The organism is Pseudomonas mucidolens (assembly GCF_900106045.1).
Taxonomy (GTDB): domain Bacteria; phylum Pseudomonadota; class Gammaproteobacteria; order Pseudomonadales; family Pseudomonadaceae; genus Aquipseudomonas; species Aquipseudomonas mucidolens.
The window spans coordinates 3,551,566-3,607,273 of record NZ_LT629802.1 but is presented as its reverse complement, the minus strand read 5'-3'; the positions used below and the strand labels follow the sequence as shown (position 1 = coordinate 3,607,273).

The following is a 55,708-nucleotide window of genomic DNA, read 5'->3' as shown; positions in this document are numbered from 1 at the left end:
CAGTACCTTCAGTTCGCGCCAAATCCAAAAACTCCCCCGCGTTAAAACAGCACAAATACATTGATTACACCCGGGCGCTCGACGCGACCCAGCTGTATCTCAATGAAATCGGCTTTTCTCCTTTGCTCACTCCCGAAGAGGAAGTCCACTTTGCGCGCTTGTCGCAAAAGGGCGATCCGGCGGGGCGCAAGCGCATGATTGAAAGCAACTTGCGGCTGGTGGTGAAAATCGCCCGACGCTATGTCAATCGCGGGCTTTCCCTGTTGGACCTGATCGAAGAGGGCAATCTCGGCTTGATCCGGGCGGTGGAGAAATTTGACCCGGAGCGGGGCTTCCGTTTTTCGACTTATGCCACGTGGTGGATTCGTCAGACCATCGAACGGGCAATCATGAATCAGACCCGGACCATCCGGCTGCCGATTCATGTGGTCAAGGAGCTCAACGTCTACCTGCGGGCGGCGCGTGAGCTGACACAAAAACTCGATCATGAACCTTCGCCGGAAGAAATCGCCAACCTGCTGGAAAAACCGGTAGGCGAGGTCAAGCGCATGCTGGGCCTCAATGAGCGCGTTTCTTCAGTCGATGTCTCGCTGGGTCCGGATTCGGATAAAACCCTGCTGGATACCTTGACGGATGATCGTCCCACGGATCCTTGCGAGCTGTTGCAGGACGATGATCTGTCGCAAAGCATCGATCAGTGGTTGTCCGAGCTGACGGACAAGCAGCGCGAAGTGGTGATACGCCGTTTCGGGCTGCGTGGTCATGAGAGCAGCACGCTGGAGGATGTTGGCCTGGAGATTGGCTTGACCCGCGAGCGGGTCCGGCAGATCCAGGTGGAAGGGCTCAAGCGCCTGCGTGAGATCCTGGAAAAGAATGGCTTGTCGAGTGAGTCGTTGTTTCAATAGCGACACAGTACGAAATGTGGGAGCGGGCTTGCTCGCGAATGCGGTGGATCAGCCAGTATATCTGTCGACTGACACTCTGCATTCGCGAGCAAGCCCGCTCCCACATTTTTTTGTGCTGACCATTACCTTGTGCCAGAGTCAAATCCCATGTTTAGTCCTGAAATAGGTTTACACCTATTTCGGTCTCAAAACGTCCGATGCACTGCATCGGGCGTTTTGTATTTCAAGGCCAGATGCGGCCGCTCTTCGTTGTAAATCAGCACCGACTCATCCACCATTTTCACTGCGTCTGCCAGATTTTTAGGGCGATGGAGTAGAAACTCGGTCTTCAAAATCCCGTTTATTCGTTCGGCCATAGCGTTCTGACTGACAGCAGTCATAACCATCGGTCATCGAGCACCTGATTCCGTGTTTCGTATGCAGCCGCTGATACAGGTCGGAGCAGTACTGGGCGACGATCTGAGTGATGAATCAGCATCTGTTCGGTTTCTCGCTCACCAACCGCTTTTTCCAGCGCTTTAATCACTGACTCGATATGCAGGCTTTCATGCACATGATGGCCAACAATCCTGCGTGAGTAGGCATCGGTTACGAGGCTCACGTAGGCCACGCTGCAACCCAAATCTGTTCGGGTCCATTAGCCATGACTTGTTCCGAACCTGTTTTGAGCAGGTTGGGGTGGTGGCGAAAGCGATGATGGCTATGAGTGGTTTTATGATAAGCCCGCTTGCACCGAACCAATTCGCGCGCGTCACGCAGGATGGCAAATAAACGGTCTCTACCCACGCACAGCGGTGCAGGAGCTTCGACGCTCATCAAGTAGTGCAGCTTGCGGGTTCCTAGCCTTGGCTGACGACGCCGCTTTTCCAGAACGAAGTCGGGGTTTGAGGAGCAACGGAACAGAAAGTGCACTTAAGCTCGGATACCCTGGTTTCGCGACCTACTCATAGACTTACCGGGACTGATTTTTCACGGGGCGGCCGTCGGTTCCAGGTGTGAAATATTTCGCAGTGGATTTTCAGAAATGCCCTACAGCACGCCTGAAACTCTTGTAATACGATGTGCGGCTGACTAAAAGGAGTAGCATGTATGGCTAGCCATGGTTACATGACGATCACCGGCAAGGCTCAAGGACTGATTTCGGCAGGTTGTTCAACCCAAGACTCTATTGGCAATAAGTGTCAGGCCGGGCATGTCGACGAAATCATGGTGCTGTCTTACACCCATAATATGGTCAATGTCGGAAACATTAATAAGCCAACACATAGTCCAATCATTATCACCAAAAACGTTGATAAAGCCTCGCCGCTACTCGCTCAAGCACTCACAACTAGAGAAGAAATAAACTGTACAATTGGTTTTTATCGAGTGTCTTCTTTTGGTATGCAGGAAAAATTTTATTCAGTCTCGATCAATGGCGGGATTGTTGCTGATCTGACACTTGAAATGCCCCACGCTATTTTGCAGAGCGACGCCGAACCGCAAGAACATGTAGCCATCCGTTACCGAGAAATTACGTGGACCCACCACGCTGCTGGCACCAGCGGATACAGCACGTGGGGAAATAAAGAATGAAACCAACAAACGAAAGTTGCATGCCTGGTAGCTGTGAGTACTGGATGGTCAGTGCCGCGGCTGGAAAACTTGGAAGCCAAGCCAGCACATTAGGTGTTAGACACATCAAAGACGGCACGCTGCGTTTACAATTCAACCGCGAAGTCGCTTATTATGCCAAAAGCATTGTTAATGATGTCTCACAAGGCAAAAAAAGCCCTGAGCAGGGCCTACAGGACCTCAAAGACGAACAGAGCAGCCTGCTGAGCCAATCATTTGAGATTGCTCAAAAAGGCGTGGGAGCAATCGCCGGGGCATTTCAAATCGCAACAGGGGCCGGAATCTGCTACGGTTCAGCCGGTACGCTGTGCCTAGTCGCAGGTGTCCCCATGATGGCTCATGGTGCTAATAATCTCTATGAGAACGGACGTAACCTCTTAGAAAGTCGTTCGGACACCCAAGGCCCCGTCAGGAAGGTTTATCAGGAGGGCGCTAAACTACTCGGCGGCGGCGCACTTGAAGGGGATATGGCTTATGGTACTGCTGACTTAGGACTTTCTGCATATGGCGTCGGGAGAATGGTATTAAAGCCAGATGCTTGGCGCCTATTTAGATATATAAATACTGACTATATAAGGTCATATAAGGCAATGGGGAGTAGTGCGCTTATATTTGAAGGGGTTAGCGATAGCGTGACAGGTAGATCAATGTACCTGGAGTATAAAGGTAATGACAAATAACATTATAGTTTCAGTTGTATATCTAGTGTTATCTTTGATAGCGCTGTTTTCTTTGTATTTTTTGTCGAGATTTTTTTCTGGTGTGAGATTCAAGTGGAGATGGTTTTTTATATGTTTATCTCTTGCTATTTTTTTTGGATCGTTTCATATGAGTACCGTAAAATACGGATATGATATTATTTTCCCTGCACTAAAACCTATCCTTCAAGGTAATGATGCAGTTGGATGGATCGCATTCGTAAGTCTTTTCCTCCACACATGCTGTGTTCCCACCCAGTATGAGCCGAGGCGCTGGTTTTCACGAAAGTAAACTCACATCTAATCAGTTCAACCCAAGATGCCCCACCCTGACCAATAAAGGGCATGACTGCCCCTTCCTGCGACCTAAATATCGTCGTCCGGATTACGCAGTGGTCGCAGCTCACCTCGGGCAACTTCTTCCGGTGCTGCGAACGAGTACCTTCCCAGCATATTGATGTTCTCGAAGATCAGCGGCGATAGCCGAGCCAGATCCTCTTCCTGCACAGCTCATCAGGACGATCTGTCCCTGTCCAGCAGAGCGCATATCGCCAGCGAGCAAGTTGCAAGTCGACGCTGGAGTCAGCAAGCACCGGATAGCCATAGCGCTCCTGAATCTCGCCCGCATGACGTTGACGCTGGCGGGTTTCAGCATAGGCCAGGATGCAAGACGGATCACTGATTCCGAGCTGACGACTGAGCGCTTGCAGCACCTCATTCGGAACGGCTGAAAAGTCTTCAGGGAAGGTTCCCAGGTAGCGGACGCTGGTCAGTTGCGTGGCGTAGCCGAGGCGGTGGTGTTCGCCGCGTAGCGGGAGGAGGACTTTGTGGTCGTCATCGCTCAGGTGGAAATAGCGTTCCAGCTCTTCGCGGCTAGGAGGATCGACATAGCGACCAAAGCCGTCGCGTTGCTCTTGAGTCAGAAGGTGTAAGCCTTATTCAGGACGGGACTCCAGACATAAAAAAGCCCCGCTTTTGAGGGCGGGGCTTTTTGACTGGATCAGTGCAAGTTAGATAACTTGAACTTCTTCAGCTTGCATGCCTTTCTGACCGCGGGTAGCGATGAAAGAAACCTGTTGGCCTTCTTTCAGGCTTTTGAAGCCGTCGGATTGGATAGCTTTGAAGTGAACGAACAGGTCGTCACCGGATTGTGGGGTGATGAAGCCGAAGCCTTTTTCATCGTTGAACCACTTAACGGTACCAGTTTGGCGATTAGACATGGTGTAACTCCTTGGACAAAGTTAACTGCGACTCAGGAAAAGCCCTGGCCGAGACTGAGTGCAAAGAGCAGGAAAAATTCTTGGAGATGGTTGGATCGAAATTCAACATATCGTGTAGAGATTCTCAGTGACACAAGCAGCACAGTGGCGCCACCTTAACCCTTTTTCAGGAACGTGCCAATGGTATTTCCGAAGGTTTCTCTATTTTCGTGACTGGCGGTGCGCTTTTCTGGCGTTGCGATTACGCAGCAAAGGTTTGGCTCCGTTGCTCCGGGCCACGCAATTCACTGATCCACTCAAGAAAAAGCCCGGGGTCCTTTGAACCACGAGGCCAGCCCCGGTAAGATGCCCAACAGAATTTATCACCTCGCTATTCAGGACACCCGCCATGAGCATCAAATCGGACAAGTGGATTCGCCGCATGGCGCAAGAGCACGGCATGATCGAGCCCTTCGTAGAGCGCCAGATGCGCGGCGAAGGCGCCGACCGCCTGATTTCGTTCGGGGTTTCCAGCTATGGCTACGATGTACGTTGCGCCGATGAATTCAAGGTGTTCACCAACATCAACTCGGCCACTGTCGATCCGAAGAACTTTGACGAAAAAAGCTTCGTCGACGTCAAGAGCGACGTCTGCATCATTCCACCCAACTCCTTTGCGCTGGCGCGCACCGTCGAATTCTTTCGCATCCCACGCAATGTGCTGACTATTTGCCTGGGTAAGAGTACCTACGCGCGTTGCGGCATTATCGTCAACGTCACTCCACTTGAGCCGGAGTGGGAAGGTCACGTGACGCTGGAATTCTCCAACACCACCACCTTGCCGGCGAAAATCTACGCCAACGAAGGTGTTGCACAGATGCTGTTCTTTGAATCCGACGAAGAGTGTGAAGTCTCCTACAAAGACCGTGGCGGCAAGTATCAGGGCCAGCGCGGCGTCACGTTGCCACGCACCTGATCTAAACGTCTTATGCACCAAGGGAATTTGTCAGCGGGTGGGCACTCTATTGGGTGTACCGCCCCGGATCGTGCAAAACGTTCCGGGCCATGCTTGAGGAGTCCCTTATGAAGCTCGATCCGCGAATAAGCGCCGAACTCGCCCGACTTGAACCCAACCAGATTGGCGTGCTTGCCTGGTCCTTGATGGCTGATCCTGCGTTCGCCGGTGGTATCCCCGGCCAGCCAGGTCCAGATGATCCCTGGCCAACGCAGCCCGAAGAGCCCGGCGAACCTGTCCTCCCTGACGAGCCGCCTCCCGTGCCAGTGGCTTGATTCTTCGCCCACGGCACGCAATGGTCAGTTGCCTAGTGCACTGGCCACACTTGCTGGTCGCCGATAACGAAAACCTGGCTGTCCTCGTCGTAATGTCCTGAATGCCCTCCGGTGAATGCGCCGAATGCCGGTAGCAGGCTCACCTGTTTGCCGATGACAAAGCACGGCAGGCGAAGACTTTGTCGGCCCTTGCCGCGTAATCGATAGACCGGGTGCACATGCCCGGCGAGAACGTGGTGGCCCGGATAGGCATCCGGCTCGTGTTGCAAGGCAAATGGCCCCATCAGCAGCGGTTCAGTGACGACTTCGATGTCCAGGTCCTCAGGCGGGTCTCCAGCGCGTTTGTCATGATTGCCGCGAATCAGTGTCAAAGTCAGGCCGTAATGGTGTTGGCGCCACGTTCTCAGCGCGTTCAGGGTTCCTTGGGCGTGCGAACCGGGACCGTGTAGAAAATCGCCCAGAAAGATCACCCGCTTGCAGTCTAGATCCTTCAGCAAGCGATCCAGTTGTTGAAGGTTTTCGCGGGTGGTGCCTTTTGGCACCGGCTGACCCAGGCTGCGATAGGCTGAGGCCTTGCCGAAGTGGGCGTCGGCGATGAGCAGGGTCTTTTCTGCGGGCCAGTACACGGCCTTGGCCGCCAGCAGCCACAGCTCTTCACCGGCCACGTGCACTGAATAATGAACGGGCATCAACGTTTGCCTGCGTCGGCGACTTTTTCCAGATCCTTGACCATTCGCGCGATGCGCTCCGAGAGCTTCTCCGAACTCAGGCTTTCCCGAAAGCGTTCCACGAGCAGAGGGAAGGCCAAGGGTGTGGGGCGTTTGATCGAGTGCAGGTCGAGTTGCAATGCCGTCAAGTGGCGCAAGGTGTCCTCCAGCCGGCGAATATCCAACTCATCACGCAGGACTTTTTCCCCGGCCTGGCTCAGCAGTAGATTCTGCGGATCGTATTGTTTGAACACCTCATAGAATAAACCGCTGGACGCCTGGACCTGGCGCGTACTCTTGGGCGCGCCGGGGTAGCCTGCGAACACCAGTCCAGCGATCCGCGCGATTTCGCGAAAGCGCCGTACAGCCAGTTCGCCGGCGTTGAGACTCGCCGCCACATCGGCTAACAACTGATCGGTACTCAACAGCGCTCTGTCGAGCAATAACGGCCAGTTCACTTCGGTCGCGCTAAGCAGTTCCAGGCCGTAGTCGTTGACGGCGATCGAGAAGGTCACGGCTTGCCGCTGACTGACCCGCCATGCCACGAGGCTGGCCAGCCCCAGATGGACCTGGCGGCCGGCAAACGGGTAGAGAAACAGATGCCAGCCTTCCCGCGACTTGAGGACTTCTGCCAGCAGACGGTCGCGAGCGGGCAGGCCGGACCAGCGTAGCTGGGTTTCCAGCAGCGATATTGGCCTGCCACCAGTCGTTGATCCCGGCAAAGATCTGCGCTTGGGGCTGCCAGCGATAAATCGGCAGGCCGAAGGTCGATTCGGTGATAAATGTGTGGCAACGCACGGGTTCGAAGGGTGCACAGGTACCGTCGGGTTCGACTTTATAGTCACCGGAGGCGACCCAGACTTCGCCCTGATATTCCAGGCGTACCTGGGCCGACCCCAGCACGTGACCGGCCGGATGGAAGCTCAAGGTAACGCCGTGATGGACCAGCGGTTCGCCGTAGGCGAGGGTTTGCAGGTTGATGTCCTGGCCCAGGCGCGAGCGCAAGATGCCTTCACCGGGAGCCGCCGCCAAATAGTGTTGGTTGCCGCCGCGGGCGTGATCGCCGTGGGCATGAGTGATGACGGAACGTTCCACCGGGCGCCAGGGGTCGATGTAGAAATCCCCGGCGGGGCAATACAGGCCTTCCGGCCGGGCAATAACAAGGTCCATGGGCGTGCCAGGGCGGTGGGCTTGTTAGTTATGAGGCGGTGCAGGGTTTGGAAGTTCGATAAAACAATGCAGCTCGCTGTGGGGGCCTATCCGTTGCCGTGGTCACGGATAGGCCCCCCAAACTCAAGCAGCTACCTGACCTTCCGTTACTTGCCAGGCACCAGTGTCAACCGCGTCTTCCCATACACCCTGTCAAAGTTCTGCGGCTGCATCGGGAAACTCAGGTATTGCGCCCTGAGCCAGGGGTCAATCCCATCGGTATAGTGCGGGCTGGCCGGGTTGCCGGAGTGGCCGATGCCGCTCTGACCCATCATCGGCTCTACCTGGCCGAAGTCGACGATCATTCGCAGCGCCTGCACCTGAAGCGTGTCGAAGCCCTGGCCCCGGTTATACGGCGAGCTGTTCAACGTGTCGTGATCCCCGCCTGCCGCCACGGGGCCGCGCAGGGGCTGGTCGGCGGTGTTTTTCCAGGTATAGCTGTGGAGCTTGCCCCATTGCCAGGCTTTGTGATCAATGCCCAATTGGCTGTCACCGGTAGTGATGGCAGCCGCCAGGCTACGGGCGAGGATTGTCGGCTTGAGTTCTTTTTGCGCGGTGCGTACGTCATCCCAGAACGGGCTGTCTTCGCGCCCCAGCAAGTGATCGGCCTGGGCCGAGTACGACAGATTGGCGTTGCTGATAAAGGCTTTCCAGGTGGCGCTGGTCTCAGGACCGAGTTCGTCGAGAAAGATCTGCCGGGTGCTTTCCTGCAGGAACAGCTCGTAAATCGCCGCGTCGCTGGAGCCAGGCGCCAAGCGACCGTCAAACGCCATCAAGCGATTGAACGCTTCCTGAGCCTTCGAGCGTTCGACGGCGGGCAGGTCGTTGATCGCTTGTTTCAGCGGTTGGGCCATACCTGGAGCGTTGAACATGGCCTTGAGCTTGGCGGCAAAAGGGCTGGTCTGGTCGTACTGCATGGCGATCATGCTGCGCGTGTCATGCTTGCCGGCACTCGCCAGTTGCGCCAGGCGCTCACTGCGCTCCGGCGCGTTCCAGGAGTTGGACAACTGCATGCCGTAGCCACGTGGGGCGATGCGCTGGTTGGCGGTACCGAGCCAGCCTTCGGGCGGGTCCTGGTCATACGGGTGCAGCATGGCGTCAGCGTAACCGTCCCAGTCAAAGCGCGCATCCCAGCCTGGCGACGGTAACAGGCCTTGGCCTTCGCGGCGGTTGGGGAAGCGCCCGGTGACTTGCCAGCCGATGTTGCTGGCGTCGGCGAAGATCATGTTCAGGGCAATGGCGCGAATCTCCCGGGTGGCGTCCGACGCCTTGCTGGCGTTTTGTGCTCGCGACAAGTCGAAGAACGCATCCAGGCTCTGGTCATCCTTGAAACTTGCGGTTTGCAGGGCCAGGCCATAACCGCTGTCGAGCGCCTGGGGACTGTTGAGCAGGGCGCCATGACGGGTTTCGTACACCGCTTCACGGATCGGCCGCTGACCTTTGGCGAAGAACGTTTCGTTACGCAGCGTGGCAGGCAGCCATTTTCCGTTGTTCTCGTAATGCAGCGCGCTGCCTTGGCGTCTGATTTTTTCCAGGAATAGATCCTGGGTATCGCCCTTGGCCGCGCTCATGCTCCAGGCGACCTTGCCGTTGAAGCCGGAAAACAGAAGGGGCAGCCCTGCAATCGAGACACCGGCGGCCTGATACTTCGGGGCGCGAATCTGCACATAGTTCCAGGGCGAGGGTGCCTGAAGCCCGGCCGACAGGTCATTGGCCAACAGGCTCTTGCCGCTGCGGCTGCGTTGCGCAGTGATGGCCCAGTTGCTGGAGGTGGTTACATTCAGACCATTGATGGCATTTACGTGTCGGCTGGCGCTATCCAGTTCAGCGAGACCGGCGATCTGGCGCAGGTTCAGCCCCTTGAGTTTATCGCTCTCATCCAGCGGCAGCGGTTCATCCGGGGCGCTCGGGATCAGCCAGGCAAGCGTGTCGGCCCCGACTTTCCCTGCCAATACCAGTGAGGACAATTCTTCCTGCAAGTTGGCCGACTGACTGAAACTCAGCAGGCAGAACAGCAGCGCCGAATCTTCTGGTTTCCAGTATTCCGGCTTGTAACCGGTCTCGGCCAGGTCCGGGGGCAGCTTGTCGCGGTAGCGGAACAGGTACGCGTTGACCCCGCGCGCATAGACATCAAAGAAGCGCTTGAGGCGTGGTGACGAGGCATTGTACAGCTCGCCGGCGCTTTTTTTCAGGTTGACGGCGCGCATGAAGCGGTCGACATCCAGTACGTCCGGCCCCGACATTTCTGCCAGGCGACCCTGGGCCAGCAGGCGCAGGGTGACCATCTGCTTGATACGGTCGCTGGCATGCACATAACCCAGGGTGAACAGCGCGTCATGGAAGGTGCTGCTTTCGATCAGCGGCATGCCCTGGCTGTTGCGGCGCACCGAAACGTTTTGCGCCAGTCCCTTGAGTGACTGCACGCCGGACACCGGGGGCAGGGTGTCCTGGGTGTTCATTGACTGACAACCGGCCAAGCCCAAGGCGCTGGCCACTGCTGCGGCAACGCCGAACCGGGGAAGAACGTGTAAGAGGGCTGGCGAGGCCATGGCAAAGCTCCTGCGGGGGAACGTCAGTAAAGGCGCTACGTTAGTGAGCGCGGGGAAACGACGCAAGCGGGAGGCGCAGCTTATTTTGTGGATTTGAATGAGCAAGCGCCGGCGCTGTCGAACTGGGGCTCGACAGCGCATGCATGAAAGGATGTCAGGGCTTCGGTGGATTTACTTTTGCCACCAGTTCATAGGCCCGCACCGTCGCCGGCCGTTCCTTGATCTGGTTGAACCAGCGCTGTACATGGGGGAAGTCTTCGAGCTTCTGGCTCTGCCACGTGTGGGAGACGATCCATGGGTAAATCGCCATGTCGGCGATGCTGTAACCCTCCCCTGCGACAAACGCGCGGTCTGCCAGGCGCCGATCCAGCACGCCGTACAAACGGGCCGTTTCATCGACGTAGCGCTTGATGGCATAGGGGATTTTTTCCGCGGCGAACTGGCTGAAGTGATGATTCTGCCCGGCCATTGGGCCAAGCCCACCCATTTGCCAGAACAGCCATTGCAGGACTTCCTGGCGGGCGCGCAGGTCCTGGGGCAGGAACTGGCCGGTCTTTTGCGCGAGGTAGAGCAAGATTGCGCCGGACTCGAACAGGGAAATGGGCGCCCCACCGTCAACCGGGTGCTGATCGACAATCGCCGGAATGCGGTTGTTGGGAGCAATCTTCAGGAAGTCTGGCTTGAACTGGTCGCCCTGGCCAATATTGATCGGATGCACCTGGTAGGGCAGGCCGGCTTCTTCGAGGAATAAGGAAATTTTGTGACCGTTGGGAGTGGTCCAGTAGTACAAGTCGATCATGAAGCTCTCCAGAAGGGATAGCATTTGAACGGACAGACAACACCGCCAATGTATGGATCACCCTACATTGGCGGATGTCCAGGGCATCAGGCCCCGTGGCACTTCTTGAATTTCTTGGCGCTGCCGCATGGGCAAGGATCGTTACGGCCAACGTCCTTCAGGGTATTGCGCACGGGCTCCTGGTGGGCGTGACCGCAGTTCGGGCCGTGGACATGACCATGGTCGTGATCGTGATGGTCGTGATCATGGTTGCAGTCTGGTCCATGGACATGGGGTTGCTGAGTCATCGATGTCGCTCCGGAATAAAATCGCCAGGGATTATCTCGCCACTGCGCATCACTTGCACGTCGTTGCCGATGAATAATCCGGTTTTCAGTTCGCCCTCCAGGCGATAGGGAATGGGGCGTTGCGGTTTTTTCAGCAGATCAGCGATTTTCCGCACTTGTGGCCACAGGTTGGTGCGCACCGATACTTTGAAAAATCCCCGGCTGTGGGGCGGCACGGTCAGCCACTCGTTGGATTCACCTTCGGCCAGTTTCACATCGGCGAGACTGATCCTGTAGATCAGGCCGCGCACCGTCAGGTCCGAGTCGCTCCGGTTATCGACACGAAAGTGCAGCTTGAACTTCTGTTCCAGCAACTTGGCTCGTACCAACTCCACGTTGACCAAGTGTATCTGGGGCGGCGGCGTGTCATCCGCGAACCAGGAAGCACAGCCCGAGAGTGTGAGCGTCCACGCCAGCAGAAGGCTGTGAGCACGTAACCGGATAACCATGGCGGAGTCTCTGTCAGGAGCGGTGCCATTACCGATAGCTGGAACAGCACTTCTTGAATTTCTGCCCGCTGCCGCACAAGCAGGCGTCGTTGCGTCCGATCTTCACCTCTACCGTAGGATCAATGAAGTACCAGCGTCCATTGTTTTGTACGAAGGATGACTTTTCCCGGTGGCTGTGTTCGCCTTCGCTGTCATGCCAGCGGGCAATGAAGGTGACGAAGGCGTGTTCCGGCTGGCCGCCGAGCACTTCCGAACTTTCAATCTCCAGGCCCAGCCAAGTGCTTTGGGCACTCCAGGCGTTGATGGCATCGCGGTCAAGGCCGGCTTGTTGCGCCGGGAGCGTGGTGTCCACCAGATAGTCCACCAGGCCCAATACATAGGCGCTGTAGCGTGACCGCATCAATGCCGTGGCACAGGGCGCGGGGTGGCCGGCGTGATAATGGCCGCAGCAGGCATCCAGCAGGTTGCCGCTGCCGCAGGGACAAATAGATGTACTCATCGGGTTACCACCAATACTTTCCGAAGTTTTCCGGGTTGGCCCAGAAACGGGCATTCAGCCAGTCCGGCACTTGTTTGTATTCAAGCAGATCATAGGTAAACAGCGTCAGTACCTGATTGTCGCGTTGAAACCGTTCGCTGGCTTGCAGCGCGAGGGAGAAGAAGTCGGTTTCTTTCCAGTCGCAGGCAACCATGTCTACCAGCACTGCAATACGGCTGGCATTCAGGTTGCGAATGCCACCCAGCAGCGTCAGCCCCGCGGATTTTGACAGATGCTCCAGGCAGTCCACCGCCAGGGCCAGGTCAAAACGTTGGGCTGCCAGTTCTTGCGACAAGGGGCCTGGCCTGGCCACGGACACGCGGGTGTCCGGATGTGCCTCGCGGAATGCATCAAGCGCCGGAAACTGACTGGCGCCCAACAACAACAGGTGTTTGGGGGCGTGCAAGTCGAGCAAGGCCGCAAGGGCCTGTTGGGGCGTACGGGAAGAATTGCCGGCGGTCATTGAAGATCCTCGCATCAGAGCCGTAGAGACTAGCCTGCTTGAGCGCGTGGGCCTAGCGCCGACGACCGCATGACCTGCAGGTAAAGCCGTTTCGACCAATGAATCCGGGGTGCCGCCGGCTGGCGCAGATCAAAAGAGCGGTCTTTACTCCACCCATCGGCTTGCGGCCGATCCCTTCAGGAGAAATCAGATGAGCATTATGCGGACAGCTCTACCCTTGGTTCTGCTAACCGGAGTATTGACAGGTTGCGCAGGCTTGCAAAAAACCGATTGGCCCACTTGTGCCGCCGTTGGCGGTGTGACCGGTGCCGCTCTTGGCGCGACCGAAAGCTCTGCGTGGGCCGGTAGTGGCGCGTTGTTGATTGGCGGCATGGCTGGCGCTTATTGCTGGGTGCATGGCGACGGTGACGAGGACGGTGATGGCGTGCCGGATAGTCGCGACAAGTGTCCGGGCACGCCTAAAGGTGTGCAGGTCAATGCCGATGGCTGTCCTCCAACGCCTGAACCGGTGGTCGTGGACGAGGTTGTGGTGGTCAAGGAAGAGACCATCGTGATTCGCGACGTTCACTTCGAGTTTGATTCAGCCAGGCTGACCGGCGCGGACAAAGCCACGCTTGATACCGTCGCTACCCGCCTGAAACAGGAAGCGCCGAGTGCTCAACTGCGGGTCAGTGGGCATACCGACAGTGTTGGCAGAGATGCCTATAACCAGCGGCTCTCGGAACAACGCGCACAGTCGGTGACGGAGTATCTGGTCAGTTCCGGGGTGCCCCGCAGTAACTTTGTGTCTGTGACGGGGGCCGGCGAAACGCATCCGGTGGCCGACAATAAAACCGCCGACGGCCGAGCCTTGAATCGTCGTGTGGAAATCCAGATCAATCGCTGACTCTCCAATGCCCCTGTGTACGCCACGGGGGCATTTCTATAGGTACCTTCCGACGATCCTCGTCGATCCGGACGTCAAATCGTTTCTTCATCAGGTTTTTTAAAGCTTTACTGGCAAAGCGCCTGCAGAACTCGTTACTGTGCGCCCAAAGAATAATGTGCAAGGGGAGCAGGCGGGATGAAGGTGTTTTGGGGGTTAGGCAAGTTTCTGACGTTGCTGTTTTGGGTTGTTGTGATAGTCAATCTGGTCAGGCCACTGATCAATCCGTTCCACCTGTTAGTCAATCTGTCCGGCAGTCTATTGCTGCTGACCCATCTCCTGGTGTTGCTGTTATTCAACGCCAACCTCAAGCACCGTGCACACCCTTGGCGCGACCGCCTGCAAATCCTGCTGGTGGGAATGTTCCATGTGCAGAGCCTGTCGGCCGCTGCTGCTGTTGATGATGCAAACAAGGATGCCAATCATGCGTAAGGTATTTCTGTTGGCCCTGCTGGTCAGCCCCGTTGCACTGGCCGAGAGCGTCAGCGTCGAGACGAACTCACTGATGCGCCTGCCCAGCAGCAGTAGCGTGTTGCAACTGGAACGGCTGGACGTGGCGGATTACGGCACGTTGTTGATACCGGGCAACATCACCCAAGTCACTATCGATCAACTGCACCTGGGCCGTGACGCGCGCATTGCTATCGTGCCGAGTACTTCCAGTCTTCAATTACAGGTCAGCCACGCCCAATTGGAACACGGCAGCCAGATCACCTCTCGCGGCGCGCCCGGCACTCATGAGAAACCGGCCAAGCCTGGGCGTGATCTGACCTTGCGCATCCAATCCCTGCAGGCCGAGGAACTCTCGGTCGATGCACGTGGAGGCACGGGCGCCCAAGGTTATGCGGGACTGGATGGCGCCAATGGCGAAGATCCGGGCTGCACGTGGGGCTCGGCTGGGCGCGGTGCCAATGGTGACAACGGCGGTGACGGCCTGCCAGGCGCTGCGGGGGCGGCCGTGCGGATTGAATTGCCTCAAGATTATCCGAGTGAGCAGATTAAAGTCTGGGTCGATGGTGGCGCGGGTGGTTTGCCGGGTGTCGCGGGCAAGCCGGGCAGGGGCGGGCAGTCCAAGGGATGCCTGGTGTACCGGGCTGATGGCGGCGAAAAAGGCCGGCCAGGGCTTGAAGGGCAACCGGGACCGGCGGGAGAGGCGGGCTCTGTGACGGTCCAGCGGTTTTGAATTGACGTGGGTTGGGTGCGGCTTTTACAGGCTGCTGCTTGGGTCTTGGCAGCCCCTCACCCTAAGCCTCTCCCACAGGGAGAGGGGACCGACCGACGTGTGCTGAGCAAATGGGCGACCTGAAAAACGTAGTGATTTTGGATTCAAAACCGCTCTTTCAGGTCGCCGTAAACCGCCAATATCCTGCGGTCAGTCCCCTCGCCCCTTTGGGGCGGTCCGACGTTTCGGGAGGGTTAGGGTGAGGGGCGGCCCTCAAGCCACACACCAAAAGCCCCTCCACCACAGATCAAAACAGCGCTTCAAGCTGATCTTCACCAACCTGGCCTGACGACATGCCTCAGAACCCCGGTCGCGCCGAAGCCAAGGCCACCACCGCCAGCCCCACCACCAGATTGACCCCCACCAACCGGCGAATCTGCCCCAGCACCGCCGCACCCGCCGTCCAGTCCTCAGCCGCCACCGTCGTGCGCAGTTCCGGCAGCTTCAACGCCTGAATCCGGATAAACAGCGCCGTCATCACTACATACAACCCCATCATCACCTGCACATACCGCGGCGCGCTCTCAAAACCGCTGAAACCCAGGTGCAGCAGGCCGACACCGCTGATCGGCAAAACCAGCACCGCCACCCAAACCCACACGAAAAAACGCTGAAACACATTTACCCATAACCTGAGCCGGGCAGGGCCCTCGAGGGCCGTCACGGCAGCCGGGCGCAGGATCATCCAGGCGAAAAACATACCGCCGACCCACACCAGGGCGGCCATTACATGCAGGGTGTAAGCGAGGCTAAAGACACTCATTGAGGTACTCCGTTCTGCGCGGGATTAATTAGCGGGGTATGATAGCGGCCGATCCAAACCACTGAAAATTTATCCAGCGTTTTTTTGCGCCCGACTATCCATGATCAGCACTGAACTCAAAACCACGATCCAGGGCGCCTACACGCGTTTTCTCGAAGCCAAGAGCTTGAAACCGCGGTACGGCCAGCGTCTGATGATTGCTGAAGTCGCCAAGGTCCTCGGGGATATCGATACCGACGACGAAGGTCGGCGCAGTGGCGACCCGGCCGTTGTGGCCGTCGAAGCCGGTACCGGTACCGGCAAGACCGTGGCCTACAGCCTGGCGGCGATCCCCACCGCCAAGGCCGCTGGCAAACGCTTGGTGATTGCCACCGCCACCGTCGCCCTGCAAGAACAGATCGTCTACAAAGACCTGCCGGACCTGATGCGCAACAGCGGCTTGAATTTCACATTCGCCCTGGCCAAGGGCCGTGGCCGCTATATGTGCCTGTCCAAGCTCGATGTGTTGTTGCAGGAGGGGCACGCGCAAACCGCCACGGCCTCTCTGTTTGAAGAAGAAGGTTTCAAGATCGAGGTCGATGAGGCCAGCCAGAAGCTGTTTACCAGCATGATCGAGAAACTGGCCGGCAATAAATGGGATGGCGACCGCGACAGTTGGCCCAACGCCCTGGAAGATGCCGACTGGGCGCGCCTGACCACCGACCACAGCCAGTGCACGAACCGGCATTGCCCCAACTTCGGCCAATGCGCCTTCTACAAGGCGCGGGAAGGCATGGGCAAGGTCGACGTTATTGTCACCAACCACGACATGGTCCTGGCCGATCTGGCCCTGGGCGGCGGCGCCGTGCTGCCTGATCCGCGCGACACCCTGTACGTGTTTGACGAAGGTCATCACTTGCCGGACAAGGCCATCGGCCACTTTGCCCATTACACGCGGCTGCGCTCCACCGCCGACTGGCTGGAAACCACCGCCAAGAACCTCACCAAATTGCTTGCACAGCATCCGCTGCCGGGCGATCTGGGCAAGTTGATCGAGCAGGTGCCGGAACTGGCGCGGGAGATCAAGACCCAGCAGCAGTTCATGTTCAGCGCCTGCGAGCAGGTGGCGGATTTCAAGCCCGGCGAAGACGTTGAAGGGCGTGAACGTCCGCGCCATCGTTTTGTGGGCGGGATGATTCCCGAGCACATGCGGGAAATGGGGATTGAGCTGAAGAAAGGCTTTTCGCGCCTGACCGACGTGTTCACCCGGCTCACTGACTTGCTCAAGGAAGGCATGGACGGTGAGGTCAATATCGGTATCGCCAGCAACCAGGCCGAAGAATGGTATCCGCTGTTTGGCAGTCTGCTCTCGCGTTCCCAGGGCAACTGGGAGTTGTGGACCGCTTTTACCGTCGAAGACCCGGAAGACAACCCGCCTATGGCCCGCTGGCTGACCCTGTCGGAAAGCGGAGCGCTGTTTGATATCGAGGTCAACGCCAGCCCGATCCTGGCGGCGGAAATGTTGCGTCGCAACCTGTGGAACGTCGCCTATGGTGCCCTGGTGACCTCGGCGACACTGACGGCCCTGGGGACCTTCGAGCGCTTTCGCATGCGCGCCGGTTTGCCGAAGAAAGCGGTCACCGCCGTGGTGCCGAGTCCGTTCCATCACGCTGACGTCGGCGTACTGCGGGTGCCTGACCTCAAGGCCGATCCTCGGGATGCGGCAGCTCACACCGCCGCGATCATTCGTGATCTGCCGGAGCTGGTCGAGGGATCCAAAGGTACGCTGGTGCTGTTCTCCTCGCGTAAACAGATGCAGGACGTGTTCGACGGCCTGGATCGCGACTGGCGCAAGCAGGTGTTTATCCAGGGCAACCTGTCAAAACAGGAAACCCTCAACAAGCACAAGGCGCGAGTCGATGGCGGGGATTCCAGCGTGCTGTTCGGCCTCGCCAGTTTTGCCGAGGGCGTGGATTTGCCAGGTGCCTATTGCGAACACGTGGTGATCGCCAAGATCCCGTTCTCGGTGCCGGACGATCCGGTGGAAGCCGCGCTGGCCGAATGGATCGAAGCCCGGGGTGGTAACCCGTTCATGGAAATCTCGGTACCGGATGCCTCCCTGAAGTTGGTTCAAGCCTGCGGACGCTTGCTGCGCACCGAGCAGGATCGCGGGACCATCACCTTGCTCGACCGCCGTTTGGTCACCCAGCGCTACGGCAAAGCTATCCTCAATGCATTGCCGCCATTCCGGCGCGAAATATCTTGAGCCACGGTGGGCGAAACCGCCCACGTTGTGGTCTACCTCACTGTCACTGCTTCACGTCATCAGGCCATTCACCGGCCGTTGGGAGAACCTTGCTCGTATGATTCGCACGCTGCCCGCCCTTTTTGCCTTGCTGTTTGCAGCGCCCGTGCTGGCTGCACCGGCGGGTCAACAAACACTGTTCAATTTTGTTCGACCCGCAGACGTGGTGACGGTCGCGACCCAGGATGCCGTCCTGCCGCAATACAACGCTGAACAAACCCCTGAAGGCGAAGTGTTGCGCCGCATCATCTTCAATCCGACAGCGGAGCCGAGTCTGCTGCTCAGCCCGCAGAGCGGCGTCTGGGACTGGTCGCAGTCTGGCGTCATGAGCTTGCGTATCCAAAGCGCGATGGACTGGGCGCTGACCCTGTATGTCAAGATTCAGAGCAAGGATGGCAAGACCTTGGTCAGCCGCGTCGACCTGCCTGCCGGCCCTGCGCAAACCTTGCTGGTTCCCCTGCAAGCCAACTCGCCATTGAGCCAGGGCATGAAGGCCGGCCCGCCGATGCCGATCACCGTTGACGGCCAGCGGGTGTTACTGGCTGGCAGTTCCGGCGAGATCGATCGTAGCCAGGTGGTGTCTGTCACGTTGTCGATGCTCAAGCCCGACACGCCCCAGAGCATCCTGCTGGAACGCTTTGGTGTGCAGGACAGCGAGCCGGCGCTCAAGGCGGCCTACAGCGAGTTGGTGGATGCCTACGGGCAATCGACCCGGGGGCGCTGGCCGGAAAAAATCAGCGATGACGAGCAGTTGAAAGCTGCGGCAGCCACTGAGCAGCAGCAACTCAAGGGCTGGCTGGCCCAGCGTGACAAGACTTCCCTGGATACCTTCGGCGGCTGGACCAAGGGCCCGGCCTTCGAGGCCAGCGGTTTTTTTCGCACCGAGAAGCGTGATGGCCGCTGGTACCTGGTGACGCCGCTAGGGCATCCGTTCTACTCACTGGGTGTCAACACCGTTGCCGCGAATAACAGCCAGACCTACGTCGCGGGCCGTGAATGGATGTTTGCCGCGCTGCCCAAGGCCGGCGAGCCGTTTGATAAATACTATGGCAGCGGTGATAACCGCAGCGGCAATGGTTCCGGCCAGGGGCGCAGTTTCGCCGCCGGTCGCTGGTATGACTTTTATGGCGCCAACCTGCAACGTACCCATGGTCAGCCCTGCGAGGCCAAAGCGAAGGCTGCACAGACGCCTGCGGTTCAAGCGCCGCCCTGCACGCCGCAGGGTTTCGACGCGAAGCGCTGGGTCGGCCACACCCTCGACCGTCTGCAAGCCTGGGGATTCAACACCATTGGCAACTGGAGCGCGCCGGAGTTGGGCGCGGCTGATCGCGTGCCCTACACGCTGCCGCTGTCGATTGTTGGCGATTACACCAGTATCAGCACCGGTATCGATTGGTGGGGCGGGATACCTGATCCCTTCGACCCGCGCTTTGCCATGGCTGCCGAGCGCGCCGTGGCGATCGCCACCCGAGATCATCGTGACGACCCTTGGCTGATCGGTTTTTTTGCGGATAACGAATTGGCGTGGGCCGGCCCCGGAGAGGATGCGAAGTCGCGCTATGCCTTGGCCTACGGCACGCTGCTCATGACCACCGATGTGCCGGCCAAGCGTGCGTTTCTCAAGCAACTGCGAGACAAATACCGGAATCAGGCCGGCCTGTCGAACGCCTGGGGCATTGAACTGCCAGCCTGGGAATTGATGGAAGACCCAGGTTTCGTGCCGCCGATGCCGAGTCCTGAACACCCGGAAATCGAAGCGGACTTCAAACACTTCCAGAAAACTTTCGCCGATGCGTATTTCAAGACCATCTCCGACGCGCTGAAATGGCATGCGCCCAACCAGATGCTGCTGGGTGGCCGCTATGCGGTCAGCACCCCCGAAGCCGTGGCATCCTGCGCCCAGTATTGCGATGTGCTGAGTTTCAACATGTACACCCTCAAGCCCCAGGATGGTTACGACTTCGCGGCCTTGCGGGCCCTGGATAAACCCGTCTTGATCACCGAGTTCAACTTCGGCTCGGCCGACCGGGGCCCGTTCTGGGGCGGCGTGACGCAGTTGGCCAGGGAAGAAGACCGGGGCCCGGCGTATGCGACTTTCCTCAAGCAAGCGCTGGCTGAGCCGTCGATTGTCGGCGTGCACTGGTTCCAGTACCTCGACCAGCCGGCTACGGGTCGCCTGCTGGATGGTGAAAACGGTCACTTCGGCTTGGTTGGGATCACCGACGTGCCGTTCCATGGTTTTGTCGACAGTGTGCGTAAAAGCAACCTGGCGGCGCTCCGGCAACTAAGCAAGGAGGCTGAAAAAGCCAAGGTGGCGGCCCATTCAGAAGAGGACGGCAAGCCAGGGGGTGGCCACAAGGCAACCGCACAGGACGGTGGGCCGGCGGATGGTCACGAGAGCAATGGTCACTGATTGCGCCGACGTGTCGATTCCCACGGCAGCGGGTTCCCAAACACTGTAATGACTGGAACAATATGCGCCACTTTACGTAAGGTTTTCGCGAGGGGATGCAGGTGCAGATTCAGGGTCATTACGAGCTTCAATTCGAAGCAGTGCGTGAAGCTTTTGCCGCGCTGTTCGACGACCCTCAGGAGCGTGGCGCGGCGCTGTGTATCCAGATTGGCGGTGAAACGGTCGTCGATCTGTGGGCCGGTACCGCCGACAAGGACGGCACCGAGGCCTGGCACAGCGACACCATCGCTAACCTGTTTTCCTGCACCAAGACCTTCACCGCCGTGACCGCCTTGCAACTGGTGGCGGAAGGCAAGCTGCAGTTGGATGCTCCAGTCGCTGACTACTGGCCTGAGTTCGCCGCGGCAGGCAAGGAAACCATTACCCTGCGCCAGTTGCTTTGCCATAAGGCCGGGTTGCCGGCGCTACGTGAAACGTTGCCCGCCGAAGCGCTGTATGACTGGCAAGTGATGGTCGACGCGCTGGCCGCCGAAGCGCCGTGGTGGACACCTGGCGAAGGGCATGGTTATGCCGCCATCACTTACGGTTGGCTGGTGGGGGAGTTGTTGCGTCGGGCCGACGGTCGTGGGCCGGGGGAGTCAATTGTCGCCAGGGTCGCGCGCCCGTTGGGCCTGGACTTTCACGTCGGGCTGGCGGACACGGAATTCCATCGGGTCGCTCATATTGCCCGGGGTAAAGGCAATGTGGGTGATGAAGCCGCACAACGTTTGCTACAGGTAACTATGCGTGAGCCCACGGCAATGACGACCCGTGCGTTTACTAATCCGCCGTCTATTCTGACCAGTACTAATAAACCTGAGTGGCGACGCATGCAGCAGCCCGCGGCTAATGGTCATGGTAATGCGCGCAGTTTGGCGGGATTTTACAGTGGTTTGTTGGACGGAAGTTTGTTGGAAGCCGATATGCTCGAACAACTGACCCGCGAGCACAGTATCGGGCCGGATAAAACTTTATTGACGCAAACCCGTTTTGGCCTGGGCTGCATGTTGGATCAGCCGCAGGTGCCCAATGCGACTTTTGGCCTTGGGCCACGTGCATTTGGGCATCCTGGGGCCGGTGGCTCTATCGGGTTTGCCGATCCGGAACATGATGTAGCGTTTGGTTTTGTGACCAATACTCTGGGGCCTTACGTACTTATGGACCCGCGCGCGCAAAAGTTGGTCGGAATATTCGCCGGTTGTCTGTAAATAGCTTGCTGTTTGGTGTTTTTTTGTTAAAAAGGCACTTGCATAAGACGCTTGGTAAAATTTTGTAACTTTAATCATCTTGAAGCGTCTGTTTAATGGGTCATCTAGACCCCCGATTTTTTCTCATTTTGTGGATATCTCATGTTATCGAACAAGTCCTTGGCACTGGCGCTCTGTCTCACTCTTACTGGTTGTGCACAAACTCCACAAAATGATGCCGCGGGTGGCCATTGGTGGTCATTCGGCACCGACAAGACGACTGCCAAAGACACAACAGCCCAAGCAGATGCGTCGGCCTCCGACGCCAAGGCTGATCTGAAAGCCGACCTCAAGGCTGCGACGCCTGCACCCGATGCTGCGCCGGCAGTGGCCAAGACCGATACCGATAGCAAGTGGTGGTGGCCGTTCCAGGCGGATGCCAAGGAAGCCAACGCCAAGGCTGACTTGAAGGCCGACCTCAAGGCCGCGACGCCTGCACCTGCCGCTGCGCCGGTAGTGGCCAAGACGGACACCGATAGCAAATGGTGGTGGCCGTTTGAAAGCAAGCCAAAATCCCTGAGCAAAGTCGACGTGTCCAACGTTTCGATGCTGGACCCGAAAGTGACCCAAGCCTGGCTGGATGACTACGAGCCACGCCTGCGCGCAGCCATCAAGGGCACCAAGCTGGAGCTGGAACGTCGCGATAACGTGCTGGTGGTGATCGCCCCGGTCGATGGCTCTTACAACCCGAAACGTCCGGCGATGTTGCTGCCAGTCACGCTCGGTCCGTTCACGCGTGTCGCCAAGGCGGTTGAAAGCGATCCGAAGACCGCTGTACTGGTGCTGGGTCACGTCGATACCGCAGGCAACGCCGGCCAGAACCAGGCCCTGACCAAGGAACGAGCGCAGTCCATCGCGTCGATTTTCAGCCTTAGCGGCTTGAAACAGGATCGTCTGATGTTGCGTGGCATGGGCGATTTGATGCCGCGTGCAGCCAACGACAGTACCCAGGGCCGAGCCTTGAACCGTCGCATGGAGATCATGTTCACCCAGCGTACCACCATGCTGGCACTGCTCCGCCAGTACAACTCGCCAAACCCGCCGAAGGCTGAGTTGGTGGCGGTACAGGATGTGCCAGCACCGGCCGCTAAGAAAGCGGTCGCCGCAAAAAAGGCGCCTGCGAAGAAAACTGCGGCCAAGCGGACGACTAAGAAAGCCGCCGCAAAACCTGCCGCGAAAAAGTCGACGGCATCCAAGACTACTGCGTCGGCGAAAAAACCAGCGTCGAAAGACCAGGCAAAAAACTGAGTCGCTGAGCGAGAAGGATAAAGCCGCATGACCCAGGCATTGGCCGATATGCGCCGTGACTACACACGGGACGGTTTAAGCGAGGCCCAGGCCCCGGATGAGCCGTTTGCCTTGTTCCACCGATGGTTCGGCGACGCGGTAAAGACCGAGCAGCCGCCGGTGGAAGCCAATGCCATGACCCTGGCGACAGTCGACCAGGACGGTCGGCCACACTGTCGGGTCCTATTGCTCAAGGGCTTGGACGCACAAGGTTTTACCTTCTTCACCAATTATCAGAGCGCCAAGGGTGAGCAACTGGCGGCGCGGCCCTTTGCCGCCATGACCTTCTTTTGGCCGGCGCTTGAGCGTCAGGTACGGATTGAAGGTCGGGTGGTCAAGGTCACGCCTGAAGAGTCGGATGCGTATTATCAGGTTCGCCCGCTGGGCAGCCGTCTCGGCGCCTGGGCTTCTCCACAGAGCCGGGTGATCCGCGATCGTGAAGAATTGCAGGCGTTGCTCCAGGCGACTGAGCAACGTTTCAGTGATACCCAGCCTGACTGCCCTGATCATTGGGGCGGTTATCGCCTGTTGCCGGAACGTATCGAGTTCTGGCAGGGCCGGGCGAGCCGTCTGCATGACCGCCTGAATTATCGCCTGCAAGGTGCCGGCTGGACCCGTGAGCGATTGGCGCCCTGAAGCGCCTTTGATTCCCTGCCTGATCCCAAGCCTCTTTAGCATAGGTGTCTACACAACTTTCAGAAACTGACGAATGTCCCTGTGGCGAGCGGGCTTGTCCCGCGTTGGGCTGCGAAGCAGCCCCAAAACCAGCCGCTACGGAGTCTCTGATACACCGCATTCGGCTTACTGGGACTGCTTCGCAGCCCCCCTACGCGGGGCAAGCCCGCTCACCACAACAGCCCTATCTGCCTGGATTTAAGCGTTGAGGCAAAATTGTGTAGATACCTATGCCTCTTTAGTCAGGGGCTTGTGGCGAATATTTTTGTGCTGCGTCCTGCAGCCAACGCGGCAAATCCCGACGCTTGACCTTCTCGACCCGAGCGCGGTCCAACTGTTGCAGCATGAAGAGGCGCTTGCGCTGATCGTGCCCGGCGAGGGATAACGCCAGATCGCGGTCTATCCAGCGCTTGATGCGGCTATACAGCCACCAATGGAAATACAGGCCTGCCGCGGTGGTAGCTACAATGATGAAGTAGTCCATGAAACTCCTTGGGGTGGCGCAGGTTCTACCGTTCGTCGAGTTTTGCCGCACAGTCCAACTGTACTGGGGCTGAATGAAAGCAATTTTCTCCGGGCTGTGCCGTGACAGGCGTCAAGCAGCGGAGTTTAATGAATACCTGTCCTATGGAGTTGATGCTATGCGTAAGTCTGTTCTGCTGGTTGCTTGCTTTACCACCATGTCGTTGCTGCTGGGTGGCTGCGCCTCCAGTTTGACCGGCGACTCTTACTCCCGTGACGAAGCGCGGCGTGTCCAGACCGTCCGCATGGGTACCATCGAATCCTTGCGCCCGGTGAAAATCGAAGGCACCAAGACTCCGATCGGCGGTGCCGCGGGTGCGGTCATCGGGGGTGTCGGCGGCAGCGCCATCGGTGGTGGCCGTGGCAGCATCGTGACGGCTGTCATCGGCGCGGTTGCCGGCGGCTTGCTGGGTTCGGCCACCGAAGAAGGCCTGACCCGTACCCAGGGCGTGGAAATCACCGTTCGTGAAGACGACGGCAGCATGCGTGCCTATGTTCAGGCTGTTGAAGAGAACGAAATCTTCCGCATCGGCGACCGTGTCCGCATCATGACGGTTGATGGAACCAGCCGCGTTACGCGTTAAGCGTTCAGCGTTGCAGCAAAGAGAACCCCGACCGGGTGGCTGGTCGGGGTTTTTTATTCTCGGCTTCGGGGCCGATGCAGTATTCCTGAGCGCCACGGGGGCTAGCGCCAACAGCTGCACGGTATCTCGCAATTGTGCGTTTTATTGAGTCATGACTGTATCTGTGGAGGGTCCGCAAAATGTCCTAAGATCAAGTCTCAAACCTGAGAGAAGTTGATCATGAGCGACAGCCGTCCGTGGGCCCGAGAGGCCATCCGTATCATTGAAGCGGACTTCCAGCGCAGTGCCGACACGCATCTGATTCCCTTGCCGTTGCCAGGTTTGCCGGGAATCGAGTTGTACTTCAAGGATGAGTCCAGCCACCCCACCGGTAGCTTGAAACATCGGCTGGCCCGATCATTATTCCTGTATGCGCTGTGCAATGGTTGGCTCAAGGCTGGGGCACCGGTCATCGAGGCATCCAGTGGTTCAACCGCGATCTCGGAGGCTTACTTCGCGCGCTTGCTGGGCTTGCCGTTCATTGCCGTGATGCCCGCCACCACCTCTCAGGAAAAGATTGCCCAGATCGCCTTTTATGGCGGCAAGAGCCATCTGGTACAGGACCCCACGCAGATTTATGCCGAATCCGAGCGCCTGGCGCGGGAAAGTGGCGGTCACTTCATGGATCAGTTTACCTACGCCGAGCGTGCCACCGATTGGCGAGCCAACAACAACATCGCCGAGTCGATTTTCCAGCAACTGCGTTTTGAACGGTACCCGGAGCCGAGCTGGCTGATTTCCAGTCCTGGCACAGGCGGCACCACCGCGACCTTGGGTCGCTATGTGCGGTATCGCCAGCATTGCACCCAAGTGTTATGTGCCGATGCGGAGCGTTCGGTGTTTTTCGAGTATTACCAGACCGGTGACGCCAGTCTGCGCCTGGATTGTGGCTCGCGGATCGAAGGCATCGGGCGGCCACGGGTGGAAGCATCGTTCCTGCCCAAGGTGATTGATGCGATGGTCAAAGTGCCGGATGCCTTGTCGCTGGCTGCCATGCATTACCTGGCAGCGCGTCTCGGTCGGCGAGTGGGTGGGTCGAGCGGTACCAACCTGATTGGTGCATTGATCGCAGCACGGCAAATGCAAGCCAGGGGCGAGTCGGGCTCCATCGTGGCGATCCTGTGTGACGGCGGCGAGCGTTATGCCACGACTTATTACGATCAGGCGTGGCTGGCGGGGCAGGGTTATGAGTTGGAAGGGCTGATTGCGATTGTCGCGGCCAGTGTCGAGCGCGGCGAGCCGCTGCCGGAGACAGTGCTGCGCGCGAATGTTTGACGGCGGTGGCAAGCGGTAAGCCTCAAGCTGCAAGCTACAGCAGACTGTGCGTTTAACTTGAAGCTTACCCCCTCTACCACTGCCGCCCTAAGCGTCAATCCCCAGCATATTGCGCGCCACGGCTTCCGCAATCCGGATTCCGTCGACGCCTGCCGACAAGATCCCGCCGGCATACCCCGCGCCTTCGCCGGCCGGGAACAGGCCCTTTACATTCAAGCTTTGCATCGAGGCGTCGCGGGTAACTCGCAGCGGTGACGATGTGCGGGTTTCGATCCCGGTCAGTACGGCGTCGTGCAACGAATAGCCTTTGATTTGCTTCTCGAAGGCCGGCAGCGCTTCGCGAATGGCTTCGATGGCGAAGTCCGGCAAGGCTTGGGCCAAGTCGCCCAGGGCGACCCCAGGCTTGTAGGAAGGCTCCACGGTACCGATGGCCGTTGACGGCTTGCCAGCGATGAAATCACCTACCAGTTGCGCCGGCGCTTCGTAGTTACTGCCACCGAGGATGAATGCGTGGGATTCCAGGCGCTCTTGCAGTTCGATCCCGGCCAGCGGGCCGCCTGGATAATCCACTTCCGGGGTGATACCCACCACGATCCCGGAGTTGGCGTTGCGTTCATTACGCGAGTACTGACTCATGCCGTTGGTCACGACCCGGTTCGGCTCGGAAGTGGCGGCGACCACCGTGCCGCCTGGGCACATGCAAAAACTGTAGACCGAGCGGCCATTCTTGGCGTGGTGTACCAGCTTGTAGTCCGCCGCGCCGAGTTTTGGATGCCCGGCATATTTACCCAGGCGCGCCGCGTCGATCAGTGATTGCGGGTGCTCGATACGGAAACCCACCGAGAACGGCTTGGCCTCCATGTACACGCCACGGCCGTGGAGCATGCGGAAGGTGTCGCGGGCGCTGTGGCCGAGGGCGAGGATCACGTGCCGGGACAGAATCTGCTCGCCGCCGTCGACGACTACGCCGTGCAACTGACCGTCTTCGATCAGCACGTCGGTCACACGCTGTTCGAAACGCACTTCACCGCCCAGGGCGATGATCTGCTGACGCATGTTTTCCACCACGCCGGTGAGGCGGAATGTACCGATGTGCGGTTTGCTGACGTAGAGGATTTCTTCCGGCGCGCCAGCCTTGACGAATTCGTTCAGGACCTTCCGGCCATGGAATTGCGGGTCCTTGATCTGGCTGTAGAGCTTGCCGTCAGAAAACGTGCCGGCGCCGCCCTCACCGAATTGCACGTTGGATTCGGGGTTGAGCACGTTTTTGCGCCACAGGCCCCAGGTGTCCTTGGTGCGCTGGCGCACTTCGCGGCCGCGTTCGAGGATGATTGGCTTGAAACCCATTTGCGCGAGCAACAAACCGGCAAAAATCCCGCACGGCCCGAAGCCCACGACGATTGGCCGTTCGCTCATACCTTGCGGTGCCTGGCCCACGACTTTGTAGCTGATGTCCGGTGCCGGGTTGACGTTACGGTCCTCGGCGAACTTGAGCAGCAAAGCGCTTTCACCTTTGACTTGCAGGTCGACGGTGTAGATGAAGCACAGCTCCGATGACTTTTTACGGGCGTCATAGCTGCGTTTGAACAGGGTGAAATCGAGCAGGTCATCACTGGCGATGCCCAGGCGCTGCACGATGGCAGGCCGCAGGTCTTCTTCGGGATGGTCGATGGGCAGCTTGAGTTCGGTGATTCGTAACATGACAGGATCCGGTATGCGGCGTTTGGTAAAGCCGGCGGTTTTGCAAACCGGTGATTATAAGCCCCAATGGCGGTATCCCGTCATGTTAAAACCACGCAGGTCGAATCAGTCGTCCCGGGAGCCGCCGAATGCCGCGCATCCACGTTGTACCTGACCGTTGACCCGCAGCTCGGCGGTCATGTGTTGCAGGCTGCCGCTGACCTTGTCGATGCAACGCTGTGGAGCGACCCACAATTCGATGTGCTGGCCATTGGCCTCGGTGGTGAGATTGAAGCGGCCATCGCCCAATTGCTCTTCCACGTAGGGCACCGGCAACGGCGGCTGGCCTTCACGCTGCAAGACCATGCCCTTGTTGGTGACATTCAATGCCCAGGCGGGCTTGTGGCCGTTGGCGCGCAGGATCATGCGTTTGAAATCCGGGTCATCGCAGGCCGACGTCGAGCGCTCGACGCGATAGAGTTGTTGCAGATCGACCTGACCCTGGGTGCCGCTGGCGACACCGGAAAACTTGCCGCGCAAATCGACAAACAGTTTGTCCTGCTGACCGGCCAGGGAAGCGGCCTCCTGGAGGATACTGGTGCCGCCGGTATCCTTGACCACGTAGCTACGCTGGTCGTGACAGGGCTGGAACAACAGCTTTTCACCCACGGCGGTCAGTTCACCCTGCATTCGGGTCAGGCCCGCCAGGGAGGGTTTGGCCGGCTCGCTGTCGAACAGTTGGCAAGCAGTGAACAGTGGGAGCAGGGCAAACAGCGCTAGGGTACGGGCAACACGCATTATCGGGTCTCCAGGCAAGTGCCGCCACGTTACGCAGGCTGGCGCTGCATCACAAGCCTGGGACACAGGTTGAATTCAACCGACGATATAAGTCTGCCCTGTCTGTAGCCCTTCAACACTTTTGGCGTAGGCCAATGCCACTTCGGATGCCGGTACCGGCTTGAAACCGCGAAAGAAAGGCGCATAGCTGTGCATCGCCTCGACCACTACGGTCGGGCTCACCGCGTTGATACGCAAGCCCCGTGGCAGCTCGATCGCCGCGGCCTTGACGAACGCGTCCAGCGCACCGTTGACCAGCGCCGCCGAGGCGCCGGTGCGGATCGGATCGCGGTTGAGGATGCCAGTGGTGAAGGTAAACGAAGCTCCATCATTGGCGAACTCACGACCGATCAGCAGCAGATTGACCTGGCCCATCAGTTTGTCGTGCAGGCCCAGGCTGAAATCGCTGGCGCTCATGTCTGCCAGGGGCACGAAGTTGACGCTGCCGGCGGCACAGATCAACGCGTCGAATCTGCCGGTTTGTTCGAACAGCTGTCGGATCGAGGCGCTGTCACTGATGTCGACCTGGAAGTCGCCGCTCTGGCGGCCCACGCTGATCACATCATGCCTTTGGGACAGGTTCGCCTTGACCGCAGAACCGATGGTGCCGCTGGCGCCAATCAACAGGATTTTCATCGTACTTTCCTCCAGGTTTGTCGGTGAGCGGTCAGTCTAGAGTTGTTTTTCGAGGCTATCAGCGTGCTAATGGGCAACCTTTGGTTTTCATATGGAAACAATCCATGAGCGAAATGGATGACCTCGCAGCGTTTGCCGTGTTGATCGAAGCGGGAAGTTTTACCCAGGCGGCCCAGCAGCTCGGTTGCAGTAAAGGGCAGTTGTCGAAGCGCATCAGTCAGTTGGAGAGCCGGTTTGCGGTGGTGTTGCTGCACCGCACTACTCGCCGCCTGAGCTTGACGGCGGCCGGCGCCGCGCTGTTGCCTCAGGCCCAGGCGTTGCAGGTACACGTCGAGCGGGCGCGTCAGGCGCTGGCCAGGCTCAAGGATGATATAGCGGGACCGGTGCGTATGACGGTTCCGGTGTCCTTGGGAGAAATCTTCTTCGATGGGCTATTGCTGGAGTTTTCCCGGCAATATCCGCAGGTGCAGGTTGAACTGGAACTCAGCAACCACTATCACGACCTGGCCCGGGACGGTTTCGATCTGGCGGTGCGCTCGCAAGTTGCCAATGATGAACGACTGGTGGCCAGGCCATTGTTGGCCTGGCACGAAATGACCTGCGCCAGCCCTGACTATCTGCAGCAATACGGTGAGCCCCAGACACCCGCCGAGCTGACGACACACTCTTGTTTGCTCAACAGCCATTACAGCGGCCGCGAAGAGTGGTTGTATCACCAGCAACATGAACTGCTGCGCGTGCGGGTTACCGGGATCTTCGCTTCCAATCACTACAGTCTGTTGAAAAAAGCTGCCCTGGCCGGTGCGGGCATCGCGCGGCTGCCGTCCTATCTGTTACAGGCACCGTTGGCCGACGGCAGTTTACGCTGGCTGCTGCGCGACTATCAGACGCGCAGTATGCCGATGTACCTGGTGCATCCTTATCAGGGAGGATTGCCGCGCCGAACCCAGGTACTGGCGGATTATCTGGTGGATTGGTTCAAGCGCAGCGGCGAGGCATTGGACCGGCTCTAGCGGTAATGACGGGCAATCAGGTGATCCATCGACAAGCGTCCCGGCCCTTTGCCGATCAATACCAGCAGCAGCGCGATCCAGGTGCCATGGGTCGGGTAGGCATCCGGATAGATGAACAGCTGGATCGCCAGCGTCATGCCCAGCAAGGCCAGCGCCGAGAAGCGCGTGGCCAACCCCGCCAGGATCAGTAGCGGGAACAGGTGTTCGGCGAGCACAGCCAGGTACGCGGCCAGCTCCGGGGATAGCAATGGCAGGTGATATTCACTGCGAAACAGCGGCAAGGTCGAAGGTGCCAAGTGCGGTGCGTTGAATTGGAAGGTGCCGCTGATCAAGTCCACGGCAAACCCTTCGACCTTGGTTTGCCCGGACTTCCAGAACACCGCGGCAATCGAAAAGCGGGCGATGCAGGCGATCAGGCTGTAGGGGATTTTCTCGAAGCGCTGGATGCACCGTTGTATCAGGTGCGAAGGGGTAGTGCTCATGGCGTTACCTTTTGTTCGATATGCAAGTGGGTGACAGCCCCTTGGCTGATCAGCAGCCTGAGGCATTGCTGCGGGGCAAAATCAGTGCATGCCGCTAGCGCGTGGGTCATGGCCATGTCCAATGGCCGTCCGTTGGCCAGGCTGTTGATGAACACCTGCATGCCGCTGTCGATGGCGAATACCTTGACCTCCAGGCCGTCACGCACCACCAGTGCACTTTGCGGATGGAGGGGATCGACGCCGGAGAGTGAGGTGCCCGCCTGGTGTGCTGCCCACAAAGCGATGATGGCGTAAGGCGAACTCAACGTTGCCAGGGACGGATGCAGTTGCAGGCGCAGGTCGCCAAAACCCGTTGGCTGTTGCAAGGCGGCGATGATGCTCTGCGGGTCCATGACCGGCGCATCGGCGGCATGAAAGGCCCTGACCCGCGACCGTTCCAACCGTGCGACATCGGCCAGGTAGGGCACACTCGCCGCGGGAGGGAACCCTTGGATGAAATCCGCGAAATCAGCGCCATATTCACTGATCAATCGGCTGACGGGGGGAAATGCCTGGACATAGAGTCCCGCCATGCCGCGGAAAAATGCGTCACCTACCAATTGCAACGTCACCGGAAAACCGCTGGCAAGGGCGTTGATCAAGGAACTGCGGAGGTTGTTGCGATACACCGCAAAACGACTGGCCGGATCGGCACCGTTGCGACTGAACAACCCTTCGGGGCAATCCTGCTCCGGCGCGAGCAGGGCGCGGGCAAACATCGCGTGAGTGCTCATGAACGTGCTGTGCGCAGGTAGTGATCGGCCTGGCGTGCTTCGGCGTGTAACACACTGAATGCCGGTATTTGATTGTCTCGTTCGATCAGCGTGGCCACGGGGCCGGTCCGCGCCAGTACATGTTGGTAGAGGTGCCATACGGCGTTGTCAATTGGCGCTCCGTGATCGTCAATCAGTAAGCGGTCACCGAGGCTGTCGGTGTCTTCGGCAAAACCCGCCAGATGAATCTCGCCCACGGCGTGCAACGGCAGCGCGTCGATGTAGCCCAGCGGGTCTTGCTGATGGTTGATGCAGGAGACATACAGGTTGTTGACGTCCAGCAGTAAACCGCAGCCCGTACGGCGAATGATCTCGCTGATGAAGTCCGTTTCCTCAAGGGTGGAGCGCTGGAATTGCAGGTACGTCGAGGGATTCTCCAGCAGCATTCGCCGTTTGAGGGTGTCTTGTACCTGATCGATATGCGCGCACACTCGCTGCAGCGCGTCGTCGTCATAGGCCAGGGGCAACAAATCATTGAGGAACATCGGGCCGTGGCTGGACCAGGCCAGGTGTTCGGAAAAGCAATGGGGTTGATAGCGCTCGATCAGCCTGGCCAGACATGCCAGGTGTTCAAGGTTCAGTGGACTTTCACCACCGATGGACAGCCCGACGCCGTGCAGCGCGAGCGGATAGTGTTCGCGGATCAACCCCAGGTAATGATGAAACGGGCCGCCCGCCACCATGTAGTTTTCGGCGTGGACTTCAAAAAAACCGATGTCGGGCCGTGTATCGAGCACTTCACGCCAATGCTCGTTCTTGAGCCCCAGCCCCGCCCGAAGGGGGAGGCCGGACGCCTGAGTCTGGGTGATGGGGGCTGCTAAAACAGCGTGGGTAGATGCGAGTGTCATCGTCCGTACTCAGGCGTTGGCGGGTTTCAGGACTTGGCGCTGAAAGCGGCTTTCTGGCCAAAACCGGTCGGCGAGGTGGTGCTTGGGATTTCCAGGCAAGTGCCGGCTGGCACTAGTTTCCAGGCGTTGGCCTGATCCTTGGTTTTCGAGGTGCCGGCGCAGGACGTGCCAGCGCCCGCGGCGCAGTCGTTTTTGCCGGCTTCGGCCACACCGAAGCATTTCTCCATGTCGTCGGCCGCATGGGCGGTGGTGCTCAGTGCTGACAGGCTCAGGGCGCAGCCCAGAATCAGGGTAGAGGCGGACAGCGAGCGGGGTTTGCTTGTCATGAGGTATCTCCAGTAGTGGGTTGAATCAGCAAGCGCGGTTGCTTGCCTACACCACTAGAGAAAGGGCGGAGGGGATCGTTACAGACCGGGTAGAAAAAAATAAAAAACGGCCCGAACAGGGGAGTGCCGATCAGTTAAGGATTTTTTTGTAGGAGCGAGCTTGCTCGCGAAGAACTCAAAGGCGCCGCGTTTATCCAGTATGCACGCGTTATCGTTGACGTTTTTCGCGAGCACGCTCGCTCCTACAGTAGTCGGCGTTCCCTTAACTAATCAGCACCAGCCCTAACCGGGCGTTTTCTGTTCCTCGGTGTTCAACCGCCCAGGTAGGCTTCGCGCACCTTCGGATCGGTCAGCAGTTGTTCCCCGCTGCCCTGCATGACCACCCGGCCGTTCTCCAGCACATAGGCGCGGTCGGCGATTTTCAGCGCCTGGTTGGCGTTTTGTTCGACCAGGAACACCGTCACACCGTCCTTGCGCAGTTGTTCGATGATGTCGAATATCTGCTGGATGATGATCGGCGCCAGGCCCAGGGAAGGTTCGTCCAGCAGCAACAGCTTGGGCTTGCTCATCAGCGCCCGGCCAATGGCGAGCATTTGCTGCTCGCCGCCGGACATGGTGCCGCCGCGCTGGCTGAAGCGTTCCTTGAGCCGGGGGAACAGGTGCAGCACCTTGTCCATTTGCTCCTGGTAGTCGCCCTTGTCGGTAAAGAACCCACCCATGGACAGGTTCTCTTCCACGGTCAGGCGGGCAAATACCCGCCGACCTTCCGGCACCACGGCAATACTCTTGCGCATGATCGCGGCGCAGTGCTGTCCCACCAACTCCTCACCCATGTAGCGGATGCTGCCGCTGTGGGCCTGAGGTGAACCGCAGAGGGTCATCAACAACGTGGACTTGCCGGCACCGTTGGCACCGATCAGCGTGACGATTTCGCCCTGGCGCACTTCGACGTTGACGTCGTGCAGCGCCTGGATCTTGCCGTAGAAGGTGGAAACGTTTTCGAATTGCAGCATTTACGCTTCCCCCAGGTAGGCTTTGATCACTTCAGGATTGTCACGGATCTGCTCAGGTGTACCGTCGGCCAACGGCGTGCCCTGATTGATCACGACAATATGGTCGGAAATGCTCATGACCAGCTTCATGTCGTGTTCGATCAGCAGAACGGTGGCGTTGTTTTCTTCACGCAGCACACTGATCAGAGCCTTGAGGTCCTCGGTTTCCCGGGGGTTCAGGCCGGCGGCGGGTTCGTCGAGCATGAGGATCCGTGGGCGGGTCATCATGCAGCGGGCGATTTCCAGGCGCCGTTGCTGGCCGTACGCCAGAGTCCCGGCTGGCCGGTTGGCAAACTCGGTAAGGTTGACCTTGTCCAGCCAGTACGCGGCGTATTCCATCGCCTCCTGTTCGCTTTTACGAAAGCCCGGAGTCTTGAACAGGCCCGCGAAGAAGTTGGTGTTCAGGTGGCGGTGCTGGGCGATCAACAGGTTCTCAACCGCCGTCATGTCCTTGAACAACCGCACGTTCTGGAAGGTGCGCACCACGCCCTTGCGGGCAATGTCGTGGCCGGCCATGCCCTGGATGGGTTGGCCGTCCAGCAGGATGCTGCCACCGCTGGGCTTGTAGAAGCCAGTCAGGCAGTTGAAGACCGTGGTCTTGCCGGCGCCGTTGGGGCCGATCAAGGCCACGACCTGCTTCTCTTTCACGGTCAGGGCCACGCCGTTGACCGCCAGCAGGCCGCCGAAGCGCATGCTCAGGTTTTCGACTTTCAGGATCTCGCGGCTCATTTGCGCAACTCCATGTGAGGGCGTTGCATGGGCAGCAGACCTTGAGGGCGCCAGATCATCATCAGCACCATCAGGGCGCCGAACATCAACATGCGGTATTCGCTGAAATCACGCATCAACTCCGGCAGCAGTGTCATTACGATCGCAGCAAGAATGACACCCAACTGAGAGCCCATCCCGCCGAGTACGACAATGGCGAGGATGATCGCCGATTCTAGGAAGGTAAATGACTCTGGCGTCACCAGGCCTTGACGCGCGGCGAAGAAGCTGCCGGCAAAACCAGCGAATGCTGCGCCGAGGGTGAAGGCAGACAGTTTGATCACTGTCGGGTTCAGGCCCAATGCACGGCAGGCAATTTCATCTTCACGCAACGCTTCCCATGCGCGGCCGATCGGCATGCGTAGCAGACGATTGATCACGAACAACGTCGCCAGTACCAGCAACAGTGCGATGAGATAGAGAAATACTATCTTGTCCGAACCGCTGTACGCCAAACCGAAGTACTCGTGGAACGTTTGTCCCCCATCGGGTGCAGTTCTATCGAGCGGAAGCCCGAAAAACGTCGGTTTTGGAATACTGCTGATGCCGTTCGGTCCGCCAGTGACGTCGGTCAGATTACGCAGGAACAGTCGAATGATTTCACCGAAACCCAAGGTCACGATCGCCAGGTAATCACCGCGCAGTCGCAACACGGGGAAGCCGAGGAGGAAACCGAAGGTCGCGGCCATCATTCCGGCAATTGGCAGGCAGATCCAGAATCCCCAACCGAGGTAGTGTGACAACAGTGCGTAGGTATAGGCGCCGACAGCGTAAAAACCTACATAACCCAGGTCCAGCAGACCCGCCAGACCTACCACGATGTTCAACCCTAGGCCGAGCATCACGTAAATCAGGATCAAAACACCAATATCCACCGCGCCACGGGAACCGAAGAACGGCCAGATCAGTGCGGCCGCGATCAGCCCGACGATGATGTAGCGCTGGGTGCGCGGCAGGGTCAGGAACTGACTGACCTTGGGCGAGACCAGCGGCCGACGGTTGGACTTGAACAGCTCGCCGACCTGCTGGCTGAACAGCACTCGCAGGAACATCAGTACCGAGCACAGGGCAATGATGGTCAGGGTCACCGGACCGGTGCCATGCACTTCAAGGTTGATCCCGACAATGCTCAGTTTGAGGCCGAGGACCGGGAAGGCCACGGCCCACACCAGCAAGGCGCTGAAAAACGCCGATTTAAGATATCTGCTCATACTTTCTCAACCTCCGGACGGCCCAGAATGCCGGTCGGCCGGAATAACAGCACCAGAACCAAAAGACCGAATGCCACCACGTCCTTGTACTGGTCACCGAAGATATCGGCGCCAAAGGCCTCGGCCACACCCAGTACCAGCCCGCCGAGCATGGCGCCCGGAATACTGCCGATACCGCCCAATACCGCTGCGGTAAAGGCCTTGAGGCCTACCAGGAATCCAGCGTTGGGGTTGATCACGCCATACTGCATGCTCAGCAACACGGCAGCGACGGCCGCCAGTGCGGCACCGATGACGAAGGTCAGGGCGATGATGTTGTTGGTATTGATGCCCAACAGGTTGGCCATTTTGATGTCTTCGGCACAGGCCCGGCAGGCGCGCCCCAGACGGGAGCGGGAGATGAACAGGGTCAGGCCCAGCATCGCGATCAGCGTGACCACGAACACCAGGATCTGCATGTAGGAAATCAGCACTTCTTGCGCGCCACCCGGACCGAAGGAGAAGCTCCCCGGGATCAGGTTGGGAATGGACTTGTCCTTGGAGTCCTGAGACAGCAATACGGTGTTCTGCAGGAAAATCGACATGCCGATGGCGGAAATCAGCGGGATCAATCGGTTGCTGCCACGCAAGGGACGGTAAGCAACGCGCTCGATACTGTAGCCATAGGCACTGGTCACGATGATCGACGCCAGGAACGCGGCAGTCATCAACAGCGGCAGTGAGTGGATACCCATCATGGCCAGCCCGGCAAGGGCAATGAAAGCCACGTAGGAACCAATCATGTACACCTCGCCATGGGCGAAGTTGATCATTCCAATGATGCCGTAAACCATTGTGTAGCCAATGGCTATCAAGGCATAGGTGCTGCCAATGGTCAGGCCATTAACCAGCTGTTGGAAAAAATGATAGATCTCAGGCATTACAGCGCTCCTAAAAACCCGATACGCATTTCACTGGTGGAGTCATGTTCCGGCCCGGTGCTGTGTTCTGTGACCACATTTGCACGGAGCGTTTGCCAGCGAACCGCTGGTGACGGTTTTAAGATTTTCAGGTGAACCAGCGCCCGGATCGCGGGCGTCAGGCCCATAAACCTCGTAAAACAAAGCCCACTGCTTGCACAGTGGGCTTGCTATCCAGTAATGCCTGGCTTACTGAGGGGAAACTTCGGTTTTTGGTTTGCCGAAGTGCCATTGGTAGACCACGAACTTGAAGTCCTTCAGGTCGCCTTTTTCGTCAAAGCTCAGATCGCCCGTCGGGGTCTTGAAGGTACCGGCATGGATCGCTTCGGCGACTTTAGCGGTGTCTTCGCTTTTCGCGGCGGCGATACCACCGGCAATGACTTCAACCGCAGCGTAAGCCGGGAATACGAACGGACCGCTTGGGTCCTGCTTCTTGGCCGCGAATGCGTCGACGATGGCTTTGTTGGCCGGATCCTGGTCGAAGGATTTCGGCAAGGTCACCAGCAGGCCTTCGGAAGCGCCCTGGGCAATTTGCGAGATGGAGTCGTTGCCGACGCCTTCCGGACCCATGAACTTGGCGTCCAGGCCTTTTTCCTTGGACTGGCGCAGGATCAGGCCCAACTCCGGGTGGTAGCCGCCGTAGTAGACGAAATCGACGTTGTTCTGCTTGAGTTTCTGGATGATCGAGGAGAAATCCTTGTCACCGGCGTTCAGGCCTTCGAAGACGGCCACTTTCACGCCTTTGTCTTCCAGGGTTTTCTTCACGGCCGAGGCGATGCCTTCACCGTACTGTTGCTTGTCGTGCAGGACCGCGACAACCTTCGGTTTCACGTGGTTGGCAATGTAGTTGCCAGCGGCCGGGCCCTGGGCGCTGTCCAGGCCGATGGTACGGAAAATCATCTTGTAGCCACGAGAGGTGATTTCCGGGCTGGTGGCAGCCGGGGTAATCATGATGACGCCTTCGTCTTCATAGATATCCGACGCTGGCTGAGTGGAGCTGGAGCAGAGGTGACCGACCACGAACTTGACGCCGTCGTTGACCACTTTGTTGGCGACGGCAACGGCTTGTTTAGGATCGCAAGCGTCATCGTATTCCTTGGCTTCGAGCAGCTTGCCGTCGACACCGCCCTTTTTGTTGATGTCTTCGATAGCCTGTTTGGCACCCATGAACTGCATGTCGCCATACTGGGTCACCGGGCCGGTTTTAGGGCCGGCAATACCGATAACGATGGTGTCGGCTGCGAACGAATGGCTGGCAACCCCGGCCAGGACCATAGCGGCAAACAGTTTGGAAATCTGCTTAGTAGCCTTATTCATAGTGCTCCACTCTTACTGTTGTATTTTTTATAGTTCTAGCGGCCTTGTGAGCTACTGAACCGGATCGGATATCTCGGATATCCCCCGGCGGCAGCCTGGCAACTGTACCGGTACAGTGTAGAGCGCCGGTTCGTCGATTGAAAAGCTGGCTGCTGGGGGCAAACGCTGGGTGTGTCGCTTAAATGAAAGAAAAAGTCAGAATTGCGGCGCGGTGATGCCAGAGTTTCAGGCAATCCCTCGCTTTCCTGGCATTTTCTCTCGGGACTTCATTTGCAACCGGGTTTTTCTGCCTGAGGCTCGACGGTATGATTGCGCCGATTTTTTCCTCAGGTGAACTCCCATGACGCAAGAACCTAGCACCCTCTATGCCAAGCTGCTTGGTGAAACTGCCGAAATCTCCTGGAAGGAGCTTGAACCGTTCTTTGCCAAGGGTGCCCTATTGTGGGTCGATGCCAGCCTGGATTTGATCGAAACCGCCGAGGCCATGGCGCAGGATAACCGCGATAAAGTCGCCGCCTGGCTGGCTGCGGGGACTGTTGGCGAGGTCTCTGCGACGCGGGCGCTGGACCTGGTGGAGCGGGATCCGGGGTTGTGGGCGGTGGTGGTGTCGCCGTGGATTCTGATCCAGGAAAGGGCAGTGCAAGAATGACTCGCACGAAAAAGGTGCGTCTGATTTTGCTGTATTAAGTGTGTAGCGGAGTAACTGCTGATGCGGTGATGGCATCTTGCCGTGGAGAAAGGTCACAAGGCAGGGTGACGTTTGCGTCATGGGCACAGTTTTGGGGCGGCCTGGGGACTCGGAGAATTGTTTCCAGGTGTGAGCGATGCTCGGGTTTGCGAGGGGATGTGGGGATATTCCCACCCCCTCTCAACGAAAGCAGCAATTACAACGTTTTCCCGGTATACCGGTTCAGCGAAATCACCTTGGTCTTGCCGATCCGGTGGCGATAGATCTCCCGCAAATACTTGATCGCCTTTTTCACACAATCGCGCGAAAGACGAATGTCGTTGATCGAGACAAACTTCTCTTTGTCATTGATCAGCTCTCGATACTTCTTCTCATACATCGGCTTGATCGCGTACCAATTGGTATCCAGGATCTTCGCCGGGTTTTCGAACTCGTTGAGCAACTCGTCAATACGCGCCTCATCAAATTCGTCATGGACGATGAAGTCCAGGATCGAGTTATCCAGCGTGTCATCAAACCGGTACGGATTTCGCGCAAAGCACCGCTTGATAAAAGCCACGATCAACGTCAGAAAATCATCCGACAAGCACGGACTCTTGGCGATCAAAGTGGTCAGCGACAGGTTGGCCGACGCACCAATCACCAACGCGTAGCGTTTGAGCGTGGTGTTGGGGAACAGGTTGTTGAGGTGGGTCTTGAGCCGATTAAGATCCATATAGGACAGTTTGTAGTCCTTGGGCAGTGAGACGATAGACACCACCGACGAGCAATTCTTGAAAAAGTGCAGGTCGTGCAGCGCCGCCGCGTCATAGCCCGAATTTTTGTACTGCTCGAGGGAGGCGCGATAGCGCTTGGACTCAATCGGCAGCAGGCTGATACCTTCGATGGCCTGGGTGACCTTGTTGAAGTGCGGCAGGTCGATGGAGCGGAAGAATAGATCATCGATGTTCAAGCGCTGGGGCTCTTTGTCGAACACCTTGAACTTGTCGCTCGACGGCGGCGGGGTTTCCGGAACCACGGACTCGGCATAGGCAATCGCTACCGGTCCGGCCAGGCTCATGAACAAGTCGTTGGCATCCAGGCGGATGGTTTCGCCGATGTCGATGCCGGCGCGACGGAAATAGTTCTGATCGTAGTCGGTGGTTACCGCCTGGGCTGTCAGAATATTGAAGATCTGTTGGGATATGTACTGGTTGGCGTGTTTCTCCATGGCATTGACGTCAATGTTCTGGATGTTGCCGTCATCGCTTTCTTCGGCATAACGCATGATGTCGTTGGAGATCAGCATCATCGCGTTCCACGGTCGGATACGGCCCTTGACGCTGGCTTCGCTGCTGTCTTCATTGGCGAAGTTGTATGAGAAATCCCATTCTTCCGACAGATACTTGCACAGCAGTCGACCGGCGTTGATGTGCAGTGCCTCGGACATTTCACTGCGGTGATCGGAGATGTTTGGCAACACGCAAATGCCGCTGGTGAAGATAGGTTCGAAGACGAAAGCGTGGCCACTTTTGCTGTCATGTTCGTCGGCGGGCTTGGTGTCGAACGTCTTGTTCATATACGAGTGCTGCTGGGCCAGGCCGAACTCCGATGCCATGCCTGACCCGGTACCGCCGCCGGCGCTGAAAATCGAGAAATACAGGCGCGACTGGTTGGCCTTGATACCGCAGGAGTCGATCAGGTAGGAATGGATCATTTTCCAGTCGGGGCTGGAAAAACGCTGCGTATCTTTATTTAGAATGATCTTGGCCAGGTATTGGCCGAGAATCGGCGCGTTGCCGGCGCCTCCGGCATGGACTTCCGAGAGGTCCATGATTTTCATCTTGCTGTAATCGCGCAGAAAGCCGCTTTTTTCGCTTTTGCGAGAAAAGCGAATGCGTCCGGCAATGTCTTTGTCCAGGTCGCCCAACATGACCAGCGGCTCCACCAGGAACACCGGCTTGCTGGCCTTGTTCGCTCCCAGGCGCAGATTGTTACGAATCCATTGGGCCGGACTGTAGCCCTTGTCGATATTGGATTGGTCTTCGGTGCTGAATTCGTTCAGATACAACTTGCGGGCGTTGTACACCAACTCCGCCACGTCCAGGGCAATGTTGGAACCGCAGCGACCCAGGCCAATCAGGCAGACCGAGGGAAACTCCTGTTCACCGCGCTGTTCGTTGTCACCTTCAATATGGGGTGGACGTGGGAACACCATGTCTCGCAGGCCGTCGAGGTTATCGAGGATACGGTCGGTGTTGGTTTCGGTGAAGTACAGGTATTGCTGGGTGGCCAGCGCACGTTGACTGTTCAATGGCTTTGAACGTGAGGTTTTTTCCGCGGGAGCTGTCGGCAACACATCGGATACCGCAGTAGCAGGATTATTTTTAGAAGTCATTGTGCGCCATGTGCCTGAACGGATGGCTGAAGAATGCCTAAGAGCCATCACCGAGTGAGAGTTCGCGACTTTGCAGTGCGTTGTAGGCCGAATAGGACAGATATAGCCCTGGATTTACTAGGGGAAATCGTCTCCGGACTCTCATGAATCGGCCGTTGGTCGGAGTTCTTTAACTGAATGATGGCTATTTGATGATAGCCCATCATGCTAAGCGCTGATGGGCAGGTCTAGGTCGTGGATCGGCTGTTCGAGGGGTGCCAGGCCGAAAGCGACGCGTGCCGCATCGCAATCGGTGTTCGCTTCTCCTTGGCTCCAGGACGCTTCAAACTCGCGGCAGACGCTGGAGCGTTGATGATAAATCGAGCAACGGGTACCCATGCCGACGTCCCCTATAAGGCTGCAACAGCGTACCGGTTTGCTGTCTGTGCCGATCATCGCCACTCGGCTGGGCGTGATCTGTACGACCAGATCATCGGGCACGGTTCCTCCCGCCGAAGCGCATTTGTCCCAAAAGAAAGACACGCGAAAGTGTGAACAGCAGGCACCGCATTTCAGACACGGACTGGCATCGGACATGGCACGTCATCAATAAGAGGTAGGGGGGGACTGCGGAAGGCTCGCTATTCTAATCTTGCCAATGCGCTTGGGAAGGGGGGCAAGCGCTTATTTTTCGATGGGGCGGCACTTTGCTGTCGAGGATGAAATTACGCCTTATCAGCTTTACGAATCATTACAGACAATCGGGGCGCGGCTGACTAGATTGCAGGTTCCGGGCCGGATGCGCAGGGCATCGCAGCTCTATAACAATAAAAGAGACGGACCCATGCAGAACTCGACCCAAGCGGCGAATGCCTGGCGCATTCTGTTCCTGCTGTTTCTGGCTAACCTGTTCAATTTCTTTGATCGCACGATCCCGGCGATCATCATCGAGCCGATCCGCATGGAATGGAGCCTCAGTGACTTCCAGCTCGGCATCATCGGTACCGCATTCACCATCGTCTACGCCGTTGCCGGTCTGCCGCTTGGGCGCATGGCCGATACCGGCTCGCGCAGCAAGCTGATGGGCTGGGGCCTGGCGACTTGGAGCGGGCTGACCGCAGTCAACGGCATGGTCGGCAGTTTCTGGACCTTTTTGCTAGTGCGCATGGGCGTCGGTATTGGTGAGGCCAGCTACGCGCCGGCGGCAAACTCATTGATCGGCGATCTGTTTCCGGCGCATCGTCGGGCCCGAGCAATGGGTATTTTCATGCTCGGTTTGCCTTTAGGGCTGCTGCTGGCGTTCTTCACCATCGGCGCGATGGTCGAGGCCTTCGACAGCTGGCGCGCACCGTTCTTTATCGCCGCTGTGCCGGGGCTGATCCTGGCGGTGTTCATGTTCTATATCAAGGAGCCAAAGCGCGGCGCGGCTGAAGCGGTGCAGGTTTCCCAAGAAAAAATCGACCGACCGATCCGCCGCGTGCTGGCGGTTCCGACTTTTCTCTGGTTGGTACTGGCCGGATTGTGCTTCAACTTTGCGACCTATGCCTGCAACTCGTTTCTGGTGCCGATGTTGCAGCGGTATTTTCTGATGCCGTTGCAGGAAGCGGCGGTGGCGACCGGAGTAATTGTCGGCGTGACGGGGCTGGTAGGGCTGACGCTGGGTGGCTGGGTAGCCGACAAAATCCATCAGCGCATTGCCAATGGCCGGCTGTTGTTCGCCGCGTTCAGCCTGATCATCTCCACGCTCTGCACCGCTTGGGCCCTGCACGCAGGCCGCATCGAGATCGGCGTGTTCGTGGCGGTATTCAGTGTGGGCTGGTTGTTTGCCTATAACTTTTATACGTGCGTCTACACGGCGATTCAGGACGTGGTGGAGCCGCGCTTGCGGGCCACGGCCATGGCGCTGTTTTTCGCCGGTTTGTATTTGTTGGGCGGTGGCATGGGGCCGATTGTGGTGGGCGGTCTGTCCGACCATTTTGCTCACTCCGCTATGTATGCGGCGGGGGCTGAGCAAATGACTGAAGCTTTTAAAGCAGTGGGCCTGCATGACGCTATGTATCTGATACCGGTGGCGTTGTTCTTGACCATGCTGTTTCTGTTCCTGGCATCGCGGTGTTTTGTGCGTGATGCCCAGCGGATGAAGGATGGAATGGCGACGGTGGAGGTGTCGGGTCCTGCGGTGGCGGTTTGAGGTAATGCCGTGCTGGCAGGGCAATAAGGGGCGGACTTGAGATCCGCCCCTCACCCTAGCCCTCTCTCGGAGGAGAGGGAGCTGACCGAAGTGAGCGAAGACAATCTGCGACTTGAGGCACCGCGTCGATGATGGATTCAAAGCCGATTTTCCAGGTCACCATGAACCGCAAACACCCCCCAATCCCACACCATAAAAAAGACCCGCATTAAGCGGGCCTTTTAGTTCAACAGAACAGCAGCATCAACCCGCGACCAACACGCGAATCGCCTCCAGTCGCAGCGCAGCTTTATCAAGCATGGCCAGGCCTTGCTCACGTTGCTTGCGCAGAGCTACCAGCTCGCTATCACGTACGGTTGGGTTGACCGCTTGCAGCGCGGTCAGGCGCGCCAGTTCTTCATCCGTATCGGCAGCCAGGCGGCGTTGTGCCTCGGCCACGCGTTCGGCGTGACGTGGGGCGATTTTTTCTTCACCGGCATTGATCCGTGGCGTCAGTTGATCGCGTTGGGCCTGGATAAACTTGTTCGCGCTGGTCCGTGGCACAGCCTCGAGTTGATCGTTCAAGGTGGTGAACGAGACACGACCCGACAAATCATTACCGTTGGCATCCAACAAGCAGCGCAGTGCCGCTGGCGGCAGATAGCGGCCCAGTTGCAAGGCGCGCGGCGCGACCACTTCACTGACGTAGAGCAGCTCCAGCAACACGGTGCCCGGCTTGAGCGCCTTGTTCTTGATCAGGGCCACGGCGGTGTTGCCCATTGAACCGGACAGCACCAGATCCATGCCGCCCTGGACCATCGGGTGCTCCCAGGTGATGAACTGCATGTCTTCGCGAGACAGGGCCTGGTTGCGGTCGTAGGTGATGGTCACGCCTTCGTCGTCGCCCAGCGGGAAGCTGGCGTCGAGCATCTTTTCGCTTGGCTTGAGAATCAGCGCGTTGTCCGAATGGTCTTCGCTGTCGATGCCGAACGCATCGAACAGGGTTTCCATGTAGATCGGCAGGGTGAACTGATCGTCCTGCTCAAGGATGTCTTCCACCAGCGCATCACCTTCGCCAGCCCCGCCGGAGTTGAGTTCCAGCAGGCGATCGCGACCGGTGTGCAGTTCGGCTTCGAGGCGCTCGCGCTCGGCACGGGCTTCGTCGATCAGTGTTTGCCACTCGCTGTCGTCGGCGTCTTCGAGCAACGGTAGCAGGCGCGGGCCGAACTGATGCTGCAAGGCGTTGCCGGTCGGGCAGGTATTAAGGAAGGCGTTCAGCGCTTCGTGGTACCACTGGAACAGCCGTGCCTGCGGGCTGGTTTCCAGGTACGGCACATGCAGTTCGATCACATGTTTCTGGCCGATCCGGTCGAGACGGCCGATTCGCTGTTCCAGCAAGTCCGGGTGGGACGGCAGGTCGAACAGCACCAGGTGATGGGCGAACTGGAAGTTGCGACCTTCACTGCCGATTTCCGAACAGATCAGCACCTGGGCACCGAACTCCTCATCGGCGAAGTAGGCCGCGGCACGGTCCCGTTCGAGGATGTTCATGCCTTCGTGGAACACCGTGGCCGGGATGCCGGAACGTACGCGCAGGGCGTCCTCCAGGTCCATGGCGGTTTCGGCGTGGGCGCAGATCACCAGAACCTTGGTGCGCTTGAGCATTTTCAACTGGTCGATCAGCCATTCGACCCGAGGGTCGAAGCGCCACCAGCGTTGTTCTTCTTCGATATCCGGCTGCGACTGGAAGCTGACTTCCGGGTACAGCTCGGCGTGTTCGCCCAGCGGCAGTTCGAGGTATTCGTCCGGGCACGGCAGCGGGTAGGCATGCAGCTTGCGCTCCGGGAAGCCTTGCACGGCGGCGCGGGTGTTGCGAAACAGCACGCGGCCGGTGCCGTGGCGATCCAGCAGTTCGCGTACCAGACGGGCGCTGGCTTCGGTGTCGCCATCGTTGACGGCGGTCAGCAAGGCTTCGCCTTCGTTGCCGAGGAAACCCAGGATGGTTTTGTGGGCCGCAGGCGAGAGGCGGCCCTTGTCCATCAGCTCCTGGACGGCTTCGGCCACTGGACGATAATTTTCGCTCTCGGCGCGGAAAGCCTTAACGTCGTGGAAACGGTTCGGGTCCAGCAGGCGCAGACGCGCGAAATGGCTGTCCTGGCCCAATTGTTCGGGGGGGGCGGTCAGCAGCAGGACGCCGGGAATAGTCTCGGCCAACTGCTCAACCAGCGTGTATTCAGCGCTGGCGTGTTCTTCGTGCCACACCAAGTGGTGAGCTTCGTCGACGACCATCAAGTCCCAACCGGCAGCGAACAGCGCGTCCTGGGCTTTCTCATCCTCGACCAGCCACTCCAGGGCGACCAGCGCGAGCTGGGTGTCTTCGAACGGGTTGCTGGCATCGCTTTCAATAAAGCGTTCCTCGTCGAACAAGGCAACTTGCAGGTTGAAGCGCCGACGCATTTCTACCAGCCACTGGTGTTGCAGGTTTTCCGGGACCAGGATCAGCACGCGGCTGGCTCGACCGGAGAGCAACTGGCGATGGATCACCAGGCCAGCTTCGATGGTCTTGCCCAGGCCCACTTCGTCCGCCAGCAATACCCGGGGCGCGATACGGTCGGCGACTTCACGGGCAATATGCAGTTGGTGAGCGATCGGCTGTGCACGCACGCCACCCAGGCCCCAGAGCGAGGACTGCAATTGGCGGCTGGTGTGTTCCAGGGTGTGGTAACGCAGGGAGAACCAGGCCAGTGGGTCGATCTGGCCGGCGAACAGACGGTCGCTGGCCAGACGGAACTGGATGAAGTTCGACAGCTGGGTTTCCGGCAGGGTGACCTGCTCGTTCTGACCATTGAGGCCGTGATAGACCAGTAGGCCGTCGACATCGTCGACTTCGCGTACGGTCATTTTCCAGCCTTCGAAATGGGTGATGGTGTCACCTGGCGAAAACCTCACGCGAGTGAGGGGCGCATTCCGTAGCGCGTACTGGCGGGTGTCGCCAGTGGCCGGATAGAGCACGGTCAACAAGCGCCCGTCCTGTGCCAGAACGGTGCCTAAGCCCAGCTCTGCTTCGCTGTCACTAATCCAGCGTTGCCCCGGTTGATACTGCTGCGCCATGCTGCCTGACTCCCGCCGTGAAAAAGCCGACTATTCTAACGGAACAAGGTCCTCAGCCAAAGGATTCTGACAAAAACTACTCTGCTTGCCGGGATGATGGGGGGTCGATTCGACGGGTGGCACGGCACCGAAGACTGACGACTGGGTCACAAGTTGGCGACCCCAAGCTCAAGTCGTTAGCGCGGCAGCCGACAGCTTGCTGACAGGAGACTCATAATTATGCTGCCACCCATCTTGCCCTTGAATATTGTGCCGGTGACCTCGCAACTCGATCCCGTGCGACCCAAGCCCGATATTCCTCCGGTGGTGCCGGCGCAAGCGAGTTCCAACGAAAGCACCATTGACCTGAAAAATCGCGATCCCGAGCAATCGGCCTTGTTGCTGCGCGACGAACAACGACGTCAGCAGGAACAGCAAAAGCGCCGACGCGAGGCGCAAGAAGACCCCGAGAAGCATCTGGCCATTCCCGGTGATGAACTCAATGCCGATAATACCGTGCCGGTTGCGCCGCTGATCGAAGATGCGCCCCGGCAAGGGTTGTGGGTGGATGTCGAGGTTTAACCGCGCAGGGCCAGCAAGGGCGGAAGATCCTGATGCAGTGCCACGTAAGGCCCCATCAACGGCAATTTTGCGGACAAATAGGCGCGATGACACACATTTTGTTTGCCGGCGGTTTACCGCACAACGGGTCAGGACGCATTATTGGGGTATTCCAGCCACGACGTAAGCCAAGCCATGAGTGACGACAAGCTGATCGATCTGAATACTGAGCGCGCCAAACGTGTGCATGACCTTAATGACAAGCGGCTCAATGAAGTGCGCCAAGCCTTTGAACAGGCGATGCCCTTGGGCAAGGTGAAGAAAAAGTCGAAAAACAAACCGAAAAAACGCTGAAATGCTCCGAAATTGTTGATGCAGGTCAGTTTTTTCCCTTCTTTACGCCCCGTCGCGGGCGACATTGATCCCCGTCAATTTCTCCTCTCGGCTTCTTGGTTAACTTAGCCCTATCGCAACAGGGCAAGCACAGGAGGCCGGTCATGTTTTTCGATAATGTGGTGTTTGCCGGAGTGCTGACCGTCGGCCTCATGGTGCTGTTTTTTGTAGGGTTTGGGATTTTTATCTGGAAAGACGCTAACAAGCGTAAAAAACTATAGGTTTTTCTGGGTTACATGAGCACGCAAGGCATTTTGGGCGACTTCGGTCGCCCTTTTTTTTGGCCTGGCGTTTGGCTGCTTGGCAGCCCTTCAAACATAAAAAAAGGCGCAACCCCCAAAGGTTGCGCCTTCCTGGATCAGCCGCGGAGGATCAACTCCCCAACGCGATGGACGCCAGCCAGAACAATCCGGCCGACAAGGCCACGGTCGCAGGCAGGGTCAACACCCAGGCCATCAGGATGGTTCTCACCGTGCCACCCTGCAAGCCGCTTTTATTAGCGACCATGGTACCCGCCACACCCGACGACAGGACGTGGGTCGTGGACACCGGCAGGCTGAAGATATTGGCAAAACCGATCATGGTGGCCGTGGTGATTTGTGCCGACATGCCCTGGGCATAGGTCATGCCCTGCTTGCCGATTTTCTCGCCGATGGTCAGAACCACACGCTTCCAACCAACCATGGTACCCAGGCCCAGGGCCAGCGCTACCGCGAGAATCACCCAGAACGGCGCGTACTCAGTGGTGGCAGTCAAGTCTTTGCGCAGCTTGTCGAGGTCGGACTTCTCGCGTTTGTCCAGGCCGGGCAGCTTGCCGACTTTCTTCGCGGTATCGTCCAGGCAGAGCAGGTATCGACGCACTTCAATGCGTTGCTCGGAGGTCAGCGAGTGGTAGTCGGAGACACCTTTCAATGTGCCAAGAAGCGAATTGATGGTCGGCTCGGTCTGTTGCGGGTTGCAACGGAATTTGCCTGGCAGGTCTTCCGGAACGCTCTTGCCCAGGGAGAGAAATTCGCCGAGGGTTTCGTGGTTGCGTTGGTAGAACTGATTGAGGTGCAACGTTGCGTCACGGGTGCGCTCGATCTGGTAGGTGCTGCTGCCCAAGTCGAGTACGAACTGCGCGGGCACGATACCAATCAGCACCAGCATGATCAGGCCGATACCTTTCTGGCCGTCGTTGGAACCATGCACGAAACTCACGGCCATGGCGGAAATCACCAATACCAGGCGGTTCCAGAATGGCGGGTGTTTCTTGTCGTCGAGCTTGCGACGCTGGTCCGGTGTCTTGTGCATCTTCGACAGCGGACGCCACCATTTAAGACCGATCAACACCAAGGCTGCGACCAGGAAACCGGCCATGGGCGAGAACACCAGCGAGGCACCGATATCGATCGCCTTCTGCCAGTTGACCCCATCAGCCAGCGGAATGTCGTTGATCAAGGCATTGGCCAGGCCGACACCGAGGATCGAGCCGATCAGGGTGTGGGAGCTGGACGCCGGAATCCCGAAGTACCAGGTGCCGAGGTTCCAGGTAATGGCCGCCGCCAGTAATGAGAACACCATGGCCAGACCGTGGCCGGTGTTCACATTGATCAACAACTCCACCGGCAGCAGATGCACGATGGCGTAGGCAACGCCCACCCCGCCGAGCAGCACGCCGAGGAAGTTGAACACCCCGGAAAAGAACACGGCCAGGTGTGGCGGCATGGCCTTGGTGTAGATGACTGTGGCCACCGCGTTAGCGGTGTCATGAAAGCCATTAATGAACTCGAAGGCGAGGACAAAGAAGAGGGCGAGCAGCAGGCTCACAAGAACCCAGGCATCCAGTCCGCTGAATAAATCGATCATGAAGGTTTTATGACCAGGTCGAAAGGGGGCGCGATTATGCCAGAAAAGCAGGATAATCGATGCACTAGCTGCTCGCCGGTAACATTCTTCAACGAATTAATTTGTGCTTCGGGCGGCGGCCGCAGGTATTTCGGGGTGTTAGCAACTCATTGATGTATAGAGTTTTTTCTGCAGGTGTGGGGTGCGACAATCGCGACACTGACAGTGAAACAGTTGTATGAAATTTAGACGGGATGCAGGAAATGACGATAATCGGGCCTGCAACAAGCATACATAGAGCTTTCCCGCCAGCGAGGTGCTGACAGGAAAGCGACTGCCCCTTGGGACACCACCCGAAGGGTTATGACTCCTCGGCCTTCAGGTCCTTTTCGATCTTTTGAATCTCTTGGGCAAAAGCCTGATCCAGCAAACTGGCGCGTTTGCGCCATGGTTTGCGCTCCGGTTCTGGCTGGGCGGCGTAGGTGGTGACTTCCCCGCCGTAAACATCCTTGTAACGTTGTTCCTGGCGCTCAAGTTCCGCGCGCAGTTCGTCTTTCGTCACATTGTTACCTAATTGAGTTGAGTTTAATTCCGGTGAAGCGCAATGCAGGGAAGGCGTTCATCGCGTCACCTTCAAATAGAATCCACATTTGAGGGAGGAACCACGATAAACCACTTCGTTATTGCAGGCGGCCACGGCACCGGAGAAGAACAGCTGTCGTAGCAACAGTTTTCTTTTCAAGTCACAAGCAATTGGCAGGCATTTGAATGGGCGTCAGGTACCTGCAACAGCGCCTTGGGCAAAGCGTGGGCAAGGCTCGGCGAAATCTGCAATCGCTCTGGAAGCTGGGCCGACCTTATCACGAGGTGCATTATAACGGTGTATTTGAATAACACTATCACCAACAAGTTAAAAAACGTCAACTTTGCCAGTGGATGTATTTCATGGCAGCAGTGCCGAAGTTTTGACGTCACACATTGCTTAATGTTTTAAAACTGACCGCCGCGTCCCGAGCTTATTTATTCAGCCACGGGTGAGTCTGGCATGATTTCAATGATAGGAGCTGTTGCACAAGGGCGCTCATGACGGCGAGCGGGGAAATTGCGATTATCGACTGATCGTCCGATAATCGCACAGTGTTGCAGGGCTCGTCTTGTGCGTCGCTTGCCAGCCAGCTTGTAATAGCCATTGAAAACAAGAGAAAGGGCCTGGAATGAACGATCAATTGCGCAACTCCTTTGCATCAGTGGCCCCGCCCATCGTTGCGTCACCGGCCAAACGGATTCAGGCGTTTACCGGCGATCCGGATTTCATGACGTCCCTGGCGCGTGGCCTGGCGGTGGTGCAGGCGTTTCAGGAGCGCAAGCGCCACTTGACCATCGCCCAGATCAGCCACCGCACGGAAATCCCCCGCGCCGCTGTGCGCCGTTGCCTGCATACCTTGATCAAGCTCGGCTACGCTACCACGGACGGACGGACCTATTCCCTGTTGCCCAAGGTCTTGACCCTGGGCCATGCGTACCTGTCCTCCACGCCTTTGGCCGTTTCCGCCCAGCCTTACCTGGACCGCATGAGCGAGCAGCTTCACGAAGCCTGCAACATGGCGACCCTGGAAGGTGACGACATCCTTTATATTGCCCGCTCCGCCACCACCCAACGCCTGATTTCGGTGGACCTTTCGGTCGGCGGCCGTCTGCCGGCCTACTGCACGTCCATGGGACGGATCTTGCTGGCCGCCCTCGACGATGCCTCGTTGCAGGACTACCTGGACCATGCCGACCTGCAAACCAAGACCAGTCGCACGCTGACCACGCCCCAGGCCTTGCTCGAATGCCTGCAACAAGTTCGGCAGCAGGGATGGTGCATCGTCGATCAGGAGTTGGAGCAAGGGCTGCGTTCCATCGCCGTGCCGGTGTATGACGCTTCTGGTCAGGTATTGGCTGCGCTCAATATCAGCACCCACGCAGGGCGGGTCAGCCGCAGCGAGTTGGAGCAGCGCTTTCTGCCGAGCATGCTCAGCGCCAGCCAGGAGCTGAGCGCCCAATTGTTCGCTTAAGCGTTCGCTGACCGCACAGATCCCGCGTTGACGAATTGACGGTGTTTCCCCTGGCTGATTAAGGTCGCGGCAGCGCTGGGCCTGGTCAGTCATGCCGATACCACCTGAACAGAAATCGATAGCCAGGCAACAATATGTTCGATAATCGAACACTCAGTCGATTATCGGATTGTTTGGCGAAATTTCCCGGCTTAACCTTCAGGCACTTCAGCGCTGCCCTCAGCGCCTTTTTCGACCCACACCGGGAGCCCAACCCCATGGCTGAAATTCTCGCGCTGTCTGACGCTGTGAAGCAGTTCGTCAACGATGGCGATACCGTCGCGCTCGAAGGCTTTACTCATCTGATCCCTACAGCTGCAGGTCATGAAATCATTCGTCAGGGCAAGAAAGACCTGACGCTCGTGCGTATGACGCCCGACCTGATCTACGATCAACTGATCGGTGCAGGCTGCGCCCGCAAGTTGATTTTCTCTTGGGGCGGCAATCCCGGCGTGGGTTCGTTGCATCGTCTGCGGGACGCGGTGGAGAAACAATGGCCGCAGTCTCTGGAGATCGAAGAACACAGCCATGCCGACTTGGCGAATGCCTACGTTGCCGGCGCTTCCGGTCTGCCGTTTGCGGTGTTGCGTGCCTACGCGGGTTCTGACCTACCGAAGGTCAACCCGCTGATCAAATCCGTCACCTGCCCATTTACCGGTGAAGTGCTGGCGGCGGTGCCATCGGTGCGCCCGGACGTTACCGTGATCCACGCGCAAAAAGCCGACCGCAAGGGCAATGTGCTGTTGTGGGGCATTCTCGGCGTGCAGAAAGAAGCTGCCTTGGCGGCCCAGCGTTGCATTGTCACCGTCGAGGAAATCGTCGATGACCTGAAGGCGCCAATGAACGCGTGCGTCCTGCCCACCTGGGCGTTGACCGCCGTTTGCCACGTCCCGGGCGGTGCGCATCCGTCCTACGCGCATGGATACACCGAGCGTGACAACCGCTTTTATCAGGCCTGGGACCCGATTGCCCGGGACCGTGGGACGTTTACCGCATGGATTGATGAATACATCCACGGCACCGCTGACTTCAGTGAGTTCCAGGCCAAACTGGCTGCCGCGCAGGAGACCAAGTAATGACGTACTCGACCAACGAAATGATGACTGTCGCCGCCGCGCGTCGCCTGAAGAACGGTTCGGTGTGCTTCGTCGGTATCGGCTTGCCCTCCAAGGCCGCCAACCTGGCACGCCTGACGTCCTCGCCGGATGTGGTGTTGATTTATGAGTCCGGCCCGATCGGCGCCAAGCCCTCGGTGCTGCCGTTGTCGATCGGTGATGGCGAGCTGGCGGAAACCGCCGACACCGTCGTACCGACCGGTGAGATTTTCCGCTACTGGTTGCAAGGCGGACGTATTGATGTCGGGTTCCTTGGCGCCGCCCAGGTTGACCGCTTCGGCAATATCAACACCACGGTGGTCGGTGACTATCACCAGCCCAAAGTCCGCCTGCCGGGCGCGGGTGGCGCGCCGGAGATTGCCGGTTCCGCCAAGAGTGTGCTGATTATCCTCAAGCAATCGGCGCGCTCGTTCGTCGACAAACTGGATTTCATTACCTCGGTAGGCCACGGCGAAGGCGGGGATTCGCGCAAGCGTCTCGGCCTGCCGGGCGCGGGGCCGGTGGGGATCATTACCGACCTGTGCATCATGGAGCCGGAGGAGGGCACTCACGAATTCGTGGTCACCGCCTTGCACCCTGGTGTCACGCGTGAACACGTGGTTGCCGCCACCGGCTGGGCGATTCGGTTTGCCGATCAGCTCAGCACCAGTGCTGAGCCCACCGAAGTTGAATTGACTGCCCTGCGCGACCTTGAAGCCCGCACGGCCGCCGCCCATGGCCAAGCCCCAGGAGAAGCCTGATGCGCGACGTATTTATTTGCGACGCCATTCGCACACCTATCGGGCGTTTCGGTGGCGGTTTGTCGAGCGTGCGCGCCGATGATCTGGCCGCCTTGCCGATCAAGGCACTGATGGAGCGTAACCCTTCCGTGGATTGGAGCGCGGTCGAGGAAGTGTTTCTCGGCTGTGCCAACCAGGCGGGCGAAGACAACCGCAACGTGGCGCGCATGGCCTCATTGCTGGCCGGCTTGCCCGACAGCATTCCTGGCGTGACCCTCAATCGCTTGTGTGCTTCGGGCATGGACGCGATTGGCACCGCGTTCCGCGCGATTGCCAGTGGTGAAATGGAGCTTGCGATTGCCGGTGGCGTCGAGTCGATGTCCCGTGCGCCGTTTGTGATGGGCAAGTCCGACGCGGCGTTCTCGCGCAACATGAAGCTGGAAGACACCACCATCGGCTGGCGTTTCATCAACCCGTTGATGAAGGCCCAATACGGTGTCGATGCGATGCCACAGACCGCCGATAACGTGGCCGACGACTACCAGGTATCGCGCGCCGATCAAGACGCCTTTGCCTTGCGCAGCCAGCAACGCGCCGCGGCTGCTCAGGCCGCCGGTTATTTCGCTGAAGAAATCGTGCCGGTGCGGGTCGCGCATAAAAAAGGCGAGACCCTGGTCGAACATGATGAGCATCCTCGGGCCGATACCACCCTGGAAGCCCTGACCCGACTCAAACCGGTCAACGGCCCGGACAAGACCGTCACCGCCGGCAACGCCTCTGGGGTGAACGATGGCGCCGCCGCGTTGATTCTGGCGTCTGCCGATGCCGTGAAACAACACGGCCTGACCGCTCGTGCCCGGGTATTGGGCATGGCCAGCGCCGGTGTGGCGCCGCGAGTCATGGGGATCGGCCCGGTGCCGGCGGTGCGCAAGCTGGTGGAACGCCTGGGGCTGGCCGTCAGCGACTTTGATGTGATCGAACTCAACGAAGCCTTCGCCAGCCAAGGCCTGGCGGTGCTGCGTGAGTTGGGCCTGGCGGACGACGCGCCGCAGGTCAACCCGAACGGTGGCGCCATTGCCTTGGGCCATCCGTTGGGTATGAGCGGTGCTCGTCTGGTATTGACGGCTCTGCACCAACTCGAAAAAACCGGGGGGCGCAAGGGGTTGGCAACCATGTGTGTCGGCGTCGGCCAAGGGCTGGCGCTGGCTATCGAGCGCGTTTAAAACTCCAGAACAACGAGGATTGATCCATGAGTGACAAGCCCGGATACCGGCGCCCGCAAGCGGGTACTCAGCCTGATTACTTGCACCCGGCGTACCAGTCGACGAACCTGCGTTCGCCGTCCAAGCCGTTGGTGTTCCTGCCCCATTCGTTGTCGGAAATCACCGGCCCGACTATCGGCGCCGAACGCATCGACGAGAAGGACAGCGACCTCACAGCCCAGCACGATGGCGAGCCGCAAGGCGAACGCATCATCATCCACGGCCGCGTGCTGGATGAGAACGGCTTACCGGTACCGGGCATCCTGGTGGAAATCTGGCAGGCCAACGCCGCTGGACGCTACAACCATAAGCGCGATTTGCACGACGCGCCCCTGGACCCGAACTTCACCGGCACCGGTCGCACGGTCACCGATGTCGATGGCTGGTACCAGTTCCAGACCATCAAGCCCGGCGCTTACCCGTGGGGCAACCACCACAATGCCTGGCGCCCGGCGCATATTCACTTTTCGCTGTTCGGCCCCAGCGTGCTGACGCGGCTGGTGACGCAGATGTATTTCCCTGGCGACCCGTTGCTGGAATACGACCCGATCTACAATTGCGTGCCCGACACCTCGGCCAAGGAACGCTTGATCGCCCGTTTCGACCTTGAAAAAACCGTTCCACACTATGCCCTCGGCTACCGCTGGGACATTGTCCTGCGCGGCCGCGACGCCACGCCGATGGAGAAATGAGATGACTCTTTACGCGACTACATCCCACACCGTCGGGCCTTACTATCACATCGGCCTGACTTGGCTGAACCGCGAGGATCTAGCCACGGTCGAGACCTTGGGCGAGCGGGTGGTGATCAGCGGGCAAGTGCTGGATGGCAACGGTGATGTCGTCAACGACGCCATGCTGGAAGTCTGGCAAGTCAATGCTGCGGGTAAATACGACCACCCCGAAGACGAGCAGGACAAACCCCTGGATCCCAGCTTCGAAGGATTTGGCCGGGTGCCGGTGGACGCTGAAGGGCGCTTTCGGTTTAGCACCATCAAGCCGGGCGGCGTGCCGGGGTTGAAGGGCACGACCCAGGCGCCGCACCTGGTGGTATTGGTGTTTGCCCGTGGTCTGGTAAAGCACTTGCTGACGCGAATTTATTTTGACGGTGAAGTGATGAATGGGGATGACCCGTTGTTGGGGTGTGTACCCGCTGAGCGCCGCAGTACCTTGATTGCCAAGGCGGATGCGTCGGGGGGGTATCAATGGAACGTGGTGTTGCAGGGGACGGATGAAGAGACGGTGTTTTTCGATTATTGAGGTGGGTTTCAGGGCTACCCCACACAATTTTGCCTCAACGCTTAAATCCAAGCAGAGAGGGCTGTTGTGGCGAGCGGGCTTATCCCGCGTTGGACTGCGAAGCAGTCCCAAAACCAGTCGCTACGGAGTATCTGATACACCACATTCGGCTTACTGGGACTGCTTCGCAGTCCAACGCGGGACAAGCCCGCTCGCCACAGGGAAAATCG

At 58.5% G+C, this 55,708-nt stretch carries 55 protein-coding genes and 3 pseudogenes (1 of these 58 cut by a window edge); 27 read left to right on the top strand and 31 right to left on the bottom strand.

What is annotated here, in order from left to right:
• Nucleotides 1-905: the 3' portion of an RNA polymerase sigma factor RpoS gene (rpoS, locus tag BLU75_RS16675; protein WP_084377128.1), read on the top strand. The gene continues 100 nt to the left of window position 1, outside the view; only the last 905 of its 1,005 coding nucleotides appear in the window; its start codon lies off the left edge, out of view; the stop codon is at nt 903-905.
• Nucleotides 906-1,090: 185 nt separating this feature from the next.
• On the opposite strand, the pseudogene BLU75_RS16670 reads toward rpoS, so the two are convergent.
• A pseudogene (locus tag BLU75_RS16670) lies at nt 1,091-1,784 on the bottom strand (IS3 family transposase); the annotation flags it as partial.
• Between the two features lie 210 nt (nt 1,785-1,994).
• Here BLU75_RS16670 and BLU75_RS16665 point away from each other — a divergent pair.
• Nucleotides 1,995-2,480, top strand: coding sequence for an Hcp family type VI secretion system effector (locus tag BLU75_RS16665; RefSeq protein WP_084377126.1), 486 nt, complete (start codon nt 1,995-1,997; stop codon nt 2,478-2,480).
• Nucleotides 2,477-3,199: a DUF4225 domain-containing protein gene (locus tag BLU75_RS16660; RefSeq protein WP_165447448.1), complete on the top strand. Its 723-nt coding sequence runs from the start codon at nt 2,477-2,479 to the stop codon at nt 3,197-3,199. The genes BLU75_RS16665 and BLU75_RS16660 overlap by 4 nt, the downstream gene beginning before the upstream one ends.
• Before the next feature lie 488 nt (nt 3,200-3,687).
• Here BLU75_RS16660 and BLU75_RS16655 read toward each other — a convergent pair whose 3' ends face one another.
• The gene (locus tag BLU75_RS16655; RefSeq protein ID WP_231982681.1) at nt 3,688-4,140 is read right to left on the bottom strand and encodes a DUF4158 domain-containing protein; all 453 of its coding nucleotides are present in this window, start codon (nt 4,138-4,140) and stop codon (nt 3,688-3,690) included.
• Nucleotides 4,141-4,227: 87 nt separating this feature from the next.
• Nucleotides 4,228-4,437 carry a cold-shock protein gene (locus BLU75_RS16650; protein ID WP_002554837.1) on the bottom strand — a complete coding sequence of 70 codons (210 nt, stop codon included), beginning with the start codon at nt 4,435-4,437 and terminating at the stop codon, nt 4,228-4,230.
• Between the two features lie 388 nt (nt 4,438-4,825).
• On the opposite strand from BLU75_RS16650, the gene dcd reads away from it, so the two are divergent.
• Complete coding sequence (gene dcd, locus BLU75_RS16645) at nt 4,826-5,392, top strand: dCTP deaminase (protein WP_019692149.1); 567 nt, start codon at nt 4,826-4,828, stop codon at nt 5,390-5,392.
• Nucleotides 5,393-5,499: 107 nt separating this feature from the next.
• The gene (locus tag BLU75_RS16640; RefSeq protein ID WP_084377124.1) at nt 5,500-5,706 is read left to right on the top strand and encodes a hypothetical protein; all 207 of its coding nucleotides are present in this window, start codon (nt 5,500-5,502) and stop codon (nt 5,704-5,706) included.
• Nucleotides 5,707-5,738: 32 nt separating this feature from the next.
• On the opposite strand, the gene pdeM is transcribed toward BLU75_RS16640, so the two are convergent.
• From pdeM to BLU75_RS16595, 9 genes and pseudogenes are all read right to left on the bottom strand, one after another.
• The gene (gene pdeM, locus BLU75_RS16635) at nt 5,739-6,395 is read right to left on the bottom strand and encodes a ligase-associated DNA damage response endonuclease PdeM (RefSeq protein ID WP_084377122.1); all 657 of its coding nucleotides are present in this window, start codon (nt 6,393-6,395) and stop codon (nt 5,739-5,741) included.
• A pseudogene (locus BLU75_RS16630) lies at nt 6,395-7,099 on the bottom strand (DNA ligase-associated DEXH box helicase); the annotation flags it as partial. The pseudogene BLU75_RS16630 and the gene pdeM, both read right to left, overlap by 1 nt.
• A pseudogene (locus BLU75_RS16625) lies at nt 7,077-7,583 on the bottom strand (ligase-associated DNA damage response exonuclease); the annotation flags it as partial. The pseudogenes BLU75_RS16630 and BLU75_RS16625, both read right to left, overlap by 23 nt.
• 146 nt (nt 7,584-7,729) lie before the next feature.
• Nucleotides 7,730-10,171 (bottom strand): penicillin acylase family protein, encoded by a 2,442-nt coding sequence (locus BLU75_RS16620; protein WP_090221511.1) that lies wholly within the window; start codon nt 10,169-10,171, stop codon nt 7,730-7,732.
• Nucleotides 10,172-10,325: 154 nt separating this feature from the next.
• Nucleotides 10,326-10,970, bottom strand: coding sequence for a glutathione binding-like protein (locus tag BLU75_RS16615; protein WP_084377118.1), 645 nt, complete (start codon nt 10,968-10,970; stop codon nt 10,326-10,328).
• An 86-nt stretch (nt 10,971-11,056) separates the two neighbouring features.
• Complete coding sequence (locus BLU75_RS16610; RefSeq protein ID WP_053254769.1) at nt 11,057-11,257, bottom strand: SEC-C metal-binding domain-containing protein; 201 nt, start codon at nt 11,255-11,257, stop codon at nt 11,057-11,059.
• Nucleotides 11,254-11,745 (bottom strand): LEA/WHy family protein, encoded by a 492-nt coding sequence (locus BLU75_RS16605; RefSeq protein WP_084377117.1) that lies wholly within the window; start codon nt 11,743-11,745, stop codon nt 11,254-11,256. Before BLU75_RS16605 ends, BLU75_RS16610 begins: the two co-directional genes overlap by 4 nt.
• A gap of 28 nt (nt 11,746-11,773) precedes the next feature.
• The gene (locus BLU75_RS16600; protein ID WP_084377115.1) at nt 11,774-12,244 is read right to left on the bottom strand and encodes a YchJ family protein; all 471 of its coding nucleotides are present in this window, start codon (nt 12,242-12,244) and stop codon (nt 11,774-11,776) included.
• A gap of 4 nt (nt 12,245-12,248) precedes the next feature.
• Nucleotides 12,249-12,746, bottom strand: coding sequence for a DUF6231 family protein (locus BLU75_RS16595; protein ID WP_084377113.1), 498 nt, complete (start codon nt 12,744-12,746; stop codon nt 12,249-12,251).
• A gap of 190 nt (nt 12,747-12,936) precedes the next feature.
• Here BLU75_RS16595 and BLU75_RS16590 point away from each other — a divergent pair, with 190 nt between their 5' ends.
• From BLU75_RS16590 to BLU75_RS16580, 3 genes are all read left to right on the top strand, one after another.
• The gene (locus BLU75_RS16590; RefSeq protein ID WP_084377111.1) at nt 12,937-13,632 is read left to right on the top strand and encodes an OmpA family protein; all 696 of its coding nucleotides are present in this window, start codon (nt 12,937-12,939) and stop codon (nt 13,630-13,632) included.
• 177 nt (nt 13,633-13,809) lie between these two features.
• Nucleotides 13,810-14,103 (top strand): DUF1145 domain-containing protein, encoded by a 294-nt coding sequence (locus BLU75_RS16585; RefSeq protein WP_084377109.1) that lies wholly within the window; start codon nt 13,810-13,812, stop codon nt 14,101-14,103.
• Nucleotides 14,096-14,854: a collagen pro alpha-chain precursor gene (locus BLU75_RS16580; RefSeq protein ID WP_084377108.1), complete on the top strand. Its 759-nt coding sequence runs from the start codon at nt 14,096-14,098 to the stop codon at nt 14,852-14,854. The genes BLU75_RS16585 and BLU75_RS16580 overlap by 8 nt, the downstream gene beginning before the upstream one ends.
• Before the next feature lie 337 nt (nt 14,855-15,191).
• Here the strand turns inward: BLU75_RS16580 and BLU75_RS16575 are convergent, their stop codons facing one another.
• A complete protein-coding gene (locus BLU75_RS16575; protein ID WP_084377106.1) occupies nt 15,192-15,656 on the bottom strand; it encodes a CopD family protein in 465 nt (154 codons plus the stop codon).
• A gap of 100 nt (nt 15,657-15,756) precedes the next feature.
• On the opposite strand from BLU75_RS16575, the gene dinG reads away from it, so the two are divergent.
• From dinG to pdxH, 5 genes are all read left to right on the top strand, one after another.
• On the top strand, nt 15,757-17,901 hold the full coding sequence (gene dinG, locus BLU75_RS16570) for an ATP-dependent DNA helicase DinG (RefSeq protein ID WP_084377104.1): 2,145 nt from the start codon (nt 15,757-15,759) through the stop codon (nt 17,899-17,901).
• A 97-nt stretch (nt 17,902-17,998) separates the two neighbouring features.
• Entirely contained in the window at nt 17,999-20,353 is a 2,355-nt protein-coding gene (locus BLU75_RS16565; protein WP_084377102.1) for a beta-galactosidase, read from the top strand.
• A gap of 101 nt (nt 20,354-20,454) precedes the next feature.
• Nucleotides 20,455-21,600 carry a serine hydrolase domain-containing protein gene (locus BLU75_RS16560; protein WP_084377341.1) on the top strand — a complete coding sequence of 382 codons (1,146 nt, stop codon included), beginning with the start codon at nt 20,455-20,457 and terminating at the stop codon, nt 21,598-21,600.
• A 141-nt stretch (nt 21,601-21,741) separates the two neighbouring features.
• Entirely contained in the window at nt 21,742-22,887 is a 1,146-nt protein-coding gene (locus tag BLU75_RS16555) for an OmpA family protein (protein WP_090221510.1), read from the top strand.
• 27 nt (nt 22,888-22,914) lie between these two features.
• Complete coding sequence (gene pdxH, locus BLU75_RS16550; RefSeq protein ID WP_084377098.1) at nt 22,915-23,562, top strand: pyridoxamine 5'-phosphate oxidase; 648 nt, start codon at nt 22,915-22,917, stop codon at nt 23,560-23,562.
• A 277-nt stretch (nt 23,563-23,839) separates the two neighbouring features.
• On the opposite strand, the gene BLU75_RS16545 is transcribed toward pdxH, so the two are convergent.
• Complete coding sequence (locus BLU75_RS16545) at nt 23,840-24,085, bottom strand: 30S ribosomal protein S3 (RefSeq protein ID WP_084377096.1); 246 nt, start codon at nt 24,083-24,085, stop codon at nt 23,840-23,842.
• Nucleotides 24,086-24,242: 157 nt separating this feature from the next.
• On the opposite strand from BLU75_RS16545, the gene BLU75_RS16540 reads away from it, so the two are divergent.
• Together BLU75_RS16540 and BLU75_RS16535 are read left to right on the top strand one after the other, a co-directional pair.
• Nucleotides 24,243-24,707, top strand: a complete 465-nt coding sequence (locus tag BLU75_RS16540; RefSeq protein WP_084377094.1) for an outer membrane lipoprotein — start codon at nt 24,243-24,245, stop codon at nt 24,705-24,707.
• A 219-nt stretch (nt 24,708-24,926) separates the two neighbouring features.
• Nucleotides 24,927-26,021 (top strand): PLP-dependent cysteine synthase family protein, encoded by a 1,095-nt coding sequence (locus tag BLU75_RS16535; RefSeq protein WP_084377092.1) that lies wholly within the window; start codon nt 24,927-24,929, stop codon nt 26,019-26,021.
• 87 nt (nt 26,022-26,108) lie between these two features.
• On the opposite strand, the gene BLU75_RS16530 is transcribed toward BLU75_RS16535, so the two are convergent.
• The 3 genes from BLU75_RS16530 to BLU75_RS16520 all read right to left on the bottom strand — a co-directional run bounded on the left by BLU75_RS16530 (nt 26,109) and on the right by BLU75_RS16520 (nt 29,174).
• Complete coding sequence (locus BLU75_RS16530) at nt 26,109-27,722, bottom strand: NAD(P)/FAD-dependent oxidoreductase (RefSeq protein WP_084377090.1); 1,614 nt, start codon at nt 27,720-27,722, stop codon at nt 26,109-26,111.
• A gap of 105 nt (nt 27,723-27,827) precedes the next feature.
• Nucleotides 27,828-28,499 (bottom strand): COG3650 family protein, encoded by a 672-nt coding sequence (locus BLU75_RS16525; RefSeq protein WP_084377088.1) that lies wholly within the window; start codon nt 28,497-28,499, stop codon nt 27,828-27,830.
• A gap of 75 nt (nt 28,500-28,574) precedes the next feature.
• Complete coding sequence (locus tag BLU75_RS16520) at nt 28,575-29,174, bottom strand: short chain dehydrogenase (protein ID WP_084377086.1); 600 nt, start codon at nt 29,172-29,174, stop codon at nt 28,575-28,577.
• Nucleotides 29,175-29,278: 104 nt separating this feature from the next.
• On the opposite strand from BLU75_RS16520, the gene BLU75_RS16515 reads away from it, so the two are divergent.
• Nucleotides 29,279-30,187 (top strand): LysR family transcriptional regulator, encoded by a 909-nt coding sequence (locus tag BLU75_RS16515; RefSeq protein ID WP_084377084.1) that lies wholly within the window; start codon nt 29,279-29,281, stop codon nt 30,185-30,187.
• Here the strand turns inward: BLU75_RS16515 and BLU75_RS16510 are convergent.
• From BLU75_RS16510 to BLU75_RS16470, 9 genes are all read right to left on the bottom strand, one after another.
• Entirely contained in the window at nt 30,184-30,669 is a 486-nt protein-coding gene (locus BLU75_RS16510; RefSeq protein ID WP_084377082.1) for a DoxX family protein, read from the bottom strand. The genes BLU75_RS16515 and BLU75_RS16510 overlap by 4 nt on opposite strands.
• A complete protein-coding gene (locus tag BLU75_RS16505; protein WP_084377080.1) occupies nt 30,666-31,442 on the bottom strand; it encodes an HvfC/BufC N-terminal domain-containing protein in 777 nt (258 codons plus the stop codon). The genes BLU75_RS16510 and BLU75_RS16505 overlap by 4 nt, the downstream gene beginning before the upstream one ends.
• Complete coding sequence (gene bufB, locus BLU75_RS16500) at nt 31,439-32,329, bottom strand: MNIO family bufferin maturase (RefSeq protein WP_084377078.1); 891 nt, start codon at nt 32,327-32,329, stop codon at nt 31,439-31,441. The genes BLU75_RS16505 and bufB overlap by 4 nt, the downstream gene beginning before the upstream one ends.
• A 26-nt stretch (nt 32,330-32,355) precedes the next feature.
• Complete coding sequence (locus tag BLU75_RS16495) at nt 32,356-32,655, bottom strand: BufA1 family periplasmic bufferin-type metallophore (protein WP_084377076.1); 300 nt, start codon at nt 32,653-32,655, stop codon at nt 32,356-32,358.
• Nucleotides 32,656-32,966: 311 nt separating this feature from the next.
• Nucleotides 32,967-33,668: an ABC transporter ATP-binding protein gene (locus BLU75_RS16490; protein WP_084377074.1), complete on the bottom strand. Its 702-nt coding sequence runs from the start codon at nt 33,666-33,668 to the stop codon at nt 32,967-32,969.
• A complete protein-coding gene (gene livG, locus BLU75_RS16485; RefSeq protein WP_084377072.1) occupies nt 33,669-34,436 on the bottom strand; it encodes a high-affinity branched-chain amino acid ABC transporter ATP-binding protein LivG in 768 nt (255 codons plus the stop codon). It lies immediately after the preceding gene.
• Entirely contained in the window at nt 34,433-35,686 is a 1,254-nt protein-coding gene (locus tag BLU75_RS16480; protein WP_084377070.1) for a high-affinity branched-chain amino acid ABC transporter permease LivM, read from the bottom strand. The genes livG and BLU75_RS16480 overlap by 4 nt, the downstream gene beginning before the upstream one ends.
• Nucleotides 35,683-36,606, bottom strand: coding sequence for a high-affinity branched-chain amino acid ABC transporter permease LivH (gene livH / locus BLU75_RS16475; protein ID WP_084377068.1), 924 nt, complete (start codon nt 36,604-36,606; stop codon nt 35,683-35,685). Before livH ends, BLU75_RS16480 begins: the two co-directional genes overlap by 4 nt.
• Before the next feature lie 228 nt (nt 36,607-36,834).
• A complete protein-coding gene (locus BLU75_RS16470; protein WP_090221509.1) occupies nt 36,835-37,962 on the bottom strand; it encodes a branched-chain amino acid ABC transporter substrate-binding protein in 1,128 nt (375 codons plus the stop codon).
• 340 nt (nt 37,963-38,302) lie between these two features.
• Between BLU75_RS16470 and BLU75_RS16465 the strand changes: the two genes are divergently transcribed.
• Entirely contained in the window at nt 38,303-38,611 is a 309-nt protein-coding gene (locus BLU75_RS16465; protein WP_084377064.1) for a DUF2288 domain-containing protein, read from the top strand.
• 235 nt (nt 38,612-38,846) lie between these two features.
• Here the strand turns inward: BLU75_RS16465 and BLU75_RS16460 are convergent, their stop codons facing one another.
• Both BLU75_RS16460 and BLU75_RS16455 read right to left on the bottom strand, forming a co-directional pair.
• Nucleotides 38,847-41,027 carry a hypothetical protein gene (locus BLU75_RS16460; protein ID WP_084377062.1) on the bottom strand — a complete coding sequence of 727 codons (2,181 nt, stop codon included), beginning with the start codon at nt 41,025-41,027 and terminating at the stop codon, nt 38,847-38,849.
• Nucleotides 41,028-41,234: 207 nt separating this feature from the next.
• Complete coding sequence (locus tag BLU75_RS16455) at nt 41,235-41,603, bottom strand: YkgJ family cysteine cluster protein (protein WP_084377060.1); 369 nt, start codon at nt 41,601-41,603, stop codon at nt 41,235-41,237.
• A gap of 247 nt (nt 41,604-41,850) precedes the next feature.
• Between BLU75_RS16455 and BLU75_RS16450 the strand changes: the two genes are divergently transcribed.
• Nucleotides 41,851-43,197 carry a spinster family MFS transporter gene (locus BLU75_RS16450; protein WP_084377058.1) on the top strand — a complete coding sequence of 449 codons (1,347 nt, stop codon included), beginning with the start codon at nt 41,851-41,853 and terminating at the stop codon, nt 43,195-43,197.
• A gap of 243 nt (nt 43,198-43,440) precedes the next feature.
• Here BLU75_RS16450 and rapA read toward each other — a convergent pair whose 3' ends face one another.
• Complete coding sequence (rapA, locus tag BLU75_RS16445; protein WP_084377056.1) at nt 43,441-46,287, bottom strand: RNA polymerase-associated protein RapA; 2,847 nt, start codon at nt 46,285-46,287, stop codon at nt 43,441-43,443.
• Nucleotides 46,288-46,506: 219 nt separating this feature from the next.
• Here rapA and BLU75_RS16440 point away from each other — a divergent pair, with 219 nt between their 5' ends.
• From BLU75_RS16440 to ccoM, 3 genes are all read left to right on the top strand, one after another.
• Nucleotides 46,507-46,848: an aspartate-semialdehyde dehydrogenase gene (locus tag BLU75_RS16440; RefSeq protein ID WP_084377054.1), complete on the top strand. Its 342-nt coding sequence runs from the start codon at nt 46,507-46,509 to the stop codon at nt 46,846-46,848.
• Between the two features lie 174 nt (nt 46,849-47,022).
• Nucleotides 47,023-47,181, top strand: coding sequence for a hypothetical protein (locus BLU75_RS27525; protein ID WP_090221635.1), 159 nt, complete (start codon nt 47,023-47,025; stop codon nt 47,179-47,181).
• A 143-nt stretch (nt 47,182-47,324) separates the two neighbouring features.
• Complete coding sequence (gene ccoM, locus BLU75_RS28155; RefSeq protein WP_278045699.1) at nt 47,325-47,441, top strand: cytochrome c oxidase subunit CcoM; 117 nt, start codon at nt 47,325-47,327, stop codon at nt 47,439-47,441.
• Between the two features lie 151 nt (nt 47,442-47,592).
• On the opposite strand, the gene BLU75_RS16430 is transcribed toward ccoM, so the two are convergent.
• On the bottom strand, nt 47,593-49,068 hold the full coding sequence (locus BLU75_RS16430; RefSeq protein WP_084377050.1) for an inorganic phosphate transporter: 1,476 nt from the start codon (nt 49,066-49,068) through the stop codon (nt 47,593-47,595).
• A gap of 340 nt (nt 49,069-49,408) precedes the next feature.
• Nucleotides 49,409-49,609 (bottom strand): hypothetical protein, encoded by a 201-nt coding sequence (locus BLU75_RS16425; RefSeq protein ID WP_084377048.1) that lies wholly within the window; start codon nt 49,607-49,609, stop codon nt 49,409-49,411.
• A gap of 652 nt (nt 49,610-50,261) precedes the next feature.
• Here BLU75_RS16425 and pcaR point away from each other — a divergent pair.
• The 6 genes from pcaR to pcaG all read left to right on the top strand — a co-directional run bounded on the left by pcaR (nt 50,262) and on the right by pcaG (nt 55,499).
• The gene (gene pcaR, locus BLU75_RS16420; RefSeq protein WP_084377046.1) at nt 50,262-51,104 is read left to right on the top strand and encodes a pca regulon transcriptional regulator PcaR; all 843 of its coding nucleotides are present in this window, start codon (nt 50,262-50,264) and stop codon (nt 51,102-51,104) included.
• A 257-nt stretch (nt 51,105-51,361) separates the two neighbouring features.
• Entirely contained in the window at nt 51,362-52,219 is an 858-nt protein-coding gene (locus BLU75_RS16410; protein ID WP_084377044.1) for a CoA transferase subunit A, read from the top strand.
• On the top strand, nt 52,219-52,998 hold the full coding sequence (locus tag BLU75_RS16405; protein ID WP_084377042.1) for a CoA-transferase subunit beta: 780 nt from the start codon (nt 52,219-52,221) through the stop codon (nt 52,996-52,998). Before BLU75_RS16410 ends, BLU75_RS16405 begins: the two co-directional genes overlap by 1 nt.
• Nucleotides 52,995-54,200, top strand: a complete 1,206-nt coding sequence (pcaF, locus tag BLU75_RS16400) for a 3-oxoadipyl-CoA thiolase (RefSeq protein WP_172832104.1) — start codon at nt 52,995-52,997, stop codon at nt 54,198-54,200. Before BLU75_RS16405 ends, pcaF begins: the two co-directional genes overlap by 4 nt.
• A 26-nt stretch (nt 54,201-54,226) precedes the next feature.
• On the top strand, nt 54,227-54,931 hold the full coding sequence (gene pcaH / locus BLU75_RS16395; RefSeq protein WP_084377038.1) for a protocatechuate 3,4-dioxygenase subunit beta: 705 nt from the start codon (nt 54,227-54,229) through the stop codon (nt 54,929-54,931).
• Nucleotide 54,932: 1 nt separating this feature from the next.
• The gene (gene pcaG / locus BLU75_RS16390) at nt 54,933-55,499 is read left to right on the top strand and encodes a protocatechuate 3,4-dioxygenase subunit alpha (RefSeq protein ID WP_084377036.1); all 567 of its coding nucleotides are present in this window, start codon (nt 54,933-54,935) and stop codon (nt 55,497-55,499) included.
• The last annotated feature ends 209 nt before the right edge of the window (nt 55,500-55,708 follow it).

Excerpts from the sequence above, each read along its gene's own strand:
- BLU75_RS16665 (WP_084377126.1), top strand. The coding sequence starts at position 1,995 with ATGGCTAGCCATGGTTACATGACGATCACCGGCAAGGCTCAAGGACTG.
- BLU75_RS16660 (WP_165447448.1), top strand. The coding sequence starts at position 2,477 with ATGAAACCAACAAACGAAAGTTGCATGCCTGGTAGCTGTGAGTACTGG.
- BLU75_RS16650 (WP_002554837.1), bottom strand. The coding sequence starts at position 4,437 with ATGTCTAATCGCCAAACTGGTACCGTTAAGTGGTTCAACGATGAAAAA.
- dcd (WP_019692149.1), top strand. The coding sequence starts at position 4,826 with ATGAGCATCAAATCGGACAAGTGGATTCGCCGCATGGCGCAAGAGCAC.
- BLU75_RS16640 (WP_084377124.1), top strand. The coding sequence starts at position 5,500 with ATGAAGCTCGATCCGCGAATAAGCGCCGAACTCGCCCGACTTGAACCC.
- pdeM (WP_084377122.1), bottom strand. The coding sequence starts at position 6,395 with ATGCCCGTTCATTATTCAGTGCACGTGGCCGGTGAAGAGCTGTGGCTG.
- BLU75_RS16620 (WP_090221511.1), bottom strand. The coding sequence starts at position 10,171 with ATGGCCTCGCCAGCCCTCTTACACGTTCTTCCCCGGTTCGGCGTTGCC.
- BLU75_RS16615 (WP_084377118.1), bottom strand. The coding sequence starts at position 10,970 with ATGATCGACTTGTACTACTGGACCACTCCCAACGGTCACAAAATTTCC.
- BLU75_RS16610 (WP_053254769.1), bottom strand. The coding sequence starts at position 11,257 with ATGACTCAGCAACCCCATGTCCATGGACCAGACTGCAACCATGATCAC.
- BLU75_RS16605 (WP_084377117.1), bottom strand. The coding sequence starts at position 11,745 with ATGGTTATCCGGTTACGTGCTCACAGCCTTCTGCTGGCGTGGACGCTC.
- BLU75_RS16600 (WP_084377115.1), bottom strand. The coding sequence starts at position 12,244 with ATGAGTACATCTATTTGTCCCTGCGGCAGCGGCAACCTGCTGGATGCC.
- BLU75_RS16595 (WP_084377113.1), bottom strand. The coding sequence starts at position 12,746 with ATGACCGCCGGCAATTCTTCCCGTACGCCCCAACAGGCCCTTGCGGCC.
- BLU75_RS16590 (WP_084377111.1), top strand. The coding sequence starts at position 12,937 with ATGAGCATTATGCGGACAGCTCTACCCTTGGTTCTGCTAACCGGAGTA.
- BLU75_RS16585 (WP_084377109.1), top strand. The coding sequence starts at position 13,810 with ATGAAGGTGTTTTGGGGGTTAGGCAAGTTTCTGACGTTGCTGTTTTGG.
- BLU75_RS16580 (WP_084377108.1), top strand. The coding sequence starts at position 14,096 with ATGCGTAAGGTATTTCTGTTGGCCCTGCTGGTCAGCCCCGTTGCACTG.
- BLU75_RS16575 (WP_084377106.1), bottom strand. The coding sequence starts at position 15,656 with ATGAGTGTCTTTAGCCTCGCTTACACCCTGCATGTAATGGCCGCCCTG.
- dinG (WP_084377104.1), top strand. The coding sequence starts at position 15,757 with ATGATCAGCACTGAACTCAAAACCACGATCCAGGGCGCCTACACGCGT.
- BLU75_RS16565 (WP_084377102.1), top strand. The coding sequence starts at position 17,999 with ATGATTCGCACGCTGCCCGCCCTTTTTGCCTTGCTGTTTGCAGCGCCC.
- BLU75_RS16555 (WP_090221510.1), top strand. The coding sequence starts at position 21,742 with ATGTTATCGAACAAGTCCTTGGCACTGGCGCTCTGTCTCACTCTTACT.
- pdxH (WP_084377098.1), top strand. The coding sequence starts at position 22,915 with ATGACCCAGGCATTGGCCGATATGCGCCGTGACTACACACGGGACGGT.
- BLU75_RS16545 (WP_084377096.1), bottom strand. The coding sequence starts at position 24,085 with ATGGACTACTTCATCATTGTAGCTACCACCGCGGCAGGCCTGTATTTC.
- BLU75_RS16540 (WP_084377094.1), top strand. The coding sequence starts at position 24,243 with ATGCGTAAGTCTGTTCTGCTGGTTGCTTGCTTTACCACCATGTCGTTG.
- BLU75_RS16535 (WP_084377092.1), top strand. The coding sequence starts at position 24,927 with ATGAGCGACAGCCGTCCGTGGGCCCGAGAGGCCATCCGTATCATTGAA.
- BLU75_RS16530 (WP_084377090.1), bottom strand. The coding sequence starts at position 27,722 with ATGTTACGAATCACCGAACTCAAGCTGCCCATCGACCATCCCGAAGAA.
- BLU75_RS16525 (WP_084377088.1), bottom strand. The coding sequence starts at position 28,499 with ATGCGTGTTGCCCGTACCCTAGCGCTGTTTGCCCTGCTCCCACTGTTC.
- BLU75_RS16520 (WP_084377086.1), bottom strand. The coding sequence starts at position 29,174 with ATGAAAATCCTGTTGATTGGCGCCAGCGGCACCATCGGTTCTGCGGTC.
- BLU75_RS16515 (WP_084377084.1), top strand. The coding sequence starts at position 29,279 with ATGAGCGAAATGGATGACCTCGCAGCGTTTGCCGTGTTGATCGAAGCG.
- BLU75_RS16510 (WP_084377082.1), bottom strand. The coding sequence starts at position 30,669 with ATGAGCACTACCCCTTCGCACCTGATACAACGGTGCATCCAGCGCTTC.
- BLU75_RS16505 (WP_084377080.1), bottom strand. The coding sequence starts at position 31,442 with ATGAGCACTCACGCGATGTTTGCCCGCGCCCTGCTCGCGCCGGAGCAG.
- bufB (WP_084377078.1), bottom strand. The coding sequence starts at position 32,329 with ATGACACTCGCATCTACCCACGCTGTTTTAGCAGCCCCCATCACCCAG.
- BLU75_RS16495 (WP_084377076.1), bottom strand. The coding sequence starts at position 32,655 with ATGACAAGCAAACCCCGCTCGCTGTCCGCCTCTACCCTGATTCTGGGC.
- BLU75_RS16490 (WP_084377074.1), bottom strand. The coding sequence starts at position 33,668 with ATGCTGCAATTCGAAAACGTTTCCACCTTCTACGGCAAGATCCAGGCG.
- livG (WP_084377072.1), bottom strand. The coding sequence starts at position 34,436 with ATGAGCCGCGAGATCCTGAAAGTCGAAAACCTGAGCATGCGCTTCGGC.
- BLU75_RS16480 (WP_084377070.1), bottom strand. The coding sequence starts at position 35,686 with ATGAGCAGATATCTTAAATCGGCGTTTTTCAGCGCCTTGCTGGTGTGG.
- livH (WP_084377068.1), bottom strand. The coding sequence starts at position 36,606 with ATGCCTGAGATCTATCATTTTTTCCAACAGCTGGTTAATGGCCTGACC.
- BLU75_RS16470 (WP_090221509.1), bottom strand. The coding sequence starts at position 37,962 with ATGAATAAGGCTACTAAGCAGATTTCCAAACTGTTTGCCGCTATGGTC.
- BLU75_RS16465 (WP_084377064.1), top strand. The coding sequence starts at position 38,303 with ATGACGCAAGAACCTAGCACCCTCTATGCCAAGCTGCTTGGTGAAACT.
- BLU75_RS16460 (WP_084377062.1), bottom strand. The coding sequence starts at position 41,027 with ATGACTTCTAAAAATAATCCTGCTACTGCGGTATCCGATGTGTTGCCG.
- BLU75_RS16455 (WP_084377060.1), bottom strand. The coding sequence starts at position 41,603 with ATGTCCGATGCCAGTCCGTGTCTGAAATGCGGTGCCTGCTGTTCACAC.
- BLU75_RS16450 (WP_084377058.1), top strand. The coding sequence starts at position 41,851 with ATGCAGAACTCGACCCAAGCGGCGAATGCCTGGCGCATTCTGTTCCTG.
- rapA (WP_084377056.1), bottom strand. The coding sequence starts at position 46,287 with ATGGCGCAGCAGTATCAACCGGGGCAACGCTGGATTAGTGACAGCGAA.
- BLU75_RS16440 (WP_084377054.1), top strand. The coding sequence starts at position 46,507 with ATGCTGCCACCCATCTTGCCCTTGAATATTGTGCCGGTGACCTCGCAA.
- BLU75_RS27525 (WP_090221635.1), top strand. The coding sequence starts at position 47,023 with ATGAGTGACGACAAGCTGATCGATCTGAATACTGAGCGCGCCAAACGT.
- ccoM (WP_278045699.1), top strand. The coding sequence starts at position 47,325 with ATGTTTTTCGATAATGTGGTGTTTGCCGGAGTGCTGACCGTCGGCCTC.
- BLU75_RS16430 (WP_084377050.1), bottom strand. The coding sequence starts at position 49,068 with ATGATCGATTTATTCAGCGGACTGGATGCCTGGGTTCTTGTGAGCCTG.
- pcaR (WP_084377046.1), top strand. The coding sequence starts at position 50,262 with ATGAACGATCAATTGCGCAACTCCTTTGCATCAGTGGCCCCGCCCATC.
- BLU75_RS16410 (WP_084377044.1), top strand. The coding sequence starts at position 51,362 with ATGGCTGAAATTCTCGCGCTGTCTGACGCTGTGAAGCAGTTCGTCAAC.
- BLU75_RS16405 (WP_084377042.1), top strand. The coding sequence starts at position 52,219 with ATGACGTACTCGACCAACGAAATGATGACTGTCGCCGCCGCGCGTCGC.
- pcaH (WP_084377038.1), top strand. The coding sequence starts at position 54,227 with ATGAGTGACAAGCCCGGATACCGGCGCCCGCAAGCGGGTACTCAGCCT.
- pcaG (WP_084377036.1), top strand. The coding sequence starts at position 54,933 with ATGACTCTTTACGCGACTACATCCCACACCGTCGGGCCTTACTATCAC.